Below are 57,671 nucleotides of genomic sequence, written 5' to 3' on the forward strand. Positions count from 1 at the left end.
AAAGTTAGTGCTCGTTGAAACAATAGTAAATCCTTCTATTTCCTCAGCTATCTTCATCGAGTAATCCAACAATTGTTCCGAATTGAAATCCTCCATCATTCCACATTCCCGGCAGATTAGATGGTGATGTGGAATGAAATTTGCTTCAAATCTTGAGACTCCTTTTACATTCACCTCCTCCAGTAAACCTTTCTCCGTAAGGAATTTAAGATTTTTATATACAGTAGCCTTGCTTATACGCGTCAGTTTTTTCCTAACCCCATCATAAACTTCGTCTACAGTGGGATGACCATCGTGTTCGCGCAGGAAAGCAAGTATTTCGACTCTCTGGTTTGTGTATTTCATATCAGCTTTCTCTGTGGGCTTCATTGATGTCCACCTAAATTACCTGTGAAAGCAGGTTTACTCAGATATACATGATATCTATTACTAAATGATATTTATTATTATTTAACAATTACTATCATCCTCTTTATTTCTTTACTTAGAGAAGCCTTGTAACTGCTTTCTTTTCCTAGTGCCGTAATTTGCAGTTTTCCCCACTAAAAGTACAGCTAAAGAACAGTAATTTTGAATAGAACTTGCCAGAGCAAGATTGTACGGCCTTTTCAATAAAATTTACAGTTTCTTACAACCTTATTTTGAATTTAATATAATTCGTTAACTAATAAACTTATGAACTAACCTACACTCCTGAACTAACCTACACCCCTGTGCTATATCTAAGGATTGCAGCAATTCCACCGAAAGCTATCATAAGTTGAGAACCTTCGTCGAAATCTGTTGATATAAAAGCAGTCCTTGCATTGCCTATATCAGCGAGTTCTGAGAATTCGCCAACGATATCAGTAGTATCCGTAACTTCAAGTGCAGAACCACATTCAGGGCAATTTCCAGCCGCAGGAACAGCTTCATTGGACTTCCATTTTCTTGTTCTTTTATTCTCATATCCGCAAACACTGCATTTGAGAGTTACTCTTTCAGATCGCAGGTCTTCAGAAAGTAAAAGCACATCAACTGCCTTTAGTTCCAGATTTGCCCTTACACTGTCTTCTCCATAAGATACTTTACCAGATTCAGTAGCGAGTTCTTTATAAAATAATTTCATATTTTTCTTTTGCTTAATCAAGTCAATACCCTGGAGTGTATCCTCTGCTGCATTTATTAACTCAGAAAAACCTGATTCATCCGTATACCCTGTATCGAAAAGTCCAAGAACCTTTTTCTGAAGCTCATAATGTAGAAATCCACCTTCATTGAACTCTTCTTTAGTCGGGGAATGCCCTCCTATAAGAATGCCTTTAAGTTCAGATGGCTCCACTTCAAGAAATGCCTCACTTGCAGCATTCCCTATTCTTTTGTAAAAATCATGAATCGAAATGCGTCTGAGCTGTTCAAAACGATGTGCACTCTGCCCTCCTTTTCTTTGTTTTCCAGGGACGGTGGAGTGGAGATGCTTAATAACCTCAGTTTGCCTGCCCACAAGCATACCGATAGTTGCTTCTCTTAGATCTAGAAGTATGAGCCCATAAGTACTGCACTCTCTGAGCATTTCCTCAAGGGGCTCAAGATAAAAAATGGAATCACAGTGATATATGTAATCTACAACAGGTTCCGGAGAAAAAAGAACTTCATTTACCATGCCTGTCCTGTTAGCTCCGGCACTGACAGTTCCTGCAAAATAAACTATCCCGTTTTCGGGTATTTTGTTAAGAGATCTTAACTTTGCCAACAAAAAATCAAGGGTTCCCTGTACGTTATTGCCGGTAAGTTTTGACTTAATGTTTGAAGCCTGCTCATGTTCTTCTCTCAAATGAGATATGACATCTGAAATCTGTTTCTCAGAAGGAATATAAAGGGAAATTAATTCTGTGTTATTTCCACTTTTATTTTTAAGAATCTCAAGCTTCTTTTTTAATACATATTTTTCATATGTACAGTATTCAGCCGTTTCGACTTCCTCCTATCTCATAAAAATGCAATTCAGTTGGTATGGCAAAATAAAACCGACTTAATAAAAGCAATTCAACAATCCGTTATCCCTTGTTTTTTATTTGTATCAGGAAGTCATCGAAACCCGTGGAAAAGACTCCGAGTTGTAAGTATCACCGATGACTACTATATATATACTTATATTTATATTTATAAGGGTGAATTTGCAAATACATAATGGCTTTGCACATAAAAATTATGGAAAGAACAGGGTTCATGGGCATTATATGTCCATGAACCGTTGCATGCGATCAATATTTGCACCGAAAAGAGTTGAGATCTTCCATCACAACCTTATTTTCTGGTGCCCGTTTTTGTTGATCCATCCGTTTTTTCTTGGTGGCATAAATCCATTCGCTTTGATCCGTTCGTTTTAATCTGTTCTCTTATTCGTGGGGTTACAACCTACAATTATTCCTAAACTTATTTAAAATAAATTATATGAAAAATTGGTTCTGAACAAATAATATTTCCATGTCAAATGTTTTGTTAGCAAACAACATTTAAATATTAATTATGATTTCAAATTTTCTTAGATACTCGATTGAAGATCTCATATTCCACAGTACTGATTTTCAAATTAAATATTGTCTGATAGCGTTTTTAATCAGATTCAAGTAATTTGGACTTTTAATGGCACTTAGAACCTATCCGAAAAGTATTGTGACTTACTTTGCGACTTACTTTGTTACTTACTTTATATTTACAACTAGCAGTTTCATACTCAGATTGGTATTGTATATTACAGACCGATAGTAACTTTACGATATGCATTGACTTTCGGATATGCTCATAATCTCTCCATTTTATACTCTATCGATTTACTCATGTCCTTTCGGTTGCTATTCCTTTTTAGCTGATACACTAAATTTATTGAACAACGGCGTAGACGAAAGACTTCAGGCTATCAACTATTCTGTTTTTATTTATTCCTTGAAAATAGGCTTTTTTACAATCTTCCATAGTTACATTGTATACCTGTGTAAATCCACGCTGTGTAAGGAATATATCAACTGTTCCTTCCTTGATACCGAACTTAAACGGTTCTCCCAGCTGTGATACTTGATTCCGAATGTTCCTCCCCGCCTCAAGTTTAGAACTTCCATCAACTGCAGACTGGGGAAAATAATCAAAGAGAATGCTACTGTTCTTTCCTGAGTTCTTTACAATAAAGGATAGGATTTCATCTACCACCTTTGGCTGAAGATACATTAAGAGCCCTTCCATCAGGAAAAGAGTCTTAACGTGCCGGCTATATCCCATGTCTATCAACCTTTGACCAAAGTCTTCGGTTTCTAAATCGCAAGGGACATAGACAACGTGATCTGGCAAACTGCCAAAGATAATTTTTATTTTTTCCATTTTTATATTTTGTGTAGCAGGATGGTCTACCTCAAAAGTTTTGATTTTCTCCAATCCTTCAATCCGATAGGCACGTGAATCATATCCTGCACCTAATATAACCAGTTGCTCGATACCTTCATCTATTGATTTTTTAACAAAGTCGTCAAAGAATCTGACTCTAGCAGCGATTGAGTTATTTCTTCCCGGAAAAAATTTGTCCAGCTGCTCATGCATTTTTCTTGCTTCATCTGGATGGTTAGCTCCCCACTCCAAAATCTCCGGGTTGATGAAATAGACTGCATACGGGTCATAACAGATTCGTTCGTCTTCGGGCTTCTGCGATTCAAAATGTCTGGCAAGTAAAACTCCCATGGCTGTCTTGCTGCCTGGTCCTGTTATTTCCTTAAACATTTTGTTCATATTGTTGAACTCTTTCTCTGCATTCTCAGACATTTCCATACATAATATTCTCCTTTATTCTCTGCTCATTTAAGGTCAACATTAATCAATTTTTCAAATTAAAAATCTATCTTTTGCAGAGGCAAAACTTAAAGAGACTACTGAAGATACAATTTAATCGTAAACGATTTTCAGGTCTACTTGATATAATTCCGTTTATAGTACCAGCTCAGATGCCATCACACAAGAAAGCCTATTGAGTAATTTATGGGGAAAAGTACTGGATTTCTCTGGACTGCTCTATGTTAGCTCCTAATCTGATTTTCTACAGGATTATTCTGCGTGCAGAGGTAATAGTTTATCAGCGAGGAAAAGTATGAAAAATAAAGTTCTTTTAGCATTTTTAATTTTCTTTCTTTTCGTTGCATTAGTAACAGTCGCATCGGCTGGAACAGAAACTCAGCTCACTCATGGTGAGCGATTAACATCAGGAATATCATTCTATGGAAACCATGTTTTTTGGACGGAAAGTGCTGGAAATGATGTACATGCTTATGACCTGACTACAGGAAAACGAATAGATATTGATGGTCATGCTGCAGCCGGCCGAACTTATGCACATGGAAATAAGGTCGTATGGACTGGTGATATGGGTGATGCCGTTTATATGTACGACGTTTCTACAGGTAACGAAACTATGATAGCATCTGAACGGCGTGCCCCTACTATGATAGCATCTTACCGGCATGTCCCTGATATTTATGGCAATTATATAGTCTATACTAATAGCAACTATTCTTATGGTCAAGATCACAAAAATGACGGAATTTATCTGTACGATCTCAATACTGGCAATGAGACTAAAATAGCCACTGTTCACGGATATCCTGCTATATATGATAAGACAGTTGTATGGTCTCAAGCTGACAACAGCGGTGGTTATGATATCTACATGTATGACAGATGTACTCACCAAACAAGCATAATAACAACTACAAATAGTTCAAGTTACGAGTCCCGCGGACTCGATATCTACGGAAATGTCATTGTATGGACAGAATCAGGCAATGTGTATATGTATGATATTACTACCCACAAAATAACTCCGGTTACCAAAAGTGGAAATGCAACTGATTCTGCAATCTATGGCAAACGGATAGTATATACATTAGCTATCTTTTCTGGTATTGGGGACATCTACATGTATGACATATCTACTACCAAAAAAACCCGCATAACTACCAGCACCAATGCATTTAAACCATCTATATATGAAGATAAAATCGTATATGTAGATGGCAAAAATTCGAAATATCCTGACGTAAGAGACATTTATCTATATGACCTCAAGCTCAAAGCTGAGAGCTAAAAGCAATATTTGCTGCATATCTGGCAAAATGCTACTAAGCCGTCTACATCGACTTTATTGAAAATAGACATGATATGATCACAATATAGAATAATGACCTTTATTACTTACTTTTTAATTACAGTTTTGAATTTATATCGCAGATATAACTATTATATTAATAAGACTAAACAATTCATAAGATATGCCTAACAATCTGGCTGCGCTTACATCAAACATGGAATTACTTTTATGTTTCAGAACAAATGATTCCATAGTCTCCAATTCTTTTTTGATAATATCTCAGTGTGTAAAAATGAATTTCAGAACTAAAGAAATTCAGAATTATTGGTATTCTAAAAGTGGTTAGATATGAGGGTAATTACAAAGATCTTACTGAAAATTTTAGGTTTTTTTGTTTTATTGCAAATTGCATTAAGAATTCTAAAAAGATTTTATGTATTTTCACCACCAGCATTCATGGGACCTTTTTTAGATAGTGGTTTTAGAAGAAAATTGCAACCTCCTGATAAAGTAATAAAGCGAAGCGGGATAACAGAAGGAATGCGTATTCTGGAAGTTGGATGCGGAAGCGGAGCGTTTACAACCTTCGCTGCAAAGGTCAGTGGAATTAAAGGAGAGGTATACGCTCTTGATATTCAACCAAAAATGTTACTGCAGCTAAAGAAGAAACTATCCAGACCAGAAAACAGAGATATCAAAAATATCAAGCTTGTAGAAGGAGATGTGCATAAACTACCCTTTGATGATAATTCATTCGATTTGGTGTATACGGTAACAGTTCTTCAGGAACTCCCAGACAAAAATAGGGCTTTAAAGGAGATGAAAAGAGTTATGAAACCTGGTGGAATTCTTGCAGTAACAGAATTTTTACTTGATCCAGATTACCCTTTAAAATCTACTACTATTAAGTTAGGAGAAGAAGCTGGTTTTATCCTGGATAAAGTTGCAGGAAATCTCTGGAATTATACTGTAAGATTTAAGGCACAGAAATCTATGTGAAAAAGTTTGTTTACCTGTCAAGACTCGTTTCGTTAATACAATTGGATAGTGGACAATGTAAACTTTAAAAGTTGTCAACAGCGGTTAATAATTCCCATTTTCAACGGTTTGAAATTCTCTAATTTTCAATTTTTGAGAAAAGTGTGAAGACTGCAGGTAATGCTGAAAATGGAAAAGTGGTTATTGATACGAGATAACTAATAACTTTTTCTATTATTGTATTTTACATGATTTTTGGTATTCCATCTTTACTTTAGTATATCTTGCTCTTGAGTCTCTAGCGAATAATCTGTCAATACGATCCCATACGACAACCCATAAAAATTTAGCATAAGAAAAAGGATAATTCACCCAAAAAACCAGCTTCTTGAAAAGCGATAGATTTCCATAGTCTTCTACCCACATAGATTCGCTTAGAAACCCTCGCCAGAAAACAGATTTTTGCATATGTTTCCATCGCTTGAACATATGACCTATTATGAATAAGAAGGTACAAGTGATTGCAAATAGTTTTTTAGTCATATTTTTCACCTCAACGACTCATAAACTTAACAATAATAGGTTAACGGGAAAATGCATTAAAAGCAACACATTTTATAAATCGTATCTTAACCGAATACAAAATAATATTTTTTCAAAATTATACTTTTTTTCTTCCCATTTTCTTTCGTACATATCGTAAAACCCCATAGGAACAACCCAATAGAAGCATAATTTTAAAGGGTTTCTCACCTGCTTTGAGGAGTTCTTCGATTTTTTCATGATCAAATTTTGGTTTCTGACCTCTCCTTTTTGGAGGAAATTGGTGACTCATTAAGATTTCACCTCTTCATATAATTTACTGTACTTTTAAGTTTATGATAACTGGTCGTTTTATAGGTTCAACTGTAGCTGAAAAAAAGTTCTTAGCTTCCATAGACTTGACAGAACATCAAGAAGGTTGAAAGAATCACTTACCAGCCTCATATTATCCTTCCCCACAATATAAGCATATATAATAAAAATATAAAAGCTTTTCATATCAATTATTAATTTAAACTATTAATAGTTCTTGTATCTTTCAAGCAGGTAGGAGCAAAATTCAACTTTGTGCTGACGCATCCTGCTGCAAGCAATGTGGTATGTTCGCGCCCCCGCTCCAAAAAAGATGAGAGGATCAACCTCTCATTTCACATCTAATTCTGGATTTTGCCTTTTTTACTTCCTTTTATACAGGAGCACTGCAAACAGGCTGGCTATTCCGTAATAAATCTCAAAACCTGGTGTGCTTGGAATTTCGTTTTGTTCAGTCTGTGGTTCTTTACTTGAGGTATTGTTAATTGTTTCAGGGTAATCAATCTCTATCTTCGTTACAATTTCTTCAGGTAATGGTTTCACTGTACCCGTTATTGCAAATGAAGAGAACCCTGAAGTTTTGGCTGTGAAATATAAGAATTCATTATCTTCTCCTGAAAGACTTACTGGAAATTGCTCCCATTTTTTATCGTTGTATCTATTAAGAGTAATAGAAGATTTATCGATATCTTTGTCCTTTACCCAGGATTTTTCAACCTTGAAACACACGATTGGATTTTCCATGTTCTTTGAGGTTGCAATTCCTCCATTTCCTACCCAGACATTAAAGGATCTGTAGACTTCACCGTCGGGCAGTATGGAAACCAGAGAAGATTTCTCTTTGAGCTGTTCAGTAATGGCTGTTGTCTTCCCGAAAGTTTTCTTCGAATCAAAATTCACATACACAACACAGGTTACATTTTTTGGGAAATCGAACGTTACAGATTTCCCATTTATAACAGCAGCTTGTGAAAGTTCCTTTACCTGGACATTACTTTGAAGCTCCGGAGACACGCCTCCACCTCCTCCAACACTAGAGCTGCTATGGCCACTTCCACTACTGTCACCGCTTGAGCTCCTATGACCACTTCCACTAGTGCCACCACTTGAGTTGTTTTCTTCAAACACAATTATTGTAGCAGTTTTTGAGGCAGTATTATTTCCATTGCCTACTGTCAGGTTAACAATATAGGTTCCTGCTGCAAAGTAAGTGTGCAATGGGTTCTGCTCAGTTGAAGTGTTTTCGTCTCCAAAGTTCCAATTCCTTAATATTGCGTGTTGCGACAAGTCGGTAAACTGTACTGAGAGAGGGGTATAACCACTCGTGACACTGGCGCTGAAGTCCGCTACAGGATCTAATTGAAACACTTTCCAGATGTTAGAATAATTTCTTTCGTATCCCAAAGCCCAAAAACCTACTCCACCTAGATTTTCGGATTTTGCATATTGATATTTTAATTTAAGTGATTCATCGTCATCGTACCATACTTGATGCCATGTATCACCAGCCTTATAAAAATACCAGGGAGTATTGGAATCGGAGTCCCAAATTCTGCCATGAACCTGAGAATTATTCACCGCAGTTCCTATAAATATGGCTTGTTCCCTGGTAATATTTGCTCCTGGTTGATTGGAGTCTGTCGAATAATCATAACCATAAAAAGGCAAGCCTAATATTATTTGACTTTTATTAAAGTATTTTGATGTTTCACTTATCGAGTCAATCGCATCATATCGAATTGAACTGTTATATGGTGAATTGGGAGCAGTGGTTTTACGATTACAATAATCATAACTCATGAGAAAAACGGAATCGGTATATTTTGTCAGATTTGCGTTTTTGAAGGTCGCAGCATATTTTATGCCCCAGGGAACATCGAGAGAAATATGATAAGCGGGATTCGCAGCTTTTAACGTTATATGAAGATTTGCCATTAAATTTTCGAATAAAGGAACATTTGAAGTTCCGGTGATACTGTTTATATCGGTCGGCGTTTCCAGGTCTAAATTTACTCCATCTGCACCATATATCTGCAACGAATTTGAGATATTGTTTATGAAATCTGTCTGGTGGTTTGCAATTACACTGTCCATTACATATGGGTCATTTGAATAGATACACAGTGTTACTTTTACTCCACGTTGATGTGCCAGATCCCTAATTACATAATAGTTACTCATATTTGTGGGATCCGTAAGTGTACCATCACTGTTTACAGTCCATTTAGAATATGAAACATGAGTTAAGGTATTCCAATCTGGTTGATAGGATTCAAGGTAAGACCAGCTGGGCCAAAAACCATATACTATAGTATTGTTAGGCGCAGCGAAATCTGCCACCTGTGCTTGTGGGGGAGTTACATTAATACTATTCGGTTTCGTCACCGTACTATTGCCAGCGTCATTTTCTCTTACATCTGGATTGGTAGCTGGATTGCGATTATCTGCATATACGATTTTATCGTTATAGATAGATGGACTAAATGCAGTAGTACTTGTTTTTATGCGGGTTTTTTCATGCGCATTAATTTGGCCGTCTGCAGCATGACCACTAATATCTGTTCGTTTTCCTGTAGTCAGGTCATAAGCATGTACGTCATTCCCAGCACTCTCTGTCCAAAAAGCGTAGTTGCCAGAGAAAGATATTTCTGATGTTAATCGCTCACCATGAATGAGCCGAGTTTCTGTTCCAGCCGATGCTATACATGAGCCAAAAATTAAAAAAAACAAGAGTGATGCGGTTAAAGGTATTGAATTCAATTTTTTCTTATTTGTCATTTATTTTCCTTCGCTCCCCAACATTTCAAAAATATATCTAAAGATTGCATTTCAATATTCTTTAAGCCTTTCCTTCTAATTTTAACCTGTATTGGCTGGATACTCAAAATATGACTATAATTCCTACTGGTTCATATGACCCCATGACTCAAATGTATCTTTGGCAGTTCATATGAACGACATATATGTTTTAAAAAGTGAGATGACGAAGGAACAAATTTTTCGTCTTCGCCTAATAAACGGGTTCAATTTTGCCCCTATAGTTGCAGATGCAATAGTTGACCTGAGTAAAAATTTCTTTAAGAATGAGAATTCTGGGATTTGTAATGGTCAAATTCTTTATCTTGCCATCGTAAATACAACGTGGCTTACGATACAGCAAGGAATGATATGCAATATCTTGTAAAGCTTGGTTACATTGAACTGATAAAAAGAGGCCGGAGTTATATGTACAGGTGTAAAGGAGTAAAAAATAATGGTTGATACTCTAATGTCAATTACTACCAAAAACTACCAATTCCTACCAAATTGGTAGTAACCTATTTAAAAACATAATATCTTCAGAAATAGCCAAACATAACCTACTCCGGCAGATTCCATCTTCCTGATCGAAAAATAATCTTTTATAAATGAGACAATATCAACCATTGACTCCGCATCCTGTTTTTTGTGGTGAAAGGGCTCTTCGTCGTTTCCTATGGATAAGATAATTTTCAATTCAAGACCGCATTGGTTTTTATGAGAGTATTATGAGAATATCCACACAAAACAACGAAGAGCCAAGAAATAGTCAATCATATTTTACAGAACTTTCTCTACACTGCCTACAGTACTATGCCTTAATGAAATTCCAAGTAAAAAATTAGGACAAAATAGAAAGAAAGTGCTTTAAACAAAAATAAAAAAAAAGCCTCGGGCGGGATTTGAACCCGCGACCTCGTCCTTACCAAGGACGCGCTATACCCCTAAGCCACCAAGGCACTGATGCTCAAAGAGCATCTCCAAAATATCACAGCAGAGATATAAAGGTTTCGAGTGAAAGCAGAAATCAGTGGAATTTTTCCCCTAACTGCTGGAAAATTTGCGAGTTTGTATTAAATAAATTGGAAAGAAATTGCTTGAAAAAAGCTGTTTTATTCCAATTTTATCGCTTAAGTTGTCATTTTCTGAGGTTTCCCGTTATAACTTCCAGCGCTCATCTATAGGGAAGCGCTCGTTAATCCACATGAGGACATGGTTATTGTGGACTATCTTATAGGAGCGAGAAAGGACAGGTATGCCGTCGAAAGTTGATTCCCCTTCCAGAATTTCAAGTTCAGCCATGTCGCGTCTGGTTTCAAGGTTATGGCTGCGCAGGATTCTGCCGATCGGGATGTCAGCCCGCATGAGCTGTTCCTTCATGGTATTAGGCATGCGATCCAGAGGGGAGAGGGACCTTGCATGGACAAAAGTTGTGTTCCCTGCAGAGAGCCTGACTATTCTATCGTTTACCTCACTGCCTTCTTCTACGCCGAGAAGCGCAGCAATCGTTTTATCAGCTTTAATGGTATACTGAGACTCAGTTGTTACATTTACCGGCTTTCGGGTCATTATTTCCAGCAGAAAGGTCACAGAGCCGTCGGTTCCGCAGCAGACCCGCAGGCAGGTGGGAATCTCAAAGCTCTTCAGTTTTTCCAGAAAATCGCCACTCAAAAAGATACCTCAAGGTAGGGGTGTCAGGTAGAAAAAATTTCAAAATAGGATTAAGTCGTCAGGAGTTTTACTCCTCACCGACTTCTTTCTTAGCATTTTTTACTCGCTCTTTTGCTGTGTAACCGGTAGCCTTATACAGGAAATCCCGGAAGGCCTTATTGGTCTGCAGGACAGTTCCATCATCAGTTACTGTTTTATCGGAAACTGTGTCCACATAGAGCATTTTTTTCTCAATCCAGACTTTAATCTCTGACATAGCTCCATAGGAGGTTTCAAGGACTCCTTCGCTTTTGGAGATCTCCCCGGAAAAACACTCCGCCATTACAGAATAAATCCTGTCAATATCAGGCTTAAAACCGCGCTTCAATTTATACTGCTGCATTGCTATCCTCTTATAAGAGAGTTTCATCTCAGATAAAGTTTGCTCAGAATCGGTCTGCTTAGAACCATTTTCCTCATATTCCCTTACATTTTCCTATATCCTTGAAATACAGTATGTTTACTTACGTTCCTGTACATCATAATAAGTAAAGGAGGCGTTACTATTTTTTTTAAGTTGTACCCTAATACTTTAACTCTGCTCATATTTAACATTGGTTATTATTTGACATAGAATTAAATAATTTTTCATATATTCCGAATATACTCACATTCAGATTTTTGATACTTTTGTATAATTAAAAATCACAAAAGTATAATTATTATAGTTATCCATTAACAAAACGACCAAATATCAAGGGATTATTTTCCCAAATTGGCAGGGATTCGAAATGTGCAATCTAGTGCATCGATTCCAAAGTATGTCCAAAATGAATTTTTTGAAAACCACTGAAAGCACGGAAGACACGGAAATCAGTAGTAAAGGCGTGTTTCTTCCGTGCTTTCCGTGTTTTCCGTGGTTGTAATATCCAGATAGAATCACTATGCGACAGGCTGCGTTTTCCGTGTTACAAAATTTCATGTGACTTTAAAATAATATTTGCGCCATAAACTATATTTATTTTCTTATTATGTATATATTTGAGAATCGATATACTAGGAGTACATAATACGTTTTTCACTACTTTCGCCCTCAAATTCGCATCTAATTACATCCAGAATTAGAACTTAGCTTCTTGAATTATAAAACAATTTTATAATTTAATAATTATATAGTTCGAATTAGGTATTCAGGTCTTAACAGATAATGCCAATGAGAATCAATCATAAATATGATTATACCTATCATAAGTTGATACAAAAAAAATATCTGAGTAACTACCTGAGATATCTCAAAGTTTAATATCGTAATGTTTAGTTTGATTTACCTTATTAATTAGTTTGATTTACCTTATATTACTTTAACAATGTCCATTACTTTAGCAATGTCTATTACTTTAGCAATGTCTATTACTTTAGCAATGTTCATTACTCTAACAATGCGCAAACAAAAAATCTTTCCGCTTGACTAAACCTGCTTCTTTTTATTGAAGCTGACCAAAACTGATAGAAGATGCAAACAGAAAAATAGAAGGAAAAATAGAAGGAAAAATAAGAAGGTGACCCAAGGATGCATAAGATACTTAATCTGGAAGACTTAATTGCCTCAAAGCAACTTGAAAAGGAAAAGGAAAAAGGGAACGGATGTGAAGATCTTAATATTGAAGAACTGTATGACCTTATAATCCCCCCAGGCACGGTTGTATCTATTATTTACGATATTGTTGAAGAGTTCGGGCTTGAACCTGTTACCCGGAAGGTGTTCGTGGGTATAGCAAACAGCGAAGAAAGAGAACTCCTGGTTCTCCGTGGCCCTCTGGAGAAGGTTCAGGCTGCTGAAAAATTCCTCTATGATGAAATGAAAGACTGGATAGAAAGCCAGTAACTAATTGAACTCTCAATTCGGCTAGATTTTACAAATAACCCCAGTAAGGTTTCTCAATCCGGTAAAATCTCTTTGGGTCAGTAGCTTGAAGAAAATGGAATTCCGGATTGAAAAACAACAATGAAAATTTAATCTTTTTTGACGAAAAGTGAATATCTGAACTTTAAAAGAGAAAATATGTTAAAAAGGAAAAAGGCAGAAAAGTTCCTATTATTCGGAACAGATGCCTGTAATGCTTTCCCTTGAAAAATCAAATACCGTAACTCTATCTGTTTTATTATACATATCGAGTTTTGAACCTTCTTCAATTTTTCCGATAATAGCAGCCGTAAGCCCAGCCTCTTCAAAGACCTTTCTGCATTCTTCGGCCTTTTCCAGATCAGCAGTAAACACATAGCCTGTTCCGGGATGCACTTTTAGCCACTGCTCAAAATCCACGTTTTCGGGTCTCGGGACTTTTTCAAGGTCTACGGCTGCGCCAACTCTGCTTGTTTCACAGAGCATTCCAAGCGTTCCTATGAGCCCGGGATTGCTTATGTCTTTTCCTGCAGTAGCAAGTTTTCTTTTTGCAATTTCCTGAGTTACAAGATAGCTCTTTCTGAGCACTGCCGGATCTTTAAAAGATGTTGTGTCCCAGCTATAAGGGGAATTTGGCCCTATTTTTCCGTCCATATCGTAAGCTGCAATAACCAGGTCTCCAGGCCGAGCAGTATCGCTCCGGATTACGCAGTCTTTCTTCACTATCCCGATAATAGCAACGGAAATGGAGTTATAATCAGTATCAGGATGGACGTGGCCGCCTACAACCGGGACCCCGAATTTCCTGACCCCTTCAGCCAGGCCTTCCATGAGTTCCTTACAGGCTGTTTCAGAGTTAGAGGAAGCAATATCTACCATAGCAAGAGGTTTTCCCCCCATTGCTGCAATATCATTTACATTAACGACTACGGCTCCATAGCCTGCCCACCAGGGACTGGCATCCAGTAACTTTCCCCAGATCCCATCTGCTGCAAAGAGGATAACATCATCTCCTCCTATATCGATAACTGCCGCATCGTCTCCGAAATCAACGATAGCGTTCTGATATTCCGGACGAACGGCTTTGAAAACTGAAACGATATCCTCAATCTGTTTTTTTCGGGTAACCCCTTCAAAGTTTTTTATCCTTTCTGCAAGCTCTTCCAGGTTCAATGTCAGGCTTCCTTTTTTGTTTTTGAATTTATACGAGTATTTCAGTAGCATATATACGAATATTAACAGTACAAGTGCGAGTAATCAGTAGAATAAATACGGGTATTTCAGTAGTATAAATACGAGTATTTCAGTAGCATAAATACGAGTATTTCAGTAGTATAAATACAAGTAATTAGTACAAATATGAGAGCATGTCGGTAATACAAATATGAGAACATGTCGGTAATACAAATATAAGTAGTACGATTAGTACGCTATCGATGGGCTTAGATAAATTACAAAACATCTCTTATGAAAGAATCCTGAGATATTTTCGTGAGTACCTATTCGTTTATCCTTTATCTTTTTTGTTCTTTGTTTCACAGAGAAGAAGCGACAGCTTTTTATTAGGTAATTCAATCTTATTAAGGCAATTTAATATATGTATAGATATATAAAAAACCCTTACTGTTAGAATAGGAGTGAAAAAAATGGTAGCAAAAGTTAATGCCGATTCCTGTACTGGCTGTGGAACCTGTGTAGACGAATGCCCAGCAGCTGCAATTTCTCTCAGCGACGATGATATTGCAGTCGTCGATGAAAATGAATGTCTTGACTGCGGTGCATGCGAAGATGCCTGCCCGAACAACGCAATCACAATCGAGTAATTATTATAAGTGTAATTTGAAGTGCATTTTTAAATAGGTCTGAGAAGCGGAGTAATCTTACTCCGACTTTTCAGGTATTGGTCCTGAATTCTTTTATCAGGTTTTCAAGCCAGAACTTTTATTTGACCTCATTCCTGAATTCTTATTAAAAAGCTTTTTTGATTCCAGAGCTAAAAATTACTCATGCTACTGGAGAAGTAAGGCCTTGAGTTCTTTCTCTTCTCAAGCTTCCTGCTCACCGTTTTCCTTAAGGATTTTTCTTGCTTTTTCGATATCCTCTTTTGTCTGGATTTTTATGAGCTTTCTGCGTTCTTCACTCATCTGCGACATATCCTGAGCAAGTAATCCATATGCATCAGCTCTACACTGCCTGCAATGGCGCATCTGCAAGACGTAGGGTTCACATGCCTGCTGTACAGCTTTTCTTTCCTCTGCGGTAGGCGGCTCAATGTCTGCAAAAGCTCCCTGGTTAATAAGGGGCATGATATTCATTATGTATACACCGAGTTCATTGAGTTTTCTGGCAATCTCAACCACATGTTTGTCATTAATTCCCGGGACAAGTACGGTGTTTACCTTGACAACAATACCTGCATCGACAGCCGCTTTAACGCCCTCAAGCTGGTTCTTTATCTGGATTTTTGCGCCTTCGATTCCCCTGTAGACCTTCCCGTGATAAACTACATGATCCACGATTTTTGCCTGAATTTCGGGATCAATCGCGTTTATTGTTACCGTTAATGTTGAAACTCCTACACGCAGAATGTCCTCCAGTTTTTCGGGAAGCAAGAGCCCGTTTGTACTCATGCAAAGCGTGAGTTCAGGAAATTCGTTTTTGATCAGTTCAAAGGTTTCAAAAGTCTCTTTATTGGCCAGAGGGTCACCCGGACCTGCAATTCCGACAACCTTGATAAAGGGATAATCTGTTATAATCTGCCTTGTCTTTTCAAGGGCTTCCTGTGGAGTAAGGACCTTACTCGTAACTCCTGGGCGGCTCTCGTTTACGCAGTCAAATTCCCTGACGCAGAAATTACACTGGATATTGCATGAAGGAGCCACAGCCAGGTGAATTCTCCCGTACTTATGCTGGGCTTTCTTGTCGTAGCAGGGATGTTCGGCAATTTTTCTCAGGAGCCCTTCGTCAAATTCAGGGCGGTTTGTGTTATCTATAGGATTGTCTTCTGGCAAATGTGTTCTCCTCCGTTCAGAGTTTAGAAGTACAGCAGGACCTCAGTGCAGGGGGATTTCAGAATATCTAACTCAGTTTATGATGAACCCCTTGATATACATTGTGAATTTATCTGGAATCATGAGAATTTTTAGATGCTTCCTCCGAGTTCCTACAGTTTTAAATTTAACTCAGATATAAAAATACCTTTAATTATATAAAAGTTCAGTATGATATGGCGGGCTTTAAGTGAATTTATATACATTCGGTAGATTTTTCTCAAAAATACTGGGTAAAATGGAACTAATAATTAAATGTTATCAGGATAAACATTGTCCAATCTGATCATTCCGAGAAATTATCCATTTCGCACCATTTTCCTTCCCCTTCCCATACCCTTACCTGAAGGGGAAAGCCAAATCTCTCCAGGAGCCGGGAGTGAATGTGCTGGCAGAGGTGTTCGGAACTTGGAAATTCGATGATTTCATTTAACAGGGTATGGTCATATTCTTCAAGGGTTTCCTTAATTCCCTTCTTCAGGTCGTAAAAGTCAATAACCATTCCATTTTCCCTGACTTCCCCTTCTACCAGGACCTCAATTTTATACGTGTGACCATGTACTCTTCCGCATTTTCCATGTCCAGGAAGGTAATGGGCACTATCAATATAGTCAATAACTCCCAATCTCATTTTTGTCATCTGGTACACTCCGTTTTCAATAAATGTTTTTTCAATAAATGTTTTTTCAATAAATGTTTTTTCAATAAATGTTTTTTCAATAAACGTTTTTTCAATAAACGTTTTCTCAAGAATTTATTCACATCTGGAGGTTATTCACATCTCAGTGCGTTCTTTGTTCTTTTTTAATTCTGGTTATAAACAACCCCACATCCTGTGAGTCTGGGGTATAACTCGTGTATCTATAATTTCAAGCAGGCTTTTCTGCAGTTCCATAATATTCTGGACGGAGGCCTGTATAGATTGCGAAGGCCGCGGATTTGTAACGTCACGTCCAATAGGGGTTTCAGGCTGGAGTATCACGCAGGATACGTAAGGAGCTATAGCTTCTACGGCCGGAGTTACAGTTTCTAATTCCGTGTTGCTATCTACAACAATCTTGCAAAAGCAATCTCTTGATTGGTTTTTTCTCAGAAGCCTGAAGCACTCTACTGTATTTTCTATATGTGTATCCCGAGCTTCAGATCCCATACCCCGGATTAATTCGGGAAGTTTGAAATCTCCTGACACATAAGCAACCTTTTCAGTCAGCTTTCTGGCCTGCTCAGGCAAGGTCATATTAGATTCGAGGTAAAGCGGCGAGTCCAGATTCAACTTTTCTATGAAATCCGCATGTAGGAGAGGTTCTCCTCCTGTCAGAGAGATTGAATGAAGCTTTTTGAAAGGCTTCAGCATAGATTCCAGCTGGTCTATACTCACAGGATTTTTAATTTTCTCAAAAATTCCGCTCCCTTCCACCTGCTCATAGTTACAGGTTCCGGGGTTTGAAAAATCCGTATCACAGTAATTGCAATTGAGATTGCAGCCAGAAAAGCGGACAAAAGCCTGCCTTGTCCCAACATACGGACCTTCTCCCTGCACAGAACAGAAGACCTCCCTTATAGGAGCAGAAGTAAAATCCGAAGCTGCCATTATATAGCCCCCAGAGGCCTGGACTTTCTCAGGTCCTTTTCTATATCCTCAAATTCGCGGACATAGGCTTCTCCTACTGCTTTCATGAAGCTTGCAACCTGTTTATCTTCTCCTATCCCTGCATCTTTCAGATTTCCGTATACCTCGTGAGAGACGTTGATGCCGAAGTGGATTTTCTGGGACACTGCCGAGGTACTGGCAATCGAAACTGTCAGTTTCTTTCCATCAAGGAAAAGGTCGTCTCCTTCCCGTGTTGTCTGCACTCCGAGATCTGCAAGGCATTCTCTTACAAGGGCTGTGAAAAAACGCTGCCGTGCATATATAAGTTTCAGGTCCGTAGAATCAAAATGTTCGATAATGAAACTTACCATATCTTCGGACCAGATAGATTCATTTGCCCGTCGGTCTTCCAGGTCGATCATGTGCTCGATTTTTACGTCGCAGGCACCTCTGAAAACTACAACCGAATCTTCCTGAACTCCAAAACTGTTGTAGGCCCAGAGAGAGGAAATCTGGCTCCCGTCATAATCAAATTTCTCAGGTAAAACAATGCATTTCATAGAATTCTCTCTGCAAGTTTTTGCAAGTTTTTCTGCAAGCTTCTTCTTAATTCTTTCTTAATGTACTTTGTTGGCCGACATCCTGTCCGGTTCTGTCTATTCAGATTCCAGGCATTTCTTTTCGGCTCAAATTCCAAGTCTTTCCAGAAGAGGGTCTTTTACACCTGCATTATTAAACGCACGTGCTCTGCGCACGCAGCTCTCGCATTCTCCGCAGGGAATTTCTTCTCCGTGATAGCAGCTCCAGCTGTACTCAAGAGGAGCTTTTACTTCCAGAGCCTTTCTGACGATTTCCGTTTTCCCAAGTTCAATAAGAGGAGCCAGTATTTTTACCCCGTTTTGAGTGGAGTAGGAAAAAGCCCTGTCCATTGTCTGCACATAAGCAAGGGAATTGTCAGGGAAAGTGCCTGCTTCTTCACCGTTAAAGCCCACTACAAGGTAATCACATTCCCTGCTTTCGGCAAAGCTTCCTGCGATATTGAGCATCACCCCATTTCTATTAGGGACCCAGACAGCTTTTGCTGAAGCATCTGTGATCTCTGCAGGGGCCGCTTCGCCAATATCTTCAAAAGATAAAGATGGGACTTCAACATCCCTGTTAACGAGAGAGGTGGATGTTATTTCCGAAAGCCAGTCCAGTTTTATAACCCTATGTTCAATTCCAAAGTATTCACATACCTTTCGCGAGTACTTAATTTCCCTCTCTCTGGCCCTCTGCCCATAATCAAAAGTAATAGCCATCTCTATGTCAAAATCTTCCGCTGCGATTGCGAGCGCTGCAACTGAATCAAGCCCGCTGCTCAGGAGGGTTATAGCTTTCATATTTACTCACTAATTTAATTAATTTTAACTCGAAATTTTAACTTTCTAATTAAACTCACTATTTAAACTCAACAGGAAATTTAACTGATTATTTAGACTTAACAGGAAATTTAAGTTATTATTTTAACTTCACAGGAAATTTAGCTGATTATTTAAACTTCACAGGAAATTTAACTGATTATTTAAACTTCACAGGAAATTTAACTGATTATTTTAAGCTCAATAGGGGACTAAAATTATCATTTAAACTCAATAGGGAATTTCGTGAATTTATGATTACAAGATTTTCCAGGTTCATTGACTCAGGATTATCTAGGTATATTCTTTCAGGATTCCTGTAATACTCTTCAGAGATTATCCCAATAATATCAGCACCTCATATTTAAAAGTAGCTGTATTCTTAATGGAGGTTAAAGGTCAGCCTGTGGATTTGCATTGCTTCAGATTGATTATAGGTACAAGTGAAAAAGCATTCCGAGCGCAGGTGTAGAAACATTTCCTGTTACGGTTTAATCCTAAAGTTCCTGCTATAAACTTCGATTAAAAAGGTCTGATTATAAACACTAATTTTAAAATTTCAATTCTTGAAGACGGCTCTATAAAATCTGTTTTACCAAATTCTTTTTAGCAAACCGCACTATATATTGAATAGGGAAAGCTAGTCGAAGAGGTGGGAATACTTGATTGGAATTATTTCGGACTCACACGATAACATGAATGCTATCCGGAAAGCGGTGGAATTTTTTAATGAAAAAAAGGTAAAAACCGTGCTGCACGCCGGAGATCTCATTTCTCCGTTTACCGCGAGAGCCTTTAAGGATTTGGAGTCAAAACTTTACTTTGTATTCGGAAACAATGATGGAGATAAAGTGACACTTACGAAGCGGTTTGAAGAAATCGGAGCGATTTCCTGCGGGAACTTTGGAGATCTGACAATTGACGGACTGCATATTGCCCTTCTGCACGGGACAAATGAAGCCCTGGTCAAAGCGCTTGCCATTTCAGGGGAATTTGATGTCGTAATTCGGGGCCATACTCATGATCCAGGTGTCAAAATCATTGAAGGAGTTCCTGTGATAAATCCCGGTGAAGCTTCAGGCGTGCTTTCCGGAAAGCAAACGGTTGCCATTCTTGAAATCGCAAACCTTAACGTTGAGATAATCCAGCTTGAGCTGGACTAATTTTACTCCTCTCTTATTTTTTAGCGTGATAATTTTTTTGGCTTTTTTGGCGTTTTTTAGGGTTTTTTGGCTTTATGGGGTTTTTTGGGCTTTTTTGGTGTTTTGGGACAGGCAAAGTGAGCCTGATTAGCTGGCAGTAATACCGGAAATTATATCAGCTTTCTCGCCATTTCCATTTCAATCGTTTTTGAAACAACTCATCATTAAAGGTTCTGAAACAATTTTCCATTAAAGTTCTGAAACATTTTTCATTAAAGGTTGTGAAACAATTTTTCATTAAAAGTTCTGAAACATTTCTCATTAAATGTTGTATTATTCATAACGATTGTATTTCCCACTAATGTTTAGCTTTCTCATTAAAGGTTGTAATATCCATGGAATCAGCAGGAACGGAATCTATAAACTCTTTACCCGGCAAGACAGATGAAACTAAAAAAACTTCCGGAAAAAGGAAAAGTACCCTCATTTTTGCCTGCTCTGGCCTTTCTAACACCGGAAAACTTACAATGCAGGCAGCGTCAGCTCTTGCTTTCAGAAGGCCTGACCTTTACAGGGCTGCGGCTGCTCACAAAGGAGTTGATGCGGTTGAAGATGCCATATCAGACGGCTTTAAGATTCTTGCCCTGGACGGCTGCTCGGACCGTTGTGCCACAAAAAAGCTCGATGAAGCCGGAATGAAAGCTGACACATATCTAATGGTTACGGAACTCGGGGTCGAGAAAACAAGACCTTCGGATGTGAAGCCTGAATATGTGGAAAAAATTGTCAGAGCTATAAAAGAAGCCTGAGCCCAACTTCCCATCATTATTTTTTAATTTCTTAAATACAGTATCAGTATCCTCGCCTGAGAATAGCTATCAATTCATCTGGATGAGGCATTCGTTCTTTGATTTTTGTGCAAACAGATTCAATGTCATAATCGAGGCGCAGGTGCTCTACTTTTCCGTTTTCGGTGTCAAAAATGGCGCAGCTTGCCCGGGGATCTCCATCCCTTGGCTGTCCGACTGAACCCGGATTTATTATTTTCAAGTTTCCGAGTTTTCTGTTCATGGGGATATGAGAGTGCCCGACAACAAGAAATTCTGCTTCCAAAGGCTCCATTGCTTCGTTAATCATATTCTGGATCTCTTCGTCAGTAGTTTCGGGCTTTATGTATTCAAACATAGAGCGAGGGCTGGCATGGGTCAGATAGAGTCTTTTTCCGTCGATTTCTTCTCTAATCAGGAGGGGGAGGTTCTGAAGGTATTCCATTCCGGATCTATCAAGGATTTCCCAGGTGTATTCCCTGGTCGCAATTGAGAGATGTTTATATTTGTATCCACACTGACAGTCTACCTTGAAAGCAACTGCATTGTCATGGTTTCCTCTTATTACAGGAATTTCTTTCATGCGCAGAAGGTCAATACATTTGTCTGGATCAGGCCCATAGTCAACAATATCTCCGAGACAGATGACTCTATCATGAGGAATTTCCAGAACAGTGTCTAAAGCTTCATAATTTGCATGGATGTCGGCAATCAGCAAGATTCTCATATCTTCCACTTCTCACTTCATTCACTCTATTTTGGTTTTTTTCTATTCATTCTTAAAATTTTGTTCTTTGTTTTCCCCTTTAGATTCCTTATTTTATCTCTCTATTTTATCTCTCTATTTTATCCCTCTATTTTATCCCTCTAAATGCAACCCACGTATTCCTATTCCCATTACCAGTAAATTGGTTTCCATAGGTGGATGGTTCCAGCCATCAGGGGAGATTGTCTTTTTCTCAACGGAAATTTCAATCTGGCTTCCGCTAAGGCCGCAGTCTTGCATGTAATCCATAGCAAGCTTTTTCCCAAGTTTGGTTGCAGTATCAAGGGCTTCTGAATACGTATCAAATTTCAGCCTGCTGCCCGGGGCAAAGACCAGGAAATCCTTATCTGGGGACATGAGGCTTGCTGGTCGTATCAGGATTTCAACTCTTTTAATACCTTTTCCCACCAGGGCTCCAACTGCGTTTCCTACCTCGGCATGTTGGGGAACGATGATTTCTGCATCAATGATTTCCTTTAGCTCTTCCCTATATGCCCGGACAGGTCCTCCAAGCAGTACAACCGGAATGTCCAGCTTGAATTTAGCAGGATAGTTTCCGTCCAGGATCTTTTCAATGGATTCGTATGGAACATCTGACAGGATATAAGACAGCAAATGAAGTGCCATGCTCCTTGCAACCCGCTTTTTTACTGCAGTACATAACTCTCCTGGGGTCATATGCATAAGTCTCGCAATCTTTTCTGCGCCTATTTGTGAGGCATCAACATCCCATTCAGTGTATTCCCCAAGTACATGCAGAGCGTCCGTAGGCGTGAAACCGATTGCCTGGACGAGGCGTTTTCTGATAAGGGAATCTAACGTCTGAGGATAGACGTCTTTTTGGAGAAGGACATTGATTTCAGGTACCGATACGGGTTCTTCCCCTATGACCTTCATTACCTCAGCTTCAGTCCTGCTTAATTCTCCGGCCTGATAACCGGATCTTACAAAAAATTTTGTGGGCTGGATGTTCTCTCCCAGATCTTCTCTGAAAGGCATGGGCGTTCTTTTGAGGTTATTCAAAAAGCTCGGGTATTTTACTGCAGCTACTGCCAGTGGGATGACTCGCCTGGGCCCAAGGAAGAGTTCCTTGTTAACGGTCCAGATATGGCTATCCCCTCCTGTAGCTGTTGTCTCCATTCTGATTGCCCGGACGCGGGTTTTCCAGCCTCCGACGACGGCTCCTTCATCGCTAAGGTCGGGAACGCCCATACAGATTGAGGAGATATCCGTGCTTGTGCCTCCTACGTCCACAACTTCACAGGTCTTTAGCCCTGAAAGGAAAGAAGCTCCTACAAGACTTGCTGCAGGGCCTGAAAAGATAGTTTCAATGGGTTTTTTCAGGGCATCTCTTATCCCCACTACCGAGCCATCGCATTTAAGCATAAGGAGCCGTGCGTTAATCCCGCGTTTCGTGATCTCTGAAATAACGGACTTCACGAACTGTCTTGTGATGGGGATGAGCTGGGCATTGAGAAAAGCCGTCACCGCCCTTTCGTAAGCTCCCAGTTCCTGGGAAAGTTCATGTCCGCAAACCGCAGGCAGACCCGTAAGTTCAAGAATCAGGTCTCTGGCCCTTATTTCGTGTTCAGGATTTCTTGTGCTGAAGTAAGAAGAGATTGCAAAAGCTGAAACCTTATCCTTGACTTGCAAAGCAAATTCCTCTATAGCCTTAAGATCAAGGGCAGCGACCTCTTCTCCATTATGGTTATGCCCACCGGCAGCAAAAAGCACATGTTCGGCCGGTAACTCTTTATCAACTGGATGGTCACCTATAAGGATAAGGGCTACCGGAAAACCTGTGCCTTCAAGGATGGTATTGGTGGAAAGGGTCGTTGAGACCGAAACCAGCTTTACGTTTTCTAAATATTCAGGATTGAGCCCATCAATTACGTTTTTAATGCCTTCAAAGGGGTCGGGATAGGTAGTAAGTGCTTTATTTGAGTCTATAATCTCTCCATCCGAATCCCTTACAAGCACCGCATCAGTATAAGTGCCTCCGGCATCAATCCCAAGACTGTAATGCATATTGAGAATGGCTCCTTTTTTCTTTTTCAGGAAGTGTCTTTTGACAAATCTTTCTTTTCCTGATTCACTTTCAGGAAAAACAAATAAGAATTAAAAACTGGTTTAATAAAACAATATAGTCTTAAAGTAATAATATCTAAAAATATAAATATTTACTTATTTCATAATAATTTGAAATAATTAGGAGTTATAATTCCATAGGAAATATAAAAAAGAATCTCCAGTATATCTTGTCAGAAGTTTCTTAATATTAGCTTTGCGAAACCTTCTACTTTTCTGGCTTTACTTCTTCTTTTTATTCTTTAAAGATGTCTGGATGAAAAATTCGTGATTTTTAAGGAAAACAATTAATTACCCTCATTTCCGAGAAAAGGTAATAACTTTTCAACTCGATAACAAATAAAAAGGACCCTGGTAATATGACTCCTACGACTCCTGTAAAACCTGCCCAAAACGCCACCCCTCACCTTCCTGAGGACTTTGATTCCCGGATTTCCGGAGTTCTTCCTTATTACTCCTGTTTTCATCAGGAAACTATCAATTTCGTCAAATCCATGCCATCAATCCCAAAAATCTGGCTGGATACCGGATGCGGAACTGGATCTCTGGTTAATAAGGCAATTGAGGAATTTCCGACTACAAAGTTTCTTTTGCTTGACCCCTCAGAAGGTATGCTAAATCAGGCAAGGAAAAAACTATCATCTTGCCCTATTAACCGGCTGGAATTCCTGAGAGCGTCTTCTACCCAGGAATTCTCTCAGGAGATAGAGGAAAAACCGGACATTATAACTGCGATACAGTGTCATCACTATCTTAACCGTGAAGGAAGAGCAAGAGCCACTGATATGTGTTACAATCTTCTAAAAGAAGGCGGAGTTTACATTACCTTCGAGAATATCAGACCGTTAACCGAAGAGGGAATTCTTGCAGGAAAAAGATACTGGCAAAATTTCCAGTTAACTCACGGCAGGACTGAGGATGAAACTAAGGAGCACCTGAAGCGTTTTGATACCGAATATTTTCCAATAACTGTTGAAGAACACCTGGAACTCCTAAGAGAAACAGGGTTCAGAACTGTGGAGTTATTCTGGTACTCTTACATGCAGGCTGGCTTTTATTGCATCAAATAACTGATTATCTAATTCTTATTCTCCTTATTCATTTCTGATTTTTCTATTACAGGATTTAAAATCACCCCAGTTAGCTGATGAACTCCACCTTATTGATAAACAAGATAATTTTTTTATTAATGAAATGATATTAATATTCATTCAGCGTCTGTTTTTGTGACGAAAAACAGAACACATCGAAGATTCATTGGAAACATATTTTGGCGGTAAAACTTTATGGAAGATTTAATAATTTATTTACTGATTGGTGCTGCAGCAGGTATTTTAAGTGGGCTATTCGGGATTGGTGGTGGGGTTATAATTATTCCTGCACTGGTTGTTTTACAGGGATTTTCTCAAATAAAAGCTCAGGGAACTTCTCTGGTCGCACTGCTTCCGCCTGTTGGCATACTTGCTTTTCTTGAATACTATAAAAGGGGAAATGTTGATTTATATGCGGGTATAATCATTTGTATTGCTATGGTTATTAGTGCAAAATTCGGAGCACAATTCGCAAATATGCTCCCGATGGATGTGTTGAGAAAGGCTTTTGGTATATTTGTTATTTTAATAGGAATAAAGACCTTTTTGGGAAAATAAGAATTCTACTCCTAAGAATATCAGTAGTTATTCAGCCTACGCAAGATTCGTCTATTAATTTTGATTTCAACGTAAACCTGAAAAATAAACTAAAAAGCCTGAGTAAAAAATTCGAAGTTTGAATAAAGGATTAGGGGTAAAATTATGATCTCAGAATTTCTCAGAATTTGTCGAAATTTCTGAAACTTTGTATCCCCTCAAACTCTTTAAAAAAATGTAATTAATACGAAGAATATTTTTTCTTCGCAGTTCGTGTATCTTTTGTATAACCTTTGCTGTTCGAATTGCGAGAGTCACTGCGAGAACCATTCCAGGAATCATTTCGAGAATAACTCCGAGAGCCGTTGCGAGTGTCACCGTGAGATTCACCAGCACTTTTTGAGCTTCTTCCCTTTGATTTCTGGGCAAGCTCTATAAAGGGTTTTCGACCTCTCTTTTTGTCTTTGAAGATTTCAAGCAGGGCTGAAGCCTGAGCAAAAGGTACAGTTACGAAGGAGAAGTGTGGGAAAATTTCCGCATCTCTTATTTTAAGATCGTTTTCTCCGGTTTCTTCCTGCATAAACTCACATAGCTTCTCAGGGGTCATGCCATCAGCTTTCCCCATTGCGATGAAAAGCCTGGTTTTACCTTTCCGGTCGACATATGAACTTCCGGAGATCTCTGTGTACATGCTTTCATCGAACATCTCTTTGAAAGAGTACTTCAGGAGGGCAGCCAGGATCTTTTCAGCCGGGTATTCTTCAAGAAGCTTCTCACTCATCTCAAGGCAGTCGCCGTACTCTTCGGTTTTTATAGTCTCTTCGAGTTCGGCTTTTACTCTTGCCCTTTTGGCTTTTATTACATCTTTTATCTCGGGAATTCGGCCTTTTTTCATTTCGGACTTTGAAGTCTTTTTTATGTAGGTGAGCCGCCTGTATTCCGTGGATGTAACGAAAGTGATCGCAGTTCCCTGCTTTCCTGCCCTACCGGTCCTCCCTATCCTGTGTACGTAGGATTCAGGGTCCTGCGGAAGGGAATAATTGATTACATGGGTCAGATCCAGAATATCGATACCTCGAGCTGCAACGTCGGTTGCCGCGAGGATGTTTATTTTTTGCTTTCTGAACCTGTTCAGTATCTTTTCCCTTTCATTCTGGGAAAGGTCGCCGTGCAGGGCATCGGCTGCATATCCTCGGTCTCCAAGCTTCTGAGCAAGTTGGGCGGTATCGGTTTTTGTTCTGCAGAACACAAGCCCGTAGAACTCGTCTTCAATATCGATAATCCTGCACAGGGCTTCAAATTTGTCGCTTTCCTTGACTTCGAAATAAATCTGCTCGGTCAGGTTTACATCAAGGTCTTCTTTCTCAATGGCAACATGCTCATAGGTCTTCATGTATTTCTTGATGATTCCAAGGATTGGCTTTGGCATTGTAGCTGAGAAGAAAAGCATTCGCTTATCAGGCCCAGTTGCCTTTAAGATTTCCTTAATATCGTCAATGAAGCCCATATTGAGCATTTCATCAGCTTCGTCCAGTACGAAGTACGCGATGTCCTCAAGGTTCAAGCTCTTCCGCTCAAGGTGATCGATTACTCTTCCTGGGGTTCCCACGACAATATCAACTCCGCTTTTCAGCACTCTGAGTTGCTGGGTCATGGACTGTCCCCCATAAATCGGGACGATATGCAGCTTTTTGTCCCCTTTAAGGGAATTGAGTTCTTCTGAGACCTGGATTGCCAGTTCTCGAGTCGGGGTCAGGACTATCGCCTGCACCTTTCCTGATTTCTCCGGAATTTTTTCTATAATGGGGGCTCCGAAAGCCGTTGTTTTTCCGGTTCCGGTCTGAGCCTGCCCTATGATATCACATTCTCCTTTCAAAAAAAGCGGGATAACTTTTTCCTGAATTGGGGTCGGTTCTTCAAACCCTTTCTTTTTAAGGGCTTTTAACATACTGTCTGAAAGCCCTAATGCCTTAAATTTTGCTAATTTTTCCATGTACTCACTCTAATATTGACATTTTTTTACAGATCGCTCAATTTGCAGGTCTGCTGCTTACATGCTCTGCCGCATACCCGGCAGTATCCTTTGCGGAAGAGGCCATTTATTGAAACCAGTACATGATACCAGCTAAAAACAGGTAAACACGTCGTATAAATGGTTGATATTCCCCGGGAATGCGAGAAGGTGCCTAAGGACCAGGGAAATTCACAACCGAGATACATTAAACTTATACAGCAAAAATTCGATTTTCTTGGATAAGTTCCGGACGCTTTTTTGAGTTCTTCCCTGTGATACAGGCAGACGAAATTATTAGATTAAATAAGATTAAGTTAGATAACCTTTGACTTAAGTAGTACCCTGTTACCCATTCCTGTATATAACCCTTTGCAACTCATCTAATGAGGTTTTCAATAATAAAGCTTTCTATCATCCAAAGCTTTCTATCACCAAAGAAGCCCCATAGTCAGATGCTATTGGTTTTCAGGAAAAACCGTTTGTAGGTATCAATTACAAGTATCCATTACAAGTCTCAATTACAAGTCTCAATTACAATACAGGTAAAGTAGTGGCTAATGCAGGTATAAAGCAGTAATCACAAGACGGAAAAATTTTCAGATACCGTCTGTTCAGTAATACCAGCCGTGAAAACAAAGCTCATCGGTTAACATTTCTTTAAGAAGGTTCAGCCTCTCGATAGAATTCCTTATCTGTTCGGGTTTGTCCAGTACTTCTTCACACCCGGTTTCTTCCTGTATTGTTGTGATCCTCAAAAGCTCGGCAAAGTTAACGCACTCATCCAGAAAGCTGTTGAACAGCTTGCGGGCTTTTACAAGTCCATGCGAAGTTCTGAAATCGGGCTGAACAGTTTTTTCATACTCTGCTCTCTGTTTCATTTCTGAGACCAGGAAACGGGATTCAACATAATCCCTTTCATCCAGAAGATCCCCGAGGTTCCTGAGATCAGTCCCTATATGCTGAGTAAAGTAAGCAATTTCAAAAGCCCATTGTTTATCAAAATTAGTTTCCGGCCCTTTATTGGAAAAAGGAACTCCATTCATCAGCCAGCTCATCTCCGATTAATATTTGCCTTTTTTCATTATTAACATCTAAGAGAAAAGAATAAAAGTTTAACGTTTAACTAATTTTTCTGGCTCTATAATGTGTTTTCTGGATTTTCTTTGGGAGTAACTCACGGAGGGCATATGTCTTTAGAGTTTGTCCTGATTAAACTCAGGACTCCTTTCTCAATCAGCTTCTTTACTGCTTTTTCATTCTCTACTTCTCCAGAAAAAGCTTTCTTTTTTGCTCTCTCATAACATCTTCCAACAAGTTTGGGACTGCCTGCCACCCTTGAAATTTAGGCCCTGGCACTTATAAGGATATGTTTTAATATTGTCATGTTGATTTTTTCTTAAAATGGGTGATGGGTAAAATGCAACTGGAATACAGTGTAAGAGGAGCCGAACTTTCGGATCTGCATAAAATTATGGTGCTTTATAAGACTGTTGCAGCCCGCTCGGGTGGAATTGCAAGACATGCCGATGAGGTCACTGAAGCTTATGTCCGAAATTTCATCGAGAGATGCCATGAGACAGGAATTATTCTGACAATTGAAGACCCTTCAAACCCTGAAGCCCTGATCGCGGAAGTTCATACCTGCAGCCCGGGTATAAGGGTTTTTTCACATCTTTTCAGCGACCTTACAATAGCCGTGCACCCCGATTATCAGGATAAAGGAATAGGATCATTACTCTTTCAAACCCTCTTGCAGGAAATTGAATTAAAACATCCCGAGATTCTCAGGATTGAACTCATTACAAAGGAAAGCAATCAAAAAGCTATAAGGTTTTACAAGAAATTTAGTTTCAGGGCTGAAGGCAGACTTGAAAAACGGATTTCAGGAAAAAGTGGAGAACTGGAAGCAGACATTCCTATGGCCTGGATCAGGCAGGAACGGGATCCACCGCTTTAAGGAAAGCAAAAAACTAAGCTTTCTAATTAAGAGTTTTTATGTCATTTTTGCTTATCAAAAACCTAACTCGAATATTATAGTTGAGAATGGCGTGTTGATTGCAAGAGCAAGAGATTGATTGTAGTCGCTTCTTTAGTCCTTATGCGCTGCGAGTTTTGTCTTGATGTCCACTCACAAAGGACTCTTATCCACGGATCCAGTAAACAGGAAATTGCCGAGTCCATTGACATGCTACATTTACAACAGCTGGCTATTAAAGCAAGAGAAAAACAGAAATCAAGAGAAAAACGCTTTTTCTGCCTGAATGGCTTTTGGGAAATCCCCCTAAAGGATTCCCGAACTGCCAAATTTAGACCGGAGAACATTCAGTATTGTTTTTCAGGCATAAAATTTGAAAAAAATAAAAAAGCAGTATCAAAAAAGAATTAATTTAAAAATTAAGTTCTCATTTTGAAGACGCTGCTTTTGGAGTTTCTGCTTTTGGAGCTTTTGGCTTGTCCACTATTGGAACCACTACCTTAATAAATTCCTTAGCACCAGTCTTTGCTCTTTCGTTAGAGATTGATATACAATCTTTTGGGCATCCATTAACGCATTCAGTGCACATAATGCATCTAAATACACTGAGTTCCCATGTTTTATCGGCCTTAGTAACTGTTATTGCATCAGGTGGGCATTTCTTTTGACATAGCCCGCAGAGAATACAGTTTTCAGGATTGAAAACAATTCTTCCTTTGAACTCCTTAAAAGGTTCCCTTATCTCGAAGGGGTAAAGTCTGGTAGGAGGTTTACGAGAAATATTTGTTAGAACAAGGTTTAACATACCCATTGTGATCACCCATTTTATCTCTCAGTACAACTAATGCATGGATCTATAGTAAGTACAACTATAGGTACATCAGCGAGTTTAACGCCGGGCAACATAAGTAGCAGTGAAGGTATGTTTGCAAAGGTAGGTGTCCTTATTTTAAGCCTTTCAAGATTTTTAGTACCATTACCTTTCACATAATATACAACTTCACCTCTGGGTTGCTCTGTTCTCATAATTGCTTCGCCGGTAGGGAAGCCCTTTATGGGTATCGCAACCTCACCATTAGGCAGCTTGGAGATCGCATTCCTTATCAATTTAATAGACTCGTATAGCTCAGTAATTCTTACTTTAGTCCGGGCGTAACAATCTCCGTCTTTTTCAACGACTGGCTTAAAACCGAGATCTTTATAGATATCCCAGTCTGCTGTCTCTCTGACGTCAACAGCATTTCCACTTCCTCTGAGTGTAGGACCAGCTGTTCCAGCCTCGTATGCGAGTTGTTTTGACATTGTAGCTAACCCTACAAGTCTCTGCTTAACGGTGTAATTATTTACGAACACTTTTTCAATGTCTTTGACCTGGGATTCCACTGCATCGAGCATTTTCAGAGTCATATCAATTTGTTCTTTAGTTAAGTCTCTGGAAACTCCTCCAACTTTGGATATTGAATGTATAACTCTGTTTCCAGTGATTCTCTCCAGTACATCTAATACTGCCTCTCTGTACTTCCAGCATTCATAAAAGAGACTTTCAAATCCAAAACCATCGGCAAACAAGCCCAGCCAAAGGAGGTGACTATGAACTCTGTTGAGTTCACCAACTATAACTCTTATATACTGTGCTCTTTCAGGGATTTCGACATCGAATAACTTTTCAACTGCTCTTGTATAAGTTATACCATGAAGGGCACTGCATATTCCACATATTCTCTCACAAATATAGGTAGTTTGGTTATAGTCCTTTGTATCTATGAATTTCTCAAGCCCTCTATGAACGTAGCCGAGTGAGGGAAGTACTCCAACAACAACATCGTTATCAATTTCAAGTTTTAACGATACTGGTTCGGGTAAAACGGGATGTTGAGGACCAAACGGTATTACGGTTGTCATGTGATTCTCCTCTCAAATTGCTTTAGGCCAATGGAGCTTTTGGACTGTTTGGTGTCAGGTAAAGATGGCCCTTGTAGTCTATTGCTAAACCTTCGAAAGTCAATCCGAAGAGATCCTGGTACTCATTTTCGATCAAAAGTGCACATAGATAGATTCCTGATACACTCTTGGGTTTCTCACCTGGTTTCACAAAGTATCTTAGATTTTTTAATTTATTATCTTTCTCAAAGATATATATCAAATCGTGACCTTCGTTAGCTTTCAGGCATATCATCGTAGAATATCGATAACCATCACTTTTTAAACCCTCAACAGCTTTTAGCAGCTCTCCACTGCTTTTAATTTCTGTGGCTTCTATGGTATTATCAAGCATTCGATGGCACCTCGCTTCCTTTCAGTTTGACTTCTTTTCCTTTGATATTCCCTTTCTTCTTCTCTTCGAGTATTGAAAGTGCTGCTACTACACCGTCAAGTATGGCTTCCGGCCTTGGGCAGCATCCGGGAACGTATGCATCTACAGGTATAACCTGATCCACTCCGCCTATTACATTATAGCAGTTATGGAAGATCCCACCTGTAGATGCACAGGCGCCTACAGCTAAGACAACTTTTGGATCTGGAATCTGGTTATAGAGATTTTTAAGTACATTTACATTTTTATAATTCACTGAGCCTGTAACCACCATTATATCAGCTTGCTTGGGAGTGCCGATGTTTAAAACACCAAATCTTTCAGCATCATATAGAGGAGTAAGACAGGCCACTACTTCAATATCACAGCCATTGCAACTGTTCACGTTTACATGTATGATCCATGGGGATTTTGCCAAACTCATAAGTGTCCCTCTTTTTAAGCTAATTTGACTCCGCTAACGTACAGGAATGCTATGTTCACAATCGAAATTATTAGCAGGACTGTCCAGCTCAGTTTGAGCATCCACTGCCAGTATACTCTTGCAGTAATGTTATCTATAACAATTATAAGCAAGTAAGCAATGATGCCTAAAAGCACACCTATTATTGGGTTTGATGCCCAGAATAAGAATATGAGTCCTGTTAAAAACACGTATTCATAGAAGTGTGCAATCTCGATGGTGGCAAACCCTGGCCCTCCATATTCGGTTGTCATACCTTTAACCAGCTCCTGGTGACCATGGTGAGAGGTTGAGTAGTCAAAGGGAGACTTTTTCAATTTTATATTTAGGACAACTATCATTGCTATGAATATAAGAGGCGTATACATTAGCAGAGGGGATGACGCATCTAACAGCGCAGATAGTTTGAAAGTGCCGGTAAGCAAGTAGATTGCAAGAGCATATAAAATTAAAACTGGTTCATAGGACAGTATGGCCATTATTTCTCTTGAACTTCCTACTCTAGCGTACGGAGAACCAGTGCTCATTCCTCCTACAATTAGAGCTACCGAAGCTACTGTGTAGACGAATATTATCATCAGAAAGTCTTGTTTGAAAACTAACATAAAAAGACTCAAAATGATAAAGACGAGGTACACGATTACGTAAAAGTTTTGAGATGAATTTACAACCATGTTGTCTTTGCTGAGGAGCTTCTTAACATCATAGTATGGCTGCAAAAGAGGAGGACCTACTCTACCCTGCAGTCTTGCAGTGATTTTCCTGTCTACTCCTGAGGCTAAACAGCCGATGATAGGAGCAACAATTAAGACAAGAATAATTGTTAGAATCTCATTCATAATCCTACTCCTCCTGCTAATGCAATTACAATCAGAATTATGGAAATTGCATATCCTAATGTTGTAAGTTTACTTTCTCCAAAAATATTCTGGAGATATATGTTGGAAACGCTGCTTTTTTCGTAGCTGCAAAGTCCATTTCTGAACATTAATCTGTCCCTTTCAAGGTTGTTTTCTCCACACATATAGTAGCTAGACATACGAGGAGTAAACATGTTTTTGGTAGCAAGATATATCAGAATAGCCAGAGCAAGCACTGCGAATATTGCTGCGTAAGTAAAGGCCCCTACTTCAGAGGCAAATTGCCCAGCCTGTCCTGTAACATTAGGAGCATTTCCGAGTAGAATTGCGACCTGGGGTTTAATGAAGTAATCATATATTGAAAATATAAAGATACTTGTACCTATTATGGATAATCCAAGAACTGATAGTGGGAAATATGTTTCCAGTTTTTTATGGGGAACTGCATTTTTATCCATGCTGGATGATAAGATTGTTCCAAGCCACTTAGAGTAATAAACTGTAGTGAGTGCACTTCCAAGTACTAGGAATACTATCACAACAGGGTTGTTTGAAGCAGCTTCCATTGATACCCATTTTGTGAGCAATACTCCGAAAGGAGGTAACAGCATGGACACCATTCCCAGAGCTGCAATGGATGTGAGAAGAGGAGCCTTATTTATTAATCCTGACATGTCCTCTATATCTCTGCTTCCTATGGTGTGCTCAATTTCACCAGTGCACAGGAATAAGAGACCTTTTGATATAGCGTGGAACAGAATAAGCATCATCGAAGCAGCTACAGCCAGAGGTGTGCCTATCCCGGCGCTTGCGATAATTAATCCTAAATTTGCAATAGTTGAATAAGCAAGCACTCTTTTAGCATTCCTTTGAGATAAGGCTAAAGCTGAGCAGATAACGAAGGTAAAGCTACCATAAACTGCAATAGCTGTTCCGAGGGAGGTATTAGCAAAAGCTGGTACAAGCTTGACAATTAAAAACACACCGGCATTTACCATCGTGCTTGAGTGCAGTAAAGCAGAAACAGGTGTGGGAGCTACCATTGCACCTAAGAGCCAGCTATGGAAGGGCATCTGAGCAGATTTCGCAAAGCCTCCAATACAGAGTAAAGCAACAGGAAGGGCTAAAGCGGCCAGCGCTACTGCATCAGTTCCAGCGTAAGTTGCAATTCCGGTAAGGGAACTTATATCATATTTAGTTGCAAGCAGAATTATGCCTACAGACATAGCAACTCCGCCAACCAGGTTTAAGGCCAGAGCCCTGAAACCGTTGTTTATTCCTTCTTCATCCATGTTATATGAGATCAACACAAATGAACACAGAGTTGTTAGTTCCCAGAAAAGATATAGCCAGCCTAATGTGTCAGACATTACCAGACCATTCATGGCTGCCAGGAAGAAGCTCATTGTAAAGTAAAATATCCTTTGCCTATTAAGATGTCTGTGCTCTTCATACTGATCCATGTATCCAGTTGCGAATAATATAATCGCTGTACCGACTATATTCACAATTAATATCATGAGCTGAGACAATTGATCAATATTAAAAGAAGCACTTTCAGCACCTGGAACATTGGCATAAGTGTAAGCAAATAAGGCTGCTGAAATTATTCCAAGTCCAAGTGTAGGCCAGTTTTTATATTTTGCTGATATAGCAAGAATAAATAGTATTACCACTACTTCGAGTACAAGGACAATGTTTTCAAACATTGCGAAATTTGGTTCTTCAACCGAAACTACTCCAGTACCGCCTAATACCAAACTAACTGATAAAACTACTCCAATTATGAAAAAAGCCCAAGCCAAGTACTTGTATAGCGATTTGGGAAGGGCTACAAATAATAACGAAAACAGTAGGGGTACTATAATTAATAGCATAACGGTGTTTTCTATCATACAGCGTATCCTCCGATCTATTAATCCTCCGATCTGTTATTCTCAACTTATAATGCTAGAATTTATGCAGCTGAAAAACAGAATCCAATATTTGGGACGTTTTTATAACCTATTTTCTATATACCCGAATGACTTAGTATATTGATTTCCCATTCAACTGCGCAATTCCTGAGTATATAAGAATATGGACTAATATTCCACAAATATTATAGTATTCTTATATCAAAATTACAAGAAATAATAATCTGTGAATAATGTCGATATAAATTCGACATGTTGCCAATTCTTAATATAACAAAGGCATATTTAAAGATAGTGATTTTCTTTTTACTTTTATATTACTAACGAGAATAATGGACAAAATAGCCCCCAAATATTGTTTTTTTTCTCGTTTACATTCTCGTTATGAAAATTATTGAGTGCCAATAGATACTACCAAAGAGTTCCAGTACTACTTAAGTAGTATAAATTAGCATGAACAAAGCTATATTTAAACATACTGATTTTAATTTACTTTTTTATTGCTCCTGAAACTCATTTATCGAATTACCTGTGAAAATCACAGTTTTAAATTAAAACATCAAAATAAACGACAAATAATAATATCAAATTATTACAATAATTAATATAACAAGGTGATATTTAAAGAAAGTGATTTTAACTTTCTATTTATATTAATCTTGATATTTCTAATATATTAATTTTCTTATATTTTTTATAATAATTTGAATATGTTTTTTAAATGAATTGCATTATGTACGGAAAGAGAAAATTGAACTGTAATAATTGGATAATTATACTGTAATAAATGGATAATTACAATGTAATACATGGATAGTTACAATGTAATACATGGATAGTTACAATGTAATACATGGATAATTACACTGTAATATAGAGAGGGATAATTACACTGTAATAATACATGTATCCTAGCTTCGGCAGGTAAACATATAATTTAATATAATTAATTTTCCTATCTCTTTTCTTGATCTTCCATGGCAGATAAAAACAACAGTAGAAGAGTTGAATCCTCAATAAAACGTACAAGCTTCTTAGGTCACCTTGGTCTCATTGCTGGAGTTTTCCGAGAGCTTGAAGTTGACAAATTGATCGATGAGAAACTTCCTAAAGAACGAGATCACAAAGTTCCTCACTCCGTTTGTATCCTTGCCATGGTACTCAATGGTCTTGGTTTCATAGGGCAACGTCTGTATCTTTTTCCTGATTATTTCAGGACTATTTCTATAGGAAGACTTTTTGGAGACAGCGTCACACGAGAAGACCTGAATCAATATGCTATTGGAGAAACTCTTGACAGAATCGTAAAGTATGGTCCTACAAAACTGTTTACTGAAATCACTCTTCACATTATGGCTCGTCTACCTATTCCTGTCCATTGTTTACACGCTGACACTACAAGTGTCAGCGTTTATGGCGATTATGAAGATGAAGAAACTGAGTCTATTGATATTACTTTCGGAATTCCCAAAAACGGAAGATGGGACCTCAAACAATTTGTTTTGAGTTTGATTGTTAATCAGCATGGGATACCACTTTTCATGAACACCCATTCAGGAAATGCTTCAGACAAAAGCACAATTCTGGAAGCAATCAAGTCTCTCAAATCAGCTTTAAACCCTGAACGCAAAGTGTACTATGTAGCTGATAGTTCTTTTTACACTGACAATAATATCAAGAACATAGGAAAGTCATTCTGGATCAGTCGTGTTCCTGCAACAATTAATGAGGCAAAGGAACTGCTAAATGCAAATCTAAACCTGAAAACGTTGAAAAGCGACGCGAGATACTTATTTTATCAAACCTTTGTGGAATATGGTGGAGTTAAACAAAAGTGGGTTTTGTTACTCTCCCATAAAATGAAAGAAAAAAAAGAGGTGACTCTCAGAAGAAAGCTTGAAAAAGAGCTTGAAAAAGCAGAAAAGTCGCTTAAAAAACTGGCAGGAGATGACTTTTTCTGTGAAGAAGATGCATTAAAAGCAGCAGAAAAATGGATTGCAGATTTCCCTTCTGTTCTTTTTGAAAAAGTAGATTTGAAAACCATTAAAAAACGGGAACCAGGTAAAAGAGGCAGAATTTCTAAAGATGAAAAATTGAAGACATGTTACAGGATTGATGGAATTATAAAGGTTAATGATGCTTTTGTTTTAAAAGAAATGGAAAAAATGGGACTTTTCATTCTTGCAAGTAATGATATCCGTCTTTCTCCTGAAGAGATGCTGAAGTATTACAAAGGACAGGATAAAGTAGAAAAAGGATTCAGATTTTTGAAAAGTGATACCTTTAGCATATCGAAGGTGTATCTCAAGAATAAATCAAGAATTGAAGCGTTGACAATGATAATGGTTCTCTGCTTAATGATTTATGCAATTGCAGAATGGAAATTAAGGACAAAGTTAGAAGAAGAAAATGAAACGGTTCCAGATCAAAAAGGGAAACCAACAAAAAAACCAACAATGAGATGGATATTTTTCAAGTTTCAGGGAATTACAGAACTTATAACGCAGAAAAAAGGGAAAGCAAAGTCAGAAATACTGAATATGGAAGAAATTCACTGGAAAATATTGAGGCTCATGGGGGAGGAATATGAAAATATATATCTCTAGTTGCGTTAACCTGCCGAAGCTAGGATGTATTATTATACTACGAATATAGAGAAGAATTTGATAGCTTATTTCAGAAATGCTTCTAAAACAAATAAAGTAAAAAGATAGGAAGAAAGGAGCCTAAGTGCTGATTACAACAGTATATTGAATAGATATCCTGTAAAGATTATCGAAATTGCTACGATTGAGACAAAGATTGCTATTAGCTCTTTTTTCAGCACCTTTTTAAGGATAATCATTTCAGGCAGGGAAACGGCTGTAACGGACATGAGGAACGCAAGAGAAGTTCCTATGGGAAGACCTTTTCCAATCAGGCTTTCTACGATAGGAATCATTGCCATAACATTTGAGTACAGTGGAACTCCGATCAGAACGGCAATCGGCACCGCAAGCAGGTTGTCCTTGCCTGCATATTTCTCTAAAATACCCTCAGGTGCATATCCGTGGAAAATACCTCCTATGCTAACGCCTATGATTACATAGATCCATACCCTTCCTACGATGTCTTTTACGTTTTCAAAGGCAATATTTACTCGTTCCTTTACCGTCAACTCTTCGGGTTTTGCATTCTGCTGTCCTACTTTTATCTTATAAACAAAGTCCTCTACGTACCTCTCCAGCTTAAGGAGGCCAATTAAAGTACCTCCAAGAACTCCCAGTATAACTCCTGATATTATATAGATCAATGTTGCTTTAAGGCCGAGCGTTGCCCAGAGAGCAGCAACTGCAGCTTCATTTACAAGAGGCGAGGTTATCAGAAAGGAAAAAGTAATTCCAAGAGGTACGCCTGCCTCTACAAACCCAATAAAAATCGGAACGGATGAACACGAGCAAAAAGGAGTTACTGTTCCGAGAAGAGACGCAAGAAAGTGATACTTAATCCCTTTTTTGTTTCCAAGTATTTTTCGGGTTCTTTCAGGAGTAATATAGGTCCTGAGATAAGAAATAAAAAAAATCATCACTGCAAGCAGCACGAAAATTTTCATTACATCATAAATAACGAAGTTAACACTCGCTGCAAGGCGTGTATCAGGTGCAATCCCAAAAACCTCGTATGTTACTTTGTCTGCAATCCATTGAAGAGGGTAAAATATATCGACCATTTTGGGTTCCTTCTTCCAGTTATTCACACTTTTTTTGTAATTTACACATCGGTATTATATCAATATATATTTATATAATTATTACAAGATATATATTTATCGCTTTAGTAAATATAATATATGAATTAGAGTGAAATTAGATTGAGACATTGTCACACCAACATTCAATACTGGCACGAAACAATAATTAAAAGCTCAAACGTTATCAAAGTTTAATTGTAAATGCACTAATCGAGGGTTTCAAGTATGGCTAAATGCTCTATTTGCGGGAAGGATGAATCCTCACTTCTTAGAGTAAAGCACAGGAAACTTGGCACAATAAAGCTCTGTTTTGAATGCTGGGAAGTGGAAAGCAGCAACAAGAATCTTCTTCCTTCGTGTAGCAGATGCGACTGCTGCAAATGAATCCATTTTCAGATACATTGCAATTTACTTTCACTTTTCTTCACTTTATAACTCCCTCCAACCCTGCTGGCTCTGTTTCCTGAATAATAAAGATAAACCGGTCATTAAAACCGGTTAAAATGGATAAATTAACACCTAAATTAGCATCTAAATTAACATCTAAATTAACATCTAAATTAACATCTAAATTAACACCAATAAGTTTTAGTGGTAGAAAACAGTCATAAAAAGGTTAAAAAACCTTTAAACAAGCTTAAATTTTTGTCCTCAATTTTGTGCAGAGCAGTTTTTTACAGAGTTATTGGGAAAGACTTCAAATTAAGACATAAAAGATTAAAATGGGAAATCACTCGGATTGAAGGATTTCCAGGACTTTTCCAAGAGTATCTGCCACTTCCTGGTCTTTGAGATCTTTTTCCTTGCTTTTCTTGATCCCAAGTTCTGAAATCACGATATGCCTATCAACGTTAAACCCTGCAAGTTCAAGGGTCTTGCTGGCGCAGTTTACAGGACAACCGTTAATTGCGATAATACGATCAGAAGCTTCGGCAGATTTCATAAGTCCCGGAGCTCTTGCACCGATTCCTGCAGTGCACATAAGATTTCCTATACCCTGCTTTTCAAGTTCGATTGCGATTCTGTTTGATAGTTGACCGACATTTGCTGCTCCCACACATGGGAAAATTGCCACATTTGCCGAGCCGCATGCACATTTTGTTTCTTCTGACATGTTTTTCACACTGACCTTGGATTTATCTTAAAGTACTTTAATACTGGAATTATCTGAAAGTAACTATAATACTGGAATTATCTGAAAATAACTTTAATACTGGATTTATCTGAAAGTAACTTTAGTACTGGATTTATCTGAAAGTAACTTTAATACTGGAATTATCTGAAAGTAATGTAATACTGGAATTATCTGAAAGTAATATAATACTGGAATTGTCTGAAAGTAACTTTAATGCTGGAATTATCTGAAAGTAACTATAATCCTGGATTTATCTAAAAGCAACTCTAATTTTTTAGTTCTGGGCTAATGCTTCAGTCCATTTCAACAGATTTATTTTTTAATCCATTTTTTGATATCATCGACGCTTGGAACTTTACCTGCGACTTTAACATCTCCGTCAATTACAAGAGCAGGAGTGACCATAACTCCATATCCTAGAATTTTATCGAAATCCTCTACCTTGACAATTTCAGCATCTACACCTGTTTCCTTTACAGCTTTCTCTGCTATTTCTTTTGTTTTGTTGCATTTTGAACATCCTGTACCGAGTATTTCGATTTTCATTGTGTTCACCTCAAAATTTATTTCAAATATGTTTGAAGTAACCTATATAAAATTACCTATTTCAAAATAATTTGAATTAGATTCCAACCTGATCAATATTTAAATTAAATCCGGAGCGATTCAAAATCAGTGTATTATATATATTTCTTTTAATGTTTGAAGAACATGGTTGGAATTGAATCCGAGGGTATGTCCAGAAAGAAGTGCTTTATGTATACTATTCTCCTGTTTATCCTTGCAGGTATTTTCGAGATAGGAGGAGGATACCTTATGTGGATGTGGCTGCGTGAAGGCAGAGGACTGATTTTCGCACTTTCAGGAGCAGTTATTTTATTTTTATATGGAGTCGTGCCTACTTTTCAGCGCTCTTATTTCCACAGAATATATGCAACCTATGGTGGCATTTTCGTTGTCATGTCCCTTTTATGGGGCTGGATCTTCGACAAAATTCCTCCAGATACTTATGATCTTATAGGCTCCCTGGTTATTCTTATTGGAGTGTCAATCATTTACTACTGGCCAAGAGGGGATGATAAGAAGTGATTGACTCAGTAGAATCTCTTGTTCTGTTTTTTCTGGCTGCACTTTTTGAAATAGGAGGAGGGTATCTAGTCTGGCTTTGGTTGAGGGAGAATAAAAGGGCAGTATTTGGGCTGCTTGGAGGTCTGACATTAGCAATCTACGGGATAATTCCAACTTTTCAGCCTGCACACTTCGGAAGGGTTTATGCTGCCTACGGAGGAATCTTCATTGTTTCATCCCTTATCTGGGGAGCTCTGATAGACAAGAAAAACCCCGACAAATATGAAATAATAGGGGCATTGATCGCACTTGCAGGTGTGCTGATAATGTTCTACATCCCTCGTTGACAAGTAATATAGAGGATAGAAAAAGTTTAGTACAGTACTTAAACCTTCCATAAATATTTATTATGAAAATATATTTATAGATAAGAGTTCTGCTTGAAGCCCAGTAAATCTTATTCTCATTTTTGAGTGAATGTAACTTCTATACTGCCAACAGGGAGAGGAACATCCATGCTTAAGATATTTAAATCGACAGATTCCGGACTGACAACTCTTGACCAGGTTGAAGACGGTGCATGGATTAATCTTGTAAATCCAAACGAGCAGGAAATTCTTTCAATTTCAAAATACCTGAATATTCCTGCTGCACATCTTAAAGCTGCACTTGATGAAGAGGAACGCTCCAGAATTGAGGTTGACGAAGGTTGTACTGTTGTATTAATAGATATACCTGTACCGAATGCTAACCTGCAGGAGGGGGGAATTTTTTATACAATTCCCCTTGGAATTATAATTAACAACAAAAACATCGTAACGGTATCTCTTCAGGAGAACTACGTTATTAATAGTTTTATCGACCAGAGAATAAAATCCTTTTATACGTTCAAAAAAACACGTTTTCTTTTACAGATCCTGTATAGAAACTCAAAGTTATATCTTCAATATCTCAGGCATATCGATAAAGCAAGTGATAAGATTGAATCCAAATTGCATAAATCCCTGAAAAATAAAGAATTAATCCAGCTTCTTGAGCTTGAAAAAAGCCTTGTATATTTTTCTACATCTTTAAAAAGTAATGAAATAGTCCTTGAGAAAATCCTTAAATCCACTCCTGTTAAGATGTATCCTGACGATACGGATCTTCTCGAAGATGTTATTGTAGAAAATAAGCAGGCGATTGAAATGGCAAATATTTATAGCAATATCCTGACCGGAACAATGGATGCATATGCCTCGGTTATTTCCAACAACTTAAACATTGTCATGAAATTCCTGACTTCAGTAACAATCGTTCTGTCGGTCCCAACAATGGTTGCAAGTTTTTTTGGAATGAATGTTGATGTCCCTTTCGAGAATAACCCCCATGCGTTTGTGATCATTTTCATTATGACATTGTTTTTCTCGATGATTCTAGCTATAACAATGGTAAGGAAACAACTGTTCTGAGGAAAAATTGTGGGTCTTCGTTGTTTTGTGTGGATATCTTCCTAATGTCTGCATAAAAACCAATGCGTTCTTGAATTGAAAATCATCTTATCCATAGAAAATAGCGAAGAGCCAAAATTGTTTAAAGAAAGAAATATTCTGAGAAAAATACTGTTCTGAAAAATACTATTCCAGGAAAAAATACTCAAAGAAAACAATTATTCGAAGAAGATATTCAAACAAAACAATTATTCAAAGAAGCCATTCAAAGAAAATAATTCTTCGAAGAAGATATTTATAAAAAAACAATTATTCATAGAAAACAACCGATGAAAATCTCGATTTCAAAATAAGTTCTATCTGGGTATCTGGTTTTTAATATATATCCTCCTTTCAGAGCCTTTATTTGTTAATTTCCTACTTGAAAAATCCCTGATTAAGGATTTCTGTTAAAAGGGGATAATCCTGAACGGGTGAAAAGGAAAAGGAAAAGATAAAAGAGTCAGAGAGGACCCCTAACTTTTTCGTTAATTGAATAACCTGTTTTTCTCAGTGAATAGTGTCGTAGGCACATTCTCCGTGCATAGAAATATCCAGGCCTATAAGCTGTTCTTCATCCGTAACCTTGACCGGAGTTACTATGTTTATTAACATCAACATAATGTAGGTAAACACAAATGCATAGACTGAAGTAGCTGCAACAACCACAACTTCTTTAATAAAGAATGCTGTGCCGCCGTAAAGCAGTCCATTGGCTCCTACCGGGTTTATAGCCGCCGAGGCAAAGACTCCAAGTAGAATTGTGCCTGTAACTCCTCCAATTCCATGGACACCCCATACATCAAGAGCGTCATCCCATTCCATCTTGTTTTTAAGATGCACGGCAAAGTAACAGACAACTGATCCGAGGATTCCCATTAGTGCAGCCACAGGCAAAGAAACAAGACCTGCTGCAGGAGTAATTGTTGCAAGGCCTGCAACTGCTCCTGTCATAAGCCCCACGAATTTTGGTTTTCCTTCCTTATACCATTCCATTGTCATCCACGTGATTGCTGCAAAAGAGGCTGCAATGTCACTGTTCAGGAACGCAAGTGAGGTAATCCCATCTACATTGAGTTCGCTTCCAGCGTTAAAGCCGTACCATCCAAACCACAGAAGAGCAGTTCCGATAGCCATTAACGGAACATTGTTTGGTTTTGTTATTTTATTGTACTTTCTTGAGCCTACGTAAAAGACCGAAGCAAGAGCTGCAAAGCCAGCTGTAGCATGGACAACGATTCCGCCTGCGAAATCAAGAACTCCCATCTGTGCGAGCAGACCGCCTCCCCAGACCATGTGAACGAAAGGATAGTAGACAAAAAGCTGCCAGAGAACAAGGAAAATAAGATAAGCCTTAAAAGTAACCCGGTTTGCAAATGCTCCCGTAATCAGAGCCGGGGTTATAATTGCAAACATCATCTGGTAAGCTACGAATACAATTTCCGGGAACCCCATATCTTTTATTATTGTAGTTGGGGTAATCCCGTGTAAAAGCATTTTGTCCAGGTTTCCTATGATTGCACCTTCTCCCCCGCTGAAGCACAGGGAATAACCGATGAGAAACCATAAAACAGTCGTCAATCCCATCGAAACAAAGCTTTGCATCATAATTCCTAAAATATTCCGCTTACAGGAAAGTCCTCCGTAGAAGAATGCCAGACCAGGAGTCATTAGCATCACAAGACTTGTCGCAAGCAGCATAAAGCCTGTCGAACCAGTATTTAACATATTATCATCCCATCTATATTTATACAATAACTAGGAAATCTCAAAGATCTTACCTTTTTCCTAGTTTCTTATACATATAAATTTCCATTTCAGATTACACGAAATTGAATTTTCAGGTAATGATGAGAGAAATCACGATTAAAGACGGGATTTATCATTGAAGAAAAGCAAGAATACAAGATATTCCGAAAAAACGATCTTGGATGATAACAAAACGATCTTGGATGATAACAAAACGATTTGGGATGATAACAAAACGATTTGGGATGATAACAAAACGATTTGGGATGATAACAAAACGATTTGGGATGATAACAAAACGATTTGGGATGATAACAAAACGATTTGGGATGATAACAAAAGAAAACGGCAGTTTCATGGAAACATCTCTCTATCCATAAAACGGAGTTTTCTTCAAAAATTCACGTTTTTGAATTCAGGTCTTGTTCTTGCCACACTTTTACTTTAATTTTTAGAGATATCACGAATTCTGGAAGTTAATCAGATTTTGGTCTTGCTATTCCTTTATACTTTCATCTTTGGGATCTTACTCTTGATTGTATGCTTGTATCGATTTTTCCTAATGTTCAAGGGTCACAGAAAAATTAAAAAAGTACAGTAAAGTTTTGCTTGTACTCAAAATCTGTACTCAAAGTCTGTGCTCAAATGTTATATGCAACTTCACCATGCTGCGTTTTGTCAAGTCCGATGTTTTCTTCACTTTCGCTGACTTTAAGCCCTATAGTCTTGTTAAGTATGAATCCAATAAGGAGGGTACCTGCAGCTGCATAAACAATTGTGACGACAACTCCTTGAAGCTGGATTAACATTTGGCTGGAATTCCCAAGAAGGAGGCCAGTCCCTCCTACACTTGCAAATACACCTACCAGAAGTGCACCTACTATTCCACCCACGCCGTGTACTCCAAAAGCATCCAGCGAGTCATCATATCCAAGCCTTTCTTTGAGTCCTACAGCGTTGTAGCATACGAAACTTGTGATCACACCTATAGGAATTGCTGCCATTGGCGTAACAAAGCCTGCACTTGGAGTTATTGCAACAAGTCCTGCTAGAACCCCTGTTGCAAATCCCAGGGCCGTTGGATATCCTAAGTGGCGCCATTCAAGGGCCATCCAGACGAATCCCGCAGCTGCTGGAGCTACAAGCGTTGTAATGAATGCAAGGGATGCGATCTCGTTTGCAGCAAGTGAAGAACCTGCGTTAAACCCAAACCACCCGAACCAGAGAAGCCCGGTTCCAAGAAGCGTCAGAGTAACGTTGTGCGGCTTTAGTGGATCTACTCCAAAACCACGCCTCTTGCCAAGGTATGTAAGAATTGCAAGTGAGGAAATACCTGAAGTTATGTGCACAACAGTGCCGCCCGCAAAGTCGAGAGCTTTCCCTGTTAGGAATCCGCCGCCCCAGACCCAGTGGCAAACAGGTGCATATACGATAATTCCCCAGAGGGCAATAAATGCAATATAAGATTTAAACTTCACACGTCCTACAATTGCACCCGAAATCAGAGCAGGTGTAATTATTGCAAACATTCCCTGAAATGCAACATATGCATAAGTCGGAATTGTACCGGTTACTGAGTATACATCTATCCCTTTCAGGAATGCATGTCCAAGGCCACCCACAAACCAGTTGCCGTCTGCAAATGCAAGCGAGTAACCTATTAATACCCATTCCAGAGCCATGACGCCCATCGCAACAAATGAGTGCATCATGCTGCTCAGAACGTTTTTACGCTGGACAAGCCCTCCATAGAACAGCGCAAGTCCGGGAAGCATTAACAATACAAGTGCAGACGAGATTAGTACCCATACCGTGTCTGCTGCTTCAATAGCCATGTTCATCCCCTCATAGAGCGTCTGGTCCGGTTTCGCTTGTCCGAATCCGTATTACATTCTCTAAAGGAAGCACAAATATCTTGCCGCTTCCGATGTAACCGTCAGTGCCTTTTGCTCCGACAGTTATTGCTTCAATAACTGATTGCAGGAACTGATCTTCCACTGCAATTTCGATCTTCACTTTTTCAAGAAGATTTGCTTCGTGCTCAGTTGCCCTGTAAATCTCTAAATGCCCCTTTTGCGCACCATAACCGGCGACCGATGATACTGTCAGTCTATTTACCTCAAGTTTCTGAAGCTCTCTTTTGACTGCATCGAGTCTTTCCGGCCTTATCATTGCAATTATATATTTCATCACGACCACCAATAGGTGTCTTGTATCCGATTTCTTGGTATTTAAATTTACCTATCTAGGTATTGGATATTTAAGCAGTTATGTCCAGAAAACACTAAAGTGAAAGGGGCTTTTTTCTTTAATCAGAGGGTCTAGTATCAGTTTTTTGATTTCCGATCCTGTTGCTGTATGTTAAAACAGAAAGCCTGGGTATCTGGTATGAGTTCCTTTTTTCTGTTTTCAAACATTTCTGTCAGAGAGCTTTTATCTAGCGAAAGCAAATTTAGAGGTATGTTCGGAGAAATTGGAATTGTAAAAAGCGAGGCTGATGAGACTGCTCTGCAAATTCTTTCCCTTTTCAGAGACAGCATCAGTGAAATTTGCCTGAATGAACCTGAATCCATTTCAGATTATTTCAAGCCGGAGTATTCTCATTATATCATAGTCCATACTGCCCTGAATATCCGGTTCCCTGAGAAAAGAGAAGAATGGAATATGCGTTTTTGCAGGGATGCCGGAGTTTCGGTTGTTGAACGTATCGTAACCGATACTGACAGAATTTACGTAAGAGGACTTATGGCAGTCAACGGGTCAAAAGTCTATGCTATCCTTCCTTTTATGACAATAGATGCAGAAAAAGCAAAGAGAGCAACATTTCCTGAAGACCGCATGGCCCGTGTTCGGGCAAAAGTGCTTCCTTCTGTACTTCCTGACATAAAAGGAGAAACGATCCTCGATATTGGAAGCGGCTTTGGAAGCCTTACCATAGAGCTTGCAAGAAACAATCCCGATTCGAAAGTTTACGGAATTGATCTCCATGATTCTCTTACAGGCCAGTCGCAGATGAATGCCGATGTCCTTGGCGTGCCGAATGTAAAATTCAGGACTGGAAGCGCTTATGCCCTTCCTTTTGAAGCCGGCTTGATTGATGCAGCTACCTGCTTTTTAATGCTTCACCACCTCGAAGACATCAAATTTGCCCTGTTCGAGATCAAGAGAGTGCTTAAAAACGGCGGCCTGTTAATAGCAGTTGAGCCGCTTGCAGAACACCACCACCACGGACCTCAACTCTCGAAAACCGGATGGCAAGAGCTTTTCGAAGACGTTGGCTTCGCAGTAGAGGTTGAGAGCCAGGAAGGAGCAGCGATTATGAAAGCTGTGAAAAGAGACTAAATTCGGTAAAAGAAGAATAAGTTTGGTAAAAAGAGAATAAAACCTGCGAAAGGGGAAGAACTAAGAAAAGGCAATTCCAAAAACGGATCGGAATATTGTCCAGCATATGAATCTGGCTTTCATTATCTTTTGATCAATTTAATACATCCCAGACTCCTGTAAGATTTCCGCTGCCTCTCGATATATCAGCTAGGAAGGAATTTCGGTGAGAACCTCAGTACTTACCGTACTCCATTCCGACTTCAGACAGGAGCTTTACCATTGCTCCACCGTATAAGAAGCCGACAATGATAACAAAGTCCTACTGGCCCAAGTGTATAATAATTGGGAAGAATTTTACAGACAACTGCCCGGATTATCTTCTATCCCTTTGACTCCCTGCAGGTAAAGCCTTTCGCCTGGTCAATCGCTTTTTCTGTCAATTTCCAAGGATGATATGACCTAGATTCGGCAGGTTGACATTTCATTTTTGATTATTTTTGCTAATGGCGATTTTGAAATGATGATCCCTTATTGTGTGCAGTTGTGAGGTTTACATATGATCCAAACATAATCTCTCATACTAAACTTTAATGGAAAAATGATTCAGTGCTTATATATGTAGTGAGATTTGAGCCACACGTTAACCAGCTTTAAATCTCAGGTATATTTATCAAATGTTCAAAAACGATATCAAGAATAATATTCAAATTCCTTATGTCGACCTGCTGAATCTAGTGCATTGATTCCAAAGTATGTCAGGAATAAATTTTTTGAAAACCACTGAAAGCACAGAAAACACGGAAATCAGTAGTAAAGGCGTGTTTCTTCCGTGCTTTCCGTGTTTTCCGTGGTTGTAATATCCAGATAGAATCACTCTGCGACTGGTTGTGTTTTCCGTGTTACAGAATTCCATGTGACTTTAACATAATATTTGAGTCGTAAGCCGTAATTATTTAGCATGAAAATGCTGCCATCTGCAAGCATTTTCATTGTTTGTGCATGTTATTCAAAGAATATCATGTGCGTTTTCTTATTATGTACTTATTTGAGAATCGATACACTAGGATATAAATTGATATACAGAAACGTATAGTAGTTTAAGTATATAATTTAATGGATATTTTTTTAAGAAAAATCAGTGTTTGAGGGATATTGCACACTTCGTTCTCCATTGTATCTTCTCAAAGGAAGATCCTTTGCAAATTATGGAGACATTTCAGTATTATTTTTATATGTGGATTATAGACTCTTTTCATGTCGCTATCTCTACACTACATATATCTTATTCTTATTGCAATGTTGCTCGGAGCGTTGCTTCCAACAGCCGGATGTCTTCCGGAAAGTGAAGCTGTATCCGCAGACCAGAATAACATCACGATGTTAAACTTGACATACTACACAGAACAGCTACCGCCCTATAACTATATGGACAACGGTACGCTAAAAGGAATTTCCGTTGATCTCCTTGAAGCGGTCACCGAGAAGATGGGAAAAAAAGTGACACGGGAAGAGATAAAACTCGTTCCCTGGACTGAGGGATATAAGACTGTTCTCACACAGAACAATACCGTACTCTTTACTACCGTGAGAGTTCCTGAACGTGAGCAGTCTTTCAAATGGGTAGGACCCATCTATACGTATACCAATGTCCTTTTCGCCAGGCCGGATAGGGGAATAACAATAGAGAGACCTGAAGATCTGAACAGGTACAGGATTGGAGTAATCGTCGACGATATCGCTGTTCAGCAGCTGCTCGATGCCGGTGTGAATGAAAGCCAGCTAGTGCAGGAGACGAATGCATCCGTAATTGTCGAAAAACTCGATAACGGCGAGATCGATCTGTGGGCTTACCCGGAGGCTGCGGGCCGGTACATCACCGAACAGGTTACCGGAAATTCGTACTCGTTCAGAGTTGTTTATACATTACCGGACCGGGAGGGCTACTATGTATTCAACAAGAACACTTCGGATTCAACTGTTATGTCTTTCCAGCAGGCCCTCGATGCCGTTAAACAGGAGAAAGACGCCACAGGCATTAGCACTTATGAGCGGATCCTCGGGAAGTATATCCCATCGATCGGCCTTTCTCAGCTCAATTATCTGACCGAAGAGTGGGCACCTTTCAATTACCAGAAGGATGAAAATGTCACCGGGATCTCTGTCGAAATACTCGAGGCAGTTTTCAAAAACATAGGAGTTAACCTCTCACGGGCAGATGTCCGCATTGTTCCCCTGGAAGAAGGTTTCCAGACCGCGCAGAACAACACAAGTACCGTGCTTTTTTCAATTGCTCGCACACCCGAACGTGAGCCTCTATATAAGTGGGCAGGACCTTTTACCAAGGCAAGTTTTGTTCTTTATGCACCGGTAAGCAACAATATTACAATATCCTCTCCAGAAGATCTCAATCAGTACCGGATAGGGGTGGTACAGGGTTCAATCGAAAATAACCTACTCACCAGCCAGGGTGTAACTGCATCGCAGATTGTCAACGGCAAAACCCCAGAAGATCTCCTCCGTATGCTGGAAGAGAGCCAGATTGACCTGTGGGCAACGGGGGATCTCGCCGGGAGGAATCAGATGCTACAGACCGCAGCTGACCCCAATGCCTATGAGATCGTATATACTCTAAGCGAAAACGACCTATATTATATCTTCAGCAAGGATGTCCCGGATACACTGGTTAGTGCTTTCCAGCAGACCCTCGAAAACGTGCGAAACCAGAAGGATGCACAGGGAGTCAGTGATTATGAGCGGATCATCTACAGGAATTTAGGAGCCGGATGCGCCCAGCAGACATTTACGGATGATGCGGTAGTGAAACTCGTAAATATAACCTCTGCAGCAGTCGAGAAAAATGCCTCCGAGACTTTCCAGCGCATCAATGCAGGCGAAGCGCCGTACCGAGACGCAAAGGACCCGGCCCTTTATACTTTCGTGTATGATGAGAATCTGACCATCGTCGCTCATGCAGATAATGTTCAGGTTGTCGGTAAGAATTTCAAGGGTAAGACAGATGTTACCGGTAAACCGTTCCGTGATGAAATATTAGAAGGAGCACTAAAGAACGGGACTGGATGGGTAGATTATATCTATATGCATCCAGTCCAGATGAACCTGTACTATAAGACCACTTACTACCGGTTAACTCAGGGAAGCGACGGGAAATCCTACATTGTGTGCAGCGGCAATTACAAACGCTGCGAAAAACAGTCAGAAGGAATGCCAGTTAATAACTCCTCTGCATCTCCTGAGGAGCTCGTAGCATTTGTCGAGAAAGCTTTTGAATATGCGCATATACACGGAAAGGAAGCTGCCCTTCGTGAGTTCAACAACCAGACCGGCAAATTCGTTGACGGCGAACTCTATATCTTCGCATACGATACAAACGGCACTACGCTGGCTCTACCTTTCCAGCCCGAGATAATCGGAAATAACCGGTGGAACATTACTGACGCGAACGGCAACCTATATATCCAGAACCTGATCGACACTGCGCAATCAGGTGGAGGTTTTGTATGGTATCTCTATGCAGACCCTGCTGAGAACTTCACCGTTAAACAAAAACTCAGCTACGTGATGAAGGTAGACGATAACTGGATCATAGGGGCCGGAATTTACAATTCATCTGAGAATTCGTCAATCGTAACGGTGGGGACAGATCCCCAGATAAGAGAGAGACTGAAATCTTTCGTCGGGGAGGCTATAGACTATGCCAATGAAAGTGGAAAGGACGCCGCTATCGCAGAGTTCAATAACCAGAACGGGACGTTTATTCGCGATGGTCTCTACATCTATGCCTTCGATTATAACGGAACTACTCTGGCACTACCCTATCAGCCTGAGTTGATCGGAACAGATCTTTCCGGACTCCAGGACCCCTACGGGGTAAATTACACCAGGGTAGAGATCTTCCTGGCGCAGCAGGGAGGGGACTTCCTCTTCTACCACTACTACAACCCAGCCCGCAATATGACCCTTGAACCAAAAATGAGCTACGTCCAGAAAGTCGACGATACCTGGTGGCTTGGGGCTGGAACCTATATAGAGGACCTGAACCAGACCACCCAAACGAGATAACCAATAAAGCTATCGAAGGTATAAAAATAACAGAAGAAAATGATGCAAGAGGAGAACTCATCCAAACAGCCAACGGAATCTTTTGCATCATAATACCCCGGGCCCTTCAGTTGTCCGGGGAATTTATCTGCGTTCTGGATTTATAGGTTGAAGCGTAAAACCTGTTAAATCTCTAGATTTAATGGGATATAGATCTCCAGAGGTTCCCAAATTAAAAACTTTCCTTTTTGAAGAGAAAATGAGAAGATGCACGAACAGGCAGCTCATATTCAAAGCTTAATCCGGGAAAATAGCAGGTTAAACATTAAGCTGCTTCCTTAAGTTACAGAAATGGAAGAGGCAAAAAGGAAATGGTGGAAGTTTTAGGAATTTCATTATCCAATTTTTAAATAATAAATCCCACACTTCCAAGTTTGACCTTTTATTTTTTCAAATTAAGTGTTGGCTTACTTAACTGTAATATAACTGGTCTTTTTTACGGTGTTACTACCAGCAGCATTCTTTACCGTTAAGCTCACCGTGTATTTTCCTGCTTTAGTATACCTGTGCGTTGGATTATGGGTAGTTGAAGTGCTTTTGTCACCAAAGTTCCAGTACCAGGAAGTGGGTGATCCTGTGCTCTTATCAGTAAACTTCACATTCAAAGGATGTTTTCCAGTGGTTGGAGATGCAGAAAAAGCAGCAACAGGTTTTGTCACAGTTACAACATTTATGTACTTGGATTTTGTTGCGGTATTACTACCAGCAGCATTCTTTACTGTTAAACTCACCGTGTATTTTCCTGCTTTAGTATACTTGTGTGTTGGATTCTGGGCTGTCGAATACGTTCCATCTCCGAAACTCCATTTCCAGGAAATGGGACTATTTGCGCTCTTATCAGTAAATTTTACTGTTAATGGTGCTTTTCCTGAAGTTGGAGACGCAGAAAAAGCAGCAACAGGTTTTGTCACAGTTACAACATTTATGTACTTGGATTTTGTTGCGGTATTACTACCAGCAGCATTCTTTACTGTTAAACTCACCGTGTACTTTCCTGCCTTAGTATACTTGTGCGTTGGATTCTGGGCTGTCGAATACGTTCCATCTCCGAAACTCCATTTCCAGGAGGTGGGACTATTTGCGCTCTTATCAGCAAATTTTACTGTTAATGGTGCTTTTCCTGAGGTTGGGGATGCAGAGAAGGCAGCAACCGGGGTTTTGAATATTTTGTTTCCGCTAATTACAGCATTTTGAATATTTTTTATTATGATTCCAGAAGCGGACCTTGATGTATCCACATTTATTAAGGTGTTATTTTGTATTTTTACAGCACCATTTTTGAAAGAATTCCCATCTATATATATTCCTTCCATTCCCAGATTTGAGAAAGTATTTTTAGAAATATCTAAGTTTACCCCGTTTATCAGGAACTTCTGATACACTCCTAAGTATGAAAGATCTTTAAAAGTGTTATTGCTTATTATTATGTTCCTAAAACTCCCTTTGTTTGGAAAATCAATTCCATATGTCCCTTTATTTTGAATATTATTTCTAATTATAAGCTTGTTATCTATTCCATTTCCTCCCTTATACATGTCACCTGAAATACCATTAAACGTGTTATTTTCGTAAATGTGAACCCCATCATTTAAGCTGCCACGTTTAAATATTCCTCCATATCCACCATAAATCTCATTATCAGAAAAAGTGGACTGTTGCGTGCCATCTGCAAATGCATAATGTTTTAGAAGTTGCGGGTATATCTTATTTCCAGTTACGACAAAATTAATAGTAACAGCATGAGCATCAACTACGTTAGCACCAGTGACCTCCGCCCCTATCAGAGTGTTATCGGCGATAAAAACGTCTCTATCTAAAGATTTGCGTTCATCTGAATTGCCTGTTATAGTATGCCTGCAATTCTCTATGTGATTACTGGTTATATTTACAAAAGCCGAACCGCTAGCTACATTTATACCATATCCGCAGTTAGCATGAAGTGAATTGTAAATTTCGTTATTATTAACACTCACATTAAAACAGGAATATAGACAAAGATCACCAAATCCGCTATTATTGAGATAGGAATTTGTGACTGAACTATCCTTGCAATATTGCAGAACAAGGCCATGATGAATCGTTGAACTACCTGTATCCTCTATCCTTATATTTTTTATATTTATCTGAATAGGCCTGTATACTTCAACCTGTACGGTCTCGGACAATTTGTAATCCCTAAGAAGTGGTTGATTTAAAGTAACGACATTTCCATTTACACCTTTAACAGCATACATTTCACCGGTCATTTGATCGGGATAATCCAGAGGACACCACTGAACGTTTTTCCAAATCTTAACCAGGTCGTTCTTGCGAACCTGGGAAGCATCAGTTAATATAATTTTAGATGAACCTTTTTTAGCGTTAGCAGATAGAGTTGTATTTGCGACAATTGATCCATTGAAAAAAATCTCTCTATTCACTTCTTGAGCCATTCCTCTATCCGGAGTTTGAAGGTGGAGGGTTACTTTCCCCTTGCCTATTATGTTCAGACTTTTGCCTGTCTGATATATTTCTTCTGGGAGATAATAGTCCCCTTTCTGGATAGTTATTGTATCTCCACTTTTTGAGTAATTCAGTGCTGTCTGAATGCAAGCTGAATCGTTTGCGTAATTAGGTGTATGAAAATAACCTGGTCCATCTGATCCAGCCTGTTTGTCAATTACGATATTTGCCGCCAGAGCTGAAGAGCTACTTAACACAAGAAAAAAAAGAGTTAGGGTAAATATTGTCATAAGAGTTTTTAAATTTTTCATTCGAGCATTCTCCTAAACTTGTTTAACTTAGATTGTGCCTTAAAATCAAATTTGGTTCTATAATTAGGATAAGACTTGCATACTTGAACTGAAAAAACAGTAGCGTTAAACCGTTAAATATCTAAAGTGTAAATTTAAACCATTATGCCTAATGTCTTTGATTTTATACCTCGAGTACGTAAATCATATAAAATATATTAAGGTCAATATATGCCTGAATTTCGAAAAAGTTTACATCTTAATTTAAAGTTAATATTACCCATTATCCAGTGTAGAAATGATTTGAATTTTAATACAACCTCCAAGAGCGTGTTTTAAAAATAATTTGAGCATACAATCGAATAAAGGGCAATATTTGCCATAAATATATAAACTAAACTTTTCCGAAGTTAAGTTCACAACATTGACTTTAAAAATGTACTGGTCCTATAAACTTAGATGAATATATAAAATCAGATAGATTAAGATTCTGATCTACGATCCCTAGATTATGGATTGCTGGACTAAAATACTGAAATAGCAGGTGAAAAAAATGTCATCTAATCAAATTTAATATTCGAAGTCTAGAGACTTAGATCATGAAGATGTGTTCGAAGGATTGTAACCAATTTGAAAATCTGTTCTTATCTGCAGGTTATTGATAATCTGAAAAACGAGGTAAGAAGCCACTAAGTCTTTAGCTTAGTGGTAGTTCACGCTACAGGAAAACTGCGAGAAAGGCACATATTAAGGCAGAGAACCGCTGCAATAACTATAGCCCTTAACATAAATATTTGCATTTACTTTATAGTCACGGAAAGCACGGAAGAATTATACCCCTATTTTCTTTATTCTGTGTTTTCCACGCTTTCTGTGATTAACCTTTCACTTAAGATTGGTGAATAAATTTAAATTATGAAAAAGTTTAAATTGCGAAGAAATTTTGGTTCTTGACTATAAAAACACCGGCTTTTCCACTCATCGCACTCAGTCCGCACATTCTTCTTCGCTTCTCTTTTCGGCATATGCTGCCAATTCCGCCGGTACAGGTGCGGTGAAAGTATCGGTAGCTTCCATAATCGCATTGGTGATTCTGTCCAGCAATTCCATAGCCCCTCTGTACCCTACAGTAAGTATGCGCTGTGCACCGACTCTGTCATGTATTGGCAGGCCGACCCTTACAAGAGGGATATCCCGGGATTTTGCAATGTATCTCCCGTTGGAATTTCCGATCAGGATTTCCGGATTACATTGGCTGACTGCATCGTTAAGAGTGTCAAAATCAATTCCATTCAGAACCACAGGTTTGAGCTCAGGGTTTATTTTTTCAACTATTTGCCTGATTTTTGCTTCAAAATCTCTGCTTTTACTTCCTGTAGCTATCAGAACCGGGTTCATCCCGAGTTCCAGCATAAAAGTTGTTAGGCTAAATACAAAATCAGGATCTCCATAAACTGCGGCTTTTACCCCATACAGGTACTTGTGCACATCAACCATAGCATCGAGTAGCCTGCCCCTTTCTTTTAGATATTTTACAGGAATAGGACAGCCTAGAATTTTGACCATCTCGGTGAAGAAACTGTCAGTATTTGAAAGCCCAACTGGGATCGGAACACTATACCCAGGCACGTCGTGTGATTCTTCCAGATATTTAACTGCTAAGTTCCTACTAACTATACCCAGGCCCAGGCTTGCCTGACTGTTTGGCATATCAGCAATTTCGGAAAGTGGGGTACCACCCGGTGAAATTTTCGGCAGGTCTTCTCTTAGCGGAGCATCGAAAGTTTCGGAGATATCAGGCAGGAAAATATAATCGCCAGCCATAACCTCAAAGATCTCTTTAAGTTCGCGTACATCGGCAGGGGAGAGACTTTCAACAGGGATGACGTTAAGTTTTTCATTCTGGACTTTTACGGCGCTTTCTTCCCCAGGTCTTTCCGCAAATTTCCTGACAACTGCGTCCAGGGCTTTTATATACCCGCTTACATGGCTTTCCCCATAGCTAGGAGTGGAAACCGGAATAATTATAATATCTTTCTCAGGGTCGTCTCCTATTCCTTCCTCTTCTTTAAACTCACGGATAATTGCAGGTACATCGTCCCCAATTGTTTCGGCCAGACAGGTAGTAGCAACTCCAATTACTTTCGGGTTGTACCTGTTAATCACATTTCTCAATCCTTTTTTCAGGTTTTCCCGGCCTCCGTATACTGCTCCTTTTTCACTGAGCGAGCTTGATGCAATATCCACAGGTTCCCTGAAGTGGTGGGCAAGAAGCAGACGCATATAGGTGCTGCAGCCCTGAGAACCGTGGTAGAGAACCATAGTATTCTCAATTCCCTTAAAAGCAAGGGCACTTCCCATGGGCTGGCACATAACACAGGGGTTCACAGTTGCATAGTTTCTTTTCGTCATCTCAATGCCTCCTCATACCTGACTCTCAACTGCAGCCTCGGATTTCTGGTGCAAAAATTCAGGTTTCAGGAGCATGCCTTTACACTCTTTTGCGCAATTTTCTCTGGAAATCCTTTCTTCTACTGCCACTTTCTTTATTCTGCCTGATTTCTTCTCTGATTCCATTGCTTCGGGTATCAATTCCCGCTGCCTGACAGCCTTCCATACAGGGCTGCTGATGGAAGCATCCACTTCCCTCGCAAAGTTTACAAAGCCGTCAAAACCTTCGAACTCCACCACCCTGTCGTGATTGAAGTCACAGAAAGCGATGCCCAACTTGTATGCAATAAATCTCTCCTTTACGCCTGCAACCATCAGGTCCGCTTTCTGTCTAATGAGCAGTTCGGCAAGTTCAAGGGGGTTCGCATCGTCAACAATGACCGTTCCATCCCTTACCGAATAACTGATTTGCTCGTAATCCTCTTTTTTCCCGGTCTGAGTCCCGATAATAACGACTTCCATACCAAGTTCGTCAAAACCTTTGATAAGCGTGAGAGCTTTTGCAGGCCCTCCCATGTAAATGGCGGCCTTCTTTCCTTTGACCCTTTCCCGAACTCTGGAAATTTCA

50 protein-coding genes, 1 tRNA gene and 2 pseudogenes (2 of these 53 only partly in view) are annotated in these 57,671 nt (G+C 39.1%); 18 read left to right on the forward strand and 35 right to left on the reverse strand.

Annotated elements, in window-relative coordinates:
* From MSKOL_RS04675 to MSKOL_RS04685, 3 genes and pseudogenes are all read right to left on the reverse strand, one after another.
* Positions 1-369: the 5' portion of a Fur family transcriptional regulator gene (locus MSKOL_RS04675; RefSeq protein WP_048153979.1), read on the reverse strand. Its footprint begins 87 nt before the window's first position; only the first 369 of its 456 coding nucleotides appear in the window; its start codon is at positions 367-369; its stop codon lies beyond the left edge, outside the window.
* Positions 370-703: 334 nt separating this feature from the next.
* Positions 704-1,948 (reverse strand): annotated as a pseudogene (gene prf1, locus MSKOL_RS04680) (peptide chain release factor aRF-1); the annotation flags it as partial.
* Positions 1,949-2,862: 914 nt separating this feature from the next.
* Entirely contained in the window at positions 2,863-3,756 is an 894-nt protein-coding gene (locus tag MSKOL_RS04685; RefSeq protein ID WP_231592445.1) for an SAM-dependent methyltransferase, read from the reverse strand.
* Between the two features lie 355 nt (positions 3,757-4,111).
* On the opposite strand from MSKOL_RS04685, the gene MSKOL_RS04690 reads away from it, so the two are divergent.
* Positions 4,112-5,104 (forward strand): PQQ-binding-like beta-propeller repeat protein, encoded by a 993-nt coding sequence (locus MSKOL_RS04690; protein WP_048153985.1) that lies wholly within the window; start codon positions 4,112-4,114, stop codon positions 5,102-5,104.
* A gap of 351 nt (positions 5,105-5,455) precedes the next feature.
* Positions 5,456-6,106 (forward strand): class I SAM-dependent methyltransferase, encoded by a 651-nt coding sequence (locus tag MSKOL_RS04695; protein ID WP_231592448.1) that lies wholly within the window; start codon positions 5,456-5,458, stop codon positions 6,104-6,106.
* A gap of 640 nt (positions 6,107-6,746) precedes the next feature.
* On the opposite strand, the gene MSKOL_RS19800 is transcribed toward MSKOL_RS04695, so the two are convergent.
* The 6 genes from MSKOL_RS19800 to MSKOL_RS19805 form a co-directional block, all read right to left on the reverse strand.
* A complete protein-coding gene (locus MSKOL_RS19800; RefSeq protein ID WP_156150966.1) occupies positions 6,747-6,920 on the reverse strand; it encodes a hypothetical protein in 174 nt (57 codons plus the stop codon).
* 383 nt (positions 6,921-7,303) lie between these two features.
* Complete coding sequence (locus MSKOL_RS21475; protein WP_052725344.1) at positions 7,304-9,718, reverse strand: PGF-pre-PGF domain-containing protein; 2,415 nt, start codon at positions 9,716-9,718, stop codon at positions 7,304-7,306.
* A gap of 908 nt (positions 9,719-10,626) precedes the next feature.
* Positions 10,627-10,698, reverse strand: a tRNA-Thr gene (locus MSKOL_RS04715).
* 199 nt (positions 10,699-10,897) lie between these two features.
* On the reverse strand, positions 10,898-11,410 hold the full coding sequence (locus MSKOL_RS04720; RefSeq protein WP_082091034.1) for a chorismate pyruvate-lyase family protein: 513 nt from the start codon (positions 11,408-11,410) through the stop codon (positions 10,898-10,900).
* Positions 11,411-11,477: 67 nt separating this feature from the next.
* Positions 11,478-11,792: a DUF5611 family protein gene (locus tag MSKOL_RS04725; RefSeq protein ID WP_048153991.1), complete on the reverse strand. Its 315-nt coding sequence runs from the start codon at positions 11,790-11,792 to the stop codon at positions 11,478-11,480.
* Between the two features lie 351 nt (positions 11,793-12,143).
* Complete coding sequence (locus MSKOL_RS19805; protein ID WP_156150967.1) at positions 12,144-12,371, reverse strand: hypothetical protein; 228 nt, start codon at positions 12,369-12,371, stop codon at positions 12,144-12,146.
* A 588-nt stretch (positions 12,372-12,959) separates the two neighbouring features.
* Between MSKOL_RS19805 and MSKOL_RS04730 the strand changes: the two genes are divergently transcribed.
* Positions 12,960-13,274, forward strand: coding sequence for a hypothetical protein (locus tag MSKOL_RS04730; protein WP_048118716.1), 315 nt, complete (start codon positions 12,960-12,962; stop codon positions 13,272-13,274).
* A gap of 210 nt (positions 13,275-13,484) precedes the next feature.
* Here the strand turns inward: MSKOL_RS04730 and MSKOL_RS04735 are convergent, their stop codons facing one another.
* Positions 13,485-14,465 carry a methanogenesis marker 2 protein gene (locus MSKOL_RS04735; RefSeq protein WP_048153994.1) on the reverse strand — a complete coding sequence of 327 codons (981 nt, stop codon included), beginning with the start codon at positions 14,463-14,465 and terminating at the stop codon, positions 13,485-13,487.
* Positions 14,466-14,938: 473 nt separating this feature from the next.
* On the opposite strand from MSKOL_RS04735, the gene MSKOL_RS04740 reads away from it, so the two are divergent.
* Positions 14,939-15,115 (forward strand): 4Fe-4S binding protein, encoded by a 177-nt coding sequence (locus MSKOL_RS04740; RefSeq protein ID WP_048118722.1) that lies wholly within the window; start codon positions 14,939-14,941, stop codon positions 15,113-15,115.
* A gap of 222 nt (positions 15,116-15,337) precedes the next feature.
* Here the strand turns inward: MSKOL_RS04740 and nifB are convergent, their stop codons facing one another.
* The 5 genes from nifB to queC all read right to left on the reverse strand — a co-directional run bounded on the left by nifB (position 15,338) and on the right by queC (position 19,315).
* Positions 15,338-16,303 carry a nitrogenase cofactor biosynthesis protein NifB gene (gene nifB / locus MSKOL_RS04745; RefSeq protein ID WP_048153996.1) on the reverse strand — a complete coding sequence of 322 codons (966 nt, stop codon included), beginning with the start codon at positions 16,301-16,303 and terminating at the stop codon, positions 15,338-15,340.
* A 325-nt stretch (positions 16,304-16,628) separates the two neighbouring features.
* Positions 16,629-16,982, reverse strand: a complete 354-nt coding sequence (gene queD, locus MSKOL_RS04750) for a 6-carboxytetrahydropterin synthase QueD (protein ID WP_048118728.1) — start codon at positions 16,980-16,982, stop codon at positions 16,629-16,631.
* A gap of 174 nt (positions 16,983-17,156) precedes the next feature.
* Positions 17,157-17,933 carry a 7-carboxy-7-deazaguanine synthase QueE gene (locus tag MSKOL_RS04755; RefSeq protein WP_048153999.1) on the reverse strand — a complete coding sequence of 259 codons (777 nt, stop codon included), beginning with the start codon at positions 17,931-17,933 and terminating at the stop codon, positions 17,157-17,159.
* Positions 17,933-18,493 carry a DUF366 family protein gene (locus MSKOL_RS04760; RefSeq protein ID WP_048154000.1) on the reverse strand — a complete coding sequence of 187 codons (561 nt, stop codon included), beginning with the start codon at positions 18,491-18,493 and terminating at the stop codon, positions 17,933-17,935. Before MSKOL_RS04760 ends, MSKOL_RS04755 begins: the two co-directional genes overlap by 1 nt.
* Positions 18,494-18,619: 126 nt before the next feature.
* Positions 18,620-19,315: a 7-cyano-7-deazaguanine synthase QueC gene (gene queC / locus MSKOL_RS04765; RefSeq protein ID WP_048118736.1), complete on the reverse strand. Its 696-nt coding sequence runs from the start codon at positions 19,313-19,315 to the stop codon at positions 18,620-18,622.
* A gap of 680 nt (positions 19,316-19,995) precedes the next feature.
* On the opposite strand from queC, the gene MSKOL_RS04770 reads away from it, so the two are divergent.
* On the forward strand, positions 19,996-20,496 hold the full coding sequence (locus MSKOL_RS04770; RefSeq protein ID WP_048154003.1) for a metallophosphoesterase: 501 nt from the start codon (positions 19,996-19,998) through the stop codon (positions 20,494-20,496).
* A 374-nt stretch (positions 20,497-20,870) separates the two neighbouring features.
* Positions 20,871-21,284 (forward strand): putative zinc-binding protein, encoded by a 414-nt coding sequence (locus MSKOL_RS04775; RefSeq protein ID WP_048118740.1) that lies wholly within the window; start codon positions 20,871-20,873, stop codon positions 21,282-21,284.
* Positions 21,285-21,327: 43 nt separating this feature from the next.
* Here MSKOL_RS04775 and MSKOL_RS04780 read toward each other — a convergent pair whose 3' ends face one another.
* Both MSKOL_RS04780 and MSKOL_RS04785 read right to left on the reverse strand, forming a co-directional pair.
* On the reverse strand, positions 21,328-22,029 hold the full coding sequence (locus tag MSKOL_RS04780; RefSeq protein WP_048154006.1) for a metallophosphoesterase: 702 nt from the start codon (positions 22,027-22,029) through the stop codon (positions 21,328-21,330).
* A 132-nt stretch (positions 22,030-22,161) separates the two neighbouring features.
* Positions 22,162-24,096 carry a hydantoinase/oxoprolinase N-terminal domain-containing protein gene (locus MSKOL_RS04785; RefSeq protein ID WP_048154009.1) on the reverse strand — a complete coding sequence of 645 codons (1,935 nt, stop codon included), beginning with the start codon at positions 24,094-24,096 and terminating at the stop codon, positions 22,162-22,164.
* A 419-nt stretch (positions 24,097-24,515) separates the two neighbouring features.
* On the opposite strand from MSKOL_RS04785, the gene MSKOL_RS04790 reads away from it, so the two are divergent.
* The gene (locus MSKOL_RS04790) at positions 24,516-25,226 is read left to right on the forward strand and encodes a class I SAM-dependent methyltransferase (protein WP_048154013.1); all 711 of its coding nucleotides are present in this window, start codon (positions 24,516-24,518) and stop codon (positions 25,224-25,226) included.
* A gap of 216 nt (positions 25,227-25,442) precedes the next feature.
* Positions 25,443-25,805: a sulfite exporter TauE/SafE family protein gene (locus MSKOL_RS04795; RefSeq protein ID WP_048118760.1), complete on the forward strand. Its 363-nt coding sequence runs from the start codon at positions 25,443-25,445 to the stop codon at positions 25,803-25,805.
* Between the two features lie 220 nt (positions 25,806-26,025).
* On the opposite strand, the gene MSKOL_RS04800 is transcribed toward MSKOL_RS04795, so the two are convergent.
* The 3 genes from MSKOL_RS04800 to MSKOL_RS19810 form a co-directional block, all read right to left on the reverse strand.
* Positions 26,026-27,777: a DEAD/DEAH box helicase gene (locus tag MSKOL_RS04800; RefSeq protein WP_048154015.1), complete on the reverse strand. Its 1,752-nt coding sequence runs from the start codon at positions 27,775-27,777 to the stop codon at positions 26,026-26,028.
* 632 nt (positions 27,778-28,409) lie between these two features.
* Positions 28,410-28,853, reverse strand: a complete 444-nt coding sequence (locus tag MSKOL_RS04805) for a hypothetical protein (RefSeq protein ID WP_231592449.1) — start codon at positions 28,851-28,853, stop codon at positions 28,410-28,412.
* A 119-nt stretch (positions 28,854-28,972) separates the two neighbouring features.
* Entirely contained in the window at positions 28,973-29,131 is a 159-nt protein-coding gene (locus MSKOL_RS19810) for a hypothetical protein (protein ID WP_156150968.1), read from the reverse strand.
* Positions 29,132-29,215: 84 nt separating this feature from the next.
* Between MSKOL_RS19810 and MSKOL_RS04810 the strand changes: the two genes are divergently transcribed.
* Positions 29,216-29,755, forward strand: a complete 540-nt coding sequence (locus MSKOL_RS04810; RefSeq protein ID WP_048154019.1) for a GNAT family N-acetyltransferase — start codon at positions 29,216-29,218, stop codon at positions 29,753-29,755.
* Between the two features lie 111 nt (positions 29,756-29,866).
* Positions 29,867-30,184, forward strand: a pseudogene (locus MSKOL_RS04815) (carboxymuconolactone decarboxylase family protein); the annotation flags it as partial.
* Between the two features lie 16 nt (positions 30,185-30,200).
* Here MSKOL_RS04815 and MSKOL_RS04820 read toward each other — a convergent pair.
* Genes MSKOL_RS04820 through MSKOL_RS04845 form a run of 6 tightly spaced genes read right to left on the reverse strand, consistent with a single transcriptional unit; the run spans position 30,201 to position 35,305 of the window.
* Positions 30,201-30,584: a 4Fe-4S binding protein gene (locus tag MSKOL_RS04820; RefSeq protein ID WP_048154025.1), complete on the reverse strand. Its 384-nt coding sequence runs from the start codon at positions 30,582-30,584 to the stop codon at positions 30,201-30,203.
* A 14-nt stretch (positions 30,585-30,598) separates the two neighbouring features.
* On the reverse strand, positions 30,599-31,675 hold the full coding sequence (locus tag MSKOL_RS04825; protein WP_048154028.1) for a nickel-dependent hydrogenase large subunit: 1,077 nt from the start codon (positions 31,673-31,675) through the stop codon (positions 30,599-30,601).
* Positions 31,676-31,697: 22 nt separating this feature from the next.
* Entirely contained in the window at positions 31,698-32,048 is a 351-nt protein-coding gene (locus MSKOL_RS04830; RefSeq protein WP_048154030.1) for an NADH-quinone oxidoreductase subunit C, read from the reverse strand.
* A complete protein-coding gene (locus tag MSKOL_RS04835) occupies positions 32,041-32,511 on the reverse strand; it encodes an NADH-quinone oxidoreductase subunit B family protein (protein WP_048154033.1) in 471 nt (156 codons plus the stop codon). Before MSKOL_RS04835 ends, MSKOL_RS04830 begins: the two co-directional genes overlap by 8 nt.
* A 14-nt stretch (positions 32,512-32,525) precedes the next feature.
* On the reverse strand, positions 32,526-33,389 hold the full coding sequence (locus tag MSKOL_RS04840) for a respiratory chain complex I subunit 1 family protein (RefSeq protein ID WP_048118787.1): 864 nt from the start codon (positions 33,387-33,389) through the stop codon (positions 32,526-32,528).
* Positions 33,386-35,305, reverse strand: coding sequence for an NADH-quinone oxidoreductase subunit L (locus MSKOL_RS04845; protein ID WP_048154036.1), 1,920 nt, complete (start codon positions 35,303-35,305; stop codon positions 33,386-33,388). The genes MSKOL_RS04840 and MSKOL_RS04845 overlap by 4 nt, the downstream gene beginning before the upstream one ends.
* A gap of 998 nt (positions 35,306-36,303) precedes the next feature.
* On the opposite strand from MSKOL_RS04845, the gene MSKOL_RS04850 reads away from it, so the two are divergent.
* Positions 36,304-37,932, forward strand: a complete 1,629-nt coding sequence (locus MSKOL_RS04850) for an IS1634 family transposase (RefSeq protein ID WP_048154039.1) — start codon at positions 36,304-36,306, stop codon at positions 37,930-37,932.
* A 131-nt stretch (positions 37,933-38,063) separates the two neighbouring features.
* On the opposite strand, the gene MSKOL_RS04855 is transcribed toward MSKOL_RS04850, so the two are convergent.
* Positions 38,064-39,035, reverse strand: coding sequence for a permease (locus MSKOL_RS04855; RefSeq protein ID WP_052725346.1), 972 nt, complete (start codon positions 39,033-39,035; stop codon positions 38,064-38,066).
* A 246-nt stretch (positions 39,036-39,281) separates the two neighbouring features.
* Here MSKOL_RS04855 and MSKOL_RS20650 point away from each other — a divergent pair, with 246 nt between their 5' ends.
* Complete coding sequence (locus tag MSKOL_RS20650) at positions 39,282-39,440, forward strand: hypothetical protein (RefSeq protein ID WP_197078833.1); 159 nt, start codon at positions 39,282-39,284, stop codon at positions 39,438-39,440.
* Positions 39,441-39,786: 346 nt separating this feature from the next.
* Here the strand turns inward: MSKOL_RS20650 and MSKOL_RS04865 are convergent, their stop codons facing one another.
* Both MSKOL_RS04865 and MSKOL_RS04870 read right to left on the reverse strand, forming a co-directional pair.
* Positions 39,787-40,170: a putative zinc-binding protein gene (locus MSKOL_RS04865; protein ID WP_048118792.1), complete on the reverse strand. Its 384-nt coding sequence runs from the start codon at positions 40,168-40,170 to the stop codon at positions 39,787-39,789.
* A gap of 333 nt (positions 40,171-40,503) precedes the next feature.
* Positions 40,504-40,737: a thioredoxin family protein gene (locus MSKOL_RS04870; protein WP_048154044.1), complete on the reverse strand. Its 234-nt coding sequence runs from the start codon at positions 40,735-40,737 to the stop codon at positions 40,504-40,506.
* 165 nt (positions 40,738-40,902) lie between these two features.
* Between MSKOL_RS04870 and MSKOL_RS04875 the strand changes: the two genes are divergently transcribed.
* The 3 genes from MSKOL_RS04875 to MSKOL_RS04885 all read left to right on the forward strand — a co-directional run bounded on the left by MSKOL_RS04875 (position 40,903) and on the right by MSKOL_RS04885 (position 42,710).
* Positions 40,903-41,280 carry a YnfA family protein gene (locus MSKOL_RS04875; RefSeq protein ID WP_197078834.1) on the forward strand — a complete coding sequence of 126 codons (378 nt, stop codon included), beginning with the start codon at positions 40,903-40,905 and terminating at the stop codon, positions 41,278-41,280.
* Positions 41,277-41,606 (forward strand): YnfA family protein, encoded by a 330-nt coding sequence (locus tag MSKOL_RS04880; RefSeq protein WP_197078835.1) that lies wholly within the window; start codon positions 41,277-41,279, stop codon positions 41,604-41,606. Before MSKOL_RS04875 ends, MSKOL_RS04880 begins: the two co-directional genes overlap by 4 nt.
* Before the next feature lie 168 nt (positions 41,607-41,774).
* A complete protein-coding gene (locus MSKOL_RS04885) occupies positions 41,775-42,710 on the forward strand; it encodes a magnesium transporter CorA family protein (protein ID WP_048154047.1) in 936 nt (311 codons plus the stop codon).
* Positions 42,711-43,238: 528 nt separating this feature from the next.
* Here the strand turns inward: MSKOL_RS04885 and MSKOL_RS04890 are convergent.
* Positions 43,239-44,456 (reverse strand): ammonium transporter, encoded by a 1,218-nt coding sequence (locus tag MSKOL_RS04890; protein ID WP_048118803.1) that lies wholly within the window; start codon positions 44,454-44,456, stop codon positions 43,239-43,241.
* Positions 44,457-44,655: 199 nt separating this feature from the next.
* On the opposite strand from MSKOL_RS04890, the gene MSKOL_RS04895 reads away from it, so the two are divergent.
* A complete protein-coding gene (locus tag MSKOL_RS04895) occupies positions 44,656-44,925 on the forward strand; it encodes a hypothetical protein (protein WP_156150970.1) in 270 nt (89 codons plus the stop codon).
* 193 nt (positions 44,926-45,118) lie between these two features.
* On the opposite strand, the gene MSKOL_RS04900 is transcribed toward MSKOL_RS04895, so the two are convergent.
* Positions 45,119-46,312, reverse strand: coding sequence for an ammonium transporter (locus MSKOL_RS04900; RefSeq protein WP_048118809.1), 1,194 nt, complete (start codon positions 46,310-46,312; stop codon positions 45,119-45,121).
* A gap of 10 nt (positions 46,313-46,322) precedes the next feature.
* On the reverse strand, positions 46,323-46,667 hold the full coding sequence (locus MSKOL_RS04905; RefSeq protein ID WP_048118812.1) for a P-II family nitrogen regulator: 345 nt from the start codon (positions 46,665-46,667) through the stop codon (positions 46,323-46,325).
* A 270-nt stretch (positions 46,668-46,937) separates the two neighbouring features.
* Here MSKOL_RS04905 and MSKOL_RS04910 point away from each other — a divergent pair, with 270 nt between their 5' ends.
* Together MSKOL_RS04910 and MSKOL_RS04915 are read left to right on the forward strand one after the other, a co-directional pair.
* Positions 46,938-47,819, forward strand: coding sequence for a class I SAM-dependent methyltransferase (locus MSKOL_RS04910; protein ID WP_048158158.1), 882 nt, complete (start codon positions 46,938-46,940; stop codon positions 47,817-47,819).
* Positions 47,820-49,112: 1,293 nt separating this feature from the next.
* Positions 49,113-51,881: a cache domain-containing protein gene (locus tag MSKOL_RS04915; protein ID WP_231592451.1), complete on the forward strand. Its 2,769-nt coding sequence runs from the start codon at positions 49,113-49,115 to the stop codon at positions 51,879-51,881.
* A gap of 446 nt (positions 51,882-52,327) precedes the next feature.
* Here the strand turns inward: MSKOL_RS04915 and MSKOL_RS04920 are convergent, their stop codons facing one another.
* From MSKOL_RS04920 to nifE, 3 genes are all read right to left on the reverse strand, one after another.
* Positions 52,328-54,673 (reverse strand): PKD domain-containing protein, encoded by a 2,346-nt coding sequence (locus tag MSKOL_RS04920; protein ID WP_052725347.1) that lies wholly within the window; start codon positions 54,671-54,673, stop codon positions 52,328-52,330.
* A gap of 966 nt (positions 54,674-55,639) precedes the next feature.
* Positions 55,640-57,064: a nitrogenase component 1 gene (locus tag MSKOL_RS04925; RefSeq protein ID WP_048154056.1), complete on the reverse strand. Its 1,425-nt coding sequence runs from the start codon at positions 57,062-57,064 to the stop codon at positions 55,640-55,642.
* 12 nt (positions 57,065-57,076) lie between these two features.
* Positions 57,077-57,671: the 3' end of a nitrogenase iron-molybdenum cofactor biosynthesis protein NifE gene (nifE, locus tag MSKOL_RS04930; protein ID WP_048154059.1), read on the reverse strand. The gene runs 971 nt beyond the window's last position; 595 of the gene's 1,566 nt are visible here — the last part of the coding sequence; its start codon lies off the right edge, out of view; the stop codon is at positions 57,077-57,079.

This window comes from Methanosarcina sp. Kolksee, assembly GCF_000969945.1.
GTDB lineage: Archaea > Halobacteriota > Methanosarcinia > Methanosarcinales > Methanosarcinaceae > Methanosarcina > Methanosarcina vacuolata.

What these genes read in the sequence shown, in the direction of transcription:
- MSKOL_RS04685 (WP_231592445.1), bottom strand. Translation starts at nt 3,756, where the DNA reads ATGAACAAAATGTTTAAGGAAATAACAGGACCAGGCAGCAAGACAGCC.
- MSKOL_RS04690 (WP_048153985.1), top strand. Translation starts at nt 4,112, where the DNA reads ATGAAAAATAAAGTTCTTTTAGCATTTTTAATTTTCTTTCTTTTCGTT.
- MSKOL_RS04695 (WP_231592448.1), top strand. Translation starts at nt 5,456, where the DNA reads ATGAGGGTAATTACAAAGATCTTACTGAAAATTTTAGGTTTTTTTGTT.
- MSKOL_RS19800 (WP_156150966.1), bottom strand. Translation starts at nt 6,920, where the DNA reads ATGAGTCACCAATTTCCTCCAAAAAGGAGAGGTCAGAAACCAAAATTT.
- MSKOL_RS21475 (WP_052725344.1), bottom strand. Translation starts at nt 9,718, where the DNA reads ATGACAAATAAGAAAAAATTGAATTCAATACCTTTAACCGCATCACTC.
- MSKOL_RS04725 (WP_048153991.1), bottom strand. Translation starts at nt 11,792, where the DNA reads ATGCAGCAGTATAAATTGAAGCGCGGTTTTAAGCCTGATATTGACAGG.
- MSKOL_RS19805 (WP_156150967.1), bottom strand. Translation starts at nt 12,371, where the DNA reads ATGAAATTTTGTAACACGGAAAACGCAGCCTGTCGCATAGTGATTCTA.
- MSKOL_RS04730 (WP_048118716.1), top strand. Translation starts at nt 12,960, where the DNA reads ATGCATAAGATACTTAATCTGGAAGACTTAATTGCCTCAAAGCAACTT.
- MSKOL_RS04740 (WP_048118722.1), top strand. Translation starts at nt 14,939, where the DNA reads ATGGTAGCAAAAGTTAATGCCGATTCCTGTACTGGCTGTGGAACCTGT.
- queD (WP_048118728.1), bottom strand. Translation starts at nt 16,982, where the DNA reads ATGACAAAAATGAGATTGGGAGTTATTGACTATATTGATAGTGCCCAT.
- MSKOL_RS04755 (WP_048153999.1), bottom strand. Translation starts at nt 17,933, where the DNA reads ATGGCAGCTTCGGATTTTACTTCTGCTCCTATAAGGGAGGTCTTCTGT.
- MSKOL_RS04760 (WP_048154000.1), bottom strand. Translation starts at nt 18,493, where the DNA reads ATGAAATGCATTGTTTTACCTGAGAAATTTGATTATGACGGGAGCCAG.
- queC (WP_048118736.1), bottom strand. Translation starts at nt 19,315, where the DNA reads ATGAAAGCTATAACCCTCCTGAGCAGCGGGCTTGATTCAGTTGCAGCG.
- MSKOL_RS04775 (WP_048118740.1), top strand. Translation starts at nt 20,871, where the DNA reads ATGGAATCAGCAGGAACGGAATCTATAAACTCTTTACCCGGCAAGACA.
- MSKOL_RS04780 (WP_048154006.1), bottom strand. Translation starts at nt 22,029, where the DNA reads ATGAGAATCTTGCTGATTGCCGACATCCATGCAAATTATGAAGCTTTA.
- MSKOL_RS04785 (WP_048154009.1), bottom strand. Translation starts at nt 24,096, where the DNA reads ATGCATTACAGTCTTGGGATTGATGCCGGAGGCACTTATACTGATGCG.
- MSKOL_RS04790 (WP_048154013.1), top strand. Translation starts at nt 24,516, where the DNA reads ATGACTCCTACGACTCCTGTAAAACCTGCCCAAAACGCCACCCCTCAC.
- MSKOL_RS04795 (WP_048118760.1), top strand. Translation starts at nt 25,443, where the DNA reads ATGGAAGATTTAATAATTTATTTACTGATTGGTGCTGCAGCAGGTATT.
- MSKOL_RS04800 (WP_048154015.1), bottom strand. Translation starts at nt 27,777, where the DNA reads ATGGAAAAATTAGCAAAATTTAAGGCATTAGGGCTTTCAGACAGTATG.
- MSKOL_RS04805 (WP_231592449.1), bottom strand. Translation starts at nt 28,853, where the DNA reads ATGAGCTGGCTGATGAATGGAGTTCCTTTTTCCAATAAAGGGCCGGAA.
- MSKOL_RS04810 (WP_048154019.1), top strand. Translation starts at nt 29,216, where the DNA reads ATGCAACTGGAATACAGTGTAAGAGGAGCCGAACTTTCGGATCTGCAT.
- MSKOL_RS04820 (WP_048154025.1), bottom strand. Translation starts at nt 30,584, where the DNA reads ATGGGTATGTTAAACCTTGTTCTAACAAATATTTCTCGTAAACCTCCT.
- MSKOL_RS04825 (WP_048154028.1), bottom strand. Translation starts at nt 31,675, where the DNA reads ATGACAACCGTAATACCGTTTGGTCCTCAACATCCCGTTTTACCCGAA.
- MSKOL_RS04830 (WP_048154030.1), bottom strand. Translation starts at nt 32,048, where the DNA reads ATGCTTGATAATACCATAGAAGCCACAGAAATTAAAAGCAGTGGAGAG.
- MSKOL_RS04835 (WP_048154033.1), bottom strand. Translation starts at nt 32,511, where the DNA reads ATGAGTTTGGCAAAATCCCCATGGATCATACATGTAAACGTGAACAGT.
- MSKOL_RS04840 (WP_048118787.1), bottom strand. Translation starts at nt 33,389, where the DNA reads ATGAATGAGATTCTAACAATTATTCTTGTCTTAATTGTTGCTCCTATC.
- MSKOL_RS04845 (WP_048154036.1), bottom strand. Translation starts at nt 35,305, where the DNA reads ATGATAGAAAACACCGTTATGCTATTAATTATAGTACCCCTACTGTTT.
- MSKOL_RS04850 (WP_048154039.1), top strand. Translation starts at nt 36,304, where the DNA reads ATGGCAGATAAAAACAACAGTAGAAGAGTTGAATCCTCAATAAAACGT.
- MSKOL_RS04855 (WP_052725346.1), bottom strand. Translation starts at nt 39,035, where the DNA reads ATGGTCGATATATTTTACCCTCTTCAATGGATTGCAGACAAAGTAACA.
- MSKOL_RS20650 (WP_197078833.1), top strand. Translation starts at nt 39,282, where the DNA reads ATGGCTAAATGCTCTATTTGCGGGAAGGATGAATCCTCACTTCTTAGA.
- MSKOL_RS04865 (WP_048118792.1), bottom strand. Translation starts at nt 40,170, where the DNA reads ATGTCAGAAGAAACAAAATGTGCATGCGGCTCGGCAAATGTGGCAATT.
- MSKOL_RS04870 (WP_048154044.1), bottom strand. Translation starts at nt 40,737, where the DNA reads ATGAAAATCGAAATACTCGGTACAGGATGTTCAAAATGCAACAAAACA.
- MSKOL_RS04875 (WP_197078834.1), top strand. Translation starts at nt 40,903, where the DNA reads ATGGTTGGAATTGAATCCGAGGGTATGTCCAGAAAGAAGTGCTTTATG.
- MSKOL_RS04885 (WP_048154047.1), top strand. Translation starts at nt 41,775, where the DNA reads ATGCTTAAGATATTTAAATCGACAGATTCCGGACTGACAACTCTTGAC.
- MSKOL_RS04890 (WP_048118803.1), bottom strand. Translation starts at nt 44,456, where the DNA reads ATGTTAAATACTGGTTCGACAGGCTTTATGCTGCTTGCGACAAGTCTT.
- MSKOL_RS04900 (WP_048118809.1), bottom strand. Translation starts at nt 46,312, where the DNA reads ATGGCTATTGAAGCAGCAGACACGGTATGGGTACTAATCTCGTCTGCA.
- MSKOL_RS04905 (WP_048118812.1), bottom strand. Translation starts at nt 46,667, where the DNA reads ATGAAATATATAATTGCAATGATAAGGCCGGAAAGACTCGATGCAGTC.
- MSKOL_RS04910 (WP_048158158.1), top strand. Translation starts at nt 46,938, where the DNA reads ATGTTCGGAGAAATTGGAATTGTAAAAAGCGAGGCTGATGAGACTGCT.
- MSKOL_RS04920 (WP_052725347.1), bottom strand. Translation starts at nt 54,673, where the DNA reads ATGAAAAATTTAAAAACTCTTATGACAATATTTACCCTAACTCTTTTT.
- MSKOL_RS04925 (WP_048154056.1), bottom strand. Translation starts at nt 57,064, where the DNA reads ATGACGAAAAGAAACTATGCAACTGTGAACCCCTGTGTTATGTGCCAG.